Below are 57671 nucleotides of genomic sequence, written 5' to 3'. Positions count from 1 at the left end.
ATTCATCTTTCATTAATAAAAAAGCTACACGCCTGCTCAGCAAAATGGTTAAACCAACCATTGATGAAGTCAATGAAGAAAATCTGAGTTTTTATTTCACTCATTTTAATAACAATAGGCGTCTTTTAGAGGAAAAAAGAGATCTTGAGTCCCATTTATTTAATTTAGAGATAGGTAGAGGATCACTATTTAGAAACTATTTCCGTTATTATTTTTCAAAAAATAATAATTTCAATAACTTAGTTGAAAGCTCCAAAACTCTAAAAGGCCTTGGCAAAGGAGTTTTTCTAAACACGTTACTAGAGGCTATATATTATAAAAGTTATACTCACAAAGAAACGACAAAGCAAGTAATATATGAACTTATAAAGTCAGAGGTAAATAATTATGAGACAGAGTTAATACTGTCTTTAATGTTGTTAGAAAATGAATTTGTCCATGATGAATTTATATTAAAAGTTCATGATAAAACTCTATTAAACGTTCTAAGATTCAAATTCGAAAAAGTTATACCAGAATTTTTGGAAGAACGGATTTTGAATGCTCTTGAGAAAGAACGTGATATCCAAGAATTTATATTGAATACTTATGACTTAATTTTTTATAATAGTGTATCGCCAGAATTTATAATTAAGGTTTCTGAAATATTTTTCAATAAAGTTAATCAGTCTATGGGAACTACCGAGCCTAAAGATTTCGTATCAGAGTTTCTAGACAGTAGGAGGACTATAAATAAGTATTATCACTTATGTTGTCTATTAACATTGACTGAGAAAAATTTCACTAACATAAAAAGAGTTTGGGAAAATTTAATAACGTATGTAAATACCTATTTCCCTACTATAAATATAGATTACAACAAGTGGTTAAGAAGAACTTCTACCTTAAAACTAAAACTATTAACAAGAAATAACTTAAACACAATACTGACTATAAAGGTTCATGATAACTTTGTAGATGGCAATGGTAATATTGATGTCCTTAAGTTGTATGATCATTTCCACACTGGAATTGTCTTATTCCTGATGGAAGCAAAAGACGATTCAGAAAGTATCTCCGATTATCTGAATCAAGAAAGCATTAATGTATTAGAAAATATTCAAAAAAAATATAATTTAGAATTTATTAATTGGATTATTAATGAAAAAGAAGTTTCAATGTATCCAAATAAAAAAATTGGCCAACGGAATGTTATAGAAAACGATAGAATTGTTCTACAGCGCGGTAATCAGTTGCTGGTTCGAATTTCTAGGAAAGAAGTTGTAGATTTAGAGTTTGATTATTTAAAGGAAGTTCAAATAAAAGATGAAAAATGGCTAGACGGTGAGTATGTATCAATATCTTTCAGATACAATAGACATGATTACATATCCTTACATCATTTATTAAATACAGAAAAAGAATTCCACTCTTATATTGATAAGGTAATAAGTGTATTTGAAAGTATTGGTTTGTTTAAGAAAAAGTTTATAAAAAACAAAGAAAAGTTTCCAAGCATATTAGGTCATTATGATTTAATCCATAAAGAAACGTATTTTCCATTAATGCCATTCTCTAGTTATGATAACAAGTTAGTATTATCGGACAACGAGGTAGTTGAGAATAGCACAAAAAATTTTCATTTAACCTTCTTTAGTAAAATTAATAACAACATTGAATTATTCAGAGGGAAACCTTATACAATAAAAACATCTAAGATAAATGAAGATTTCTTTCCAAAAAATATTCAGGAAGATGCAGAGTTGAAAATATTTTATTTGAAAAGATTTTTAGCTATCTTAGATAAGGATCAAATAGATGATGCTTTTTATTTTGAACTTTGTAAGTTTAAAACAATTGTATCTTTAATTGATTCTATAATTAAAACAATTGGGGAAGAGAAAAGAGCATTTTATCTTTACCTAGAATACTATCATTCTCTATATAAGGGAAAATCTGATTTACTAAAGCTTTTATTTACCCCTGTTGATATTAAAACTGACTCTATTGTTCATGTTTTTGAAACAATAAAAAATAGTATCATCAGTTCAGTTAACTGTTATGATTTCAATTTAATAGAAGATATATGGGAAAAGGAGATTCGTTTCTTAGAGCATTTAATTACTCCCCATATATCAGTAGAAGAAAATCTTCAGATTATGGATGTATTTAAAAAGTGCACCTTTGAGTATGATGATAACTTAAATGAAATTAAAATTGATATAGAAAATGATACTTGGATCATTCCAGAAGAAGACTGGTCCAGCATAAAGATATATCAACTCCAACAAGGTAATTCTTTGATGCAAAAATTCAAATTAAGTGATGTAAATGTAATAGAAAATACAGAGTATTGTTTTGCTTACAAGTCTAATGATAGCTATTTAATCCTTATTATGCCTGATATTATCAGCAAAACACTTGATAGTATAAATGTAAGGCAAAAGTTATATAAAAAGTATGGAAAGGAAAAAAATTCAATAAATTTAGATTGTTTTATTAATAACATCCAAATTGAAAAAGAAATTTTATACTCTCCTTACTTTAGTCCAGCAGTCGACATAATAAAGGAACAATCATTTTATAAGGAAAGGGGATTAAAGGAAATTGAGGCTGATTTAATAGCTTGGATTAGAAGATTTGACCCAAAATATCATCAAGCTCTTCTAAATGTAATTGCAAGTCATCAATATATTAAAGAGAAGGATGTAACAGAATTCTTTATGAAGGTTGAAGAGACCATTGGAAATGCCAAAAAGATATTTTTTCATATCAAATCCGCTGAGGATTATAACGGATTTCATAGATTAGTTTTAAGTGGATTTCCAAAAATAAGACAATTGAGATTGGATCAATTTGTATCTAGGGTTTTAACAGAGCCTACCACAGATTATGATTTAGTAATATTATCTGAAATTGGAATCTCTGGCAGTCAAACTGTTAATGCCTTAAAACGTTATTATTTATCAAATAATTTGACTGATGAAACTGCTCAAAAACTTGTTGATAAGGAAAAATACTATCCTATTCAATTAAGTCGGCACACTGCTTTTAAAGAGAAGATAAAATCGTTTAAGAATATACGTTTATTTTTTATAGGCTATACAGAGAAATCACGTAAAAAGCTACAAGAAGAAATATGTGAGTTATTGGATTATCCGAAAGAAAAAATATCTTTTTTCCCTGAAGAGCATACTATTAATTTTAAAGAATCAATTTTAGTGTCTAATCCTAACATTGATTCTAGAAATCAGAAGATATTTGAAGAATTAATAAGGGATACAGAATATATTGGAGAATTGTTTAACTTTAATGAAGATAAAAAGAAACAATATATAAAGTATCTTCGAGATCTAGATAAAACCAGAACAAGTTATAATTCCGATTATAACCTGATCTTAAGAAAAGGATCTACTCCAAAGAAAAGTCATCCAATCTTTACACTCGAATCTGATGAAATTCGTCCTCTATTTGAAAGAACTAAAGAGCATTCGGAAAACTAGTTAGCATTTATAGATCAAGTTGAGTGATTTTTAAAGTAATTAAAAGAAATAAGCCTTAGAAATCTAATAATCACCTTTTCTAGAACATATATACTAAGAAACATAAGGAACTATTATTTAAATAACCTAAATAATAAAAAATCTAACATTGACTCTTTATAGGGGTAATGTTAGATTTTTTTAAAAGTTCACAATCTTGGGATGTTCTGAGGAGATTTTATTTGTTAGCATGATAGCATTGTTGTGCTTTCAAATATAGCGATAGAATATAGCATCACAAGACAAAAGGTTTATAGGATTAAACAAGCATGGTAGGGATAATTAATAAATTTTTTAATTTATAGGGGGTTACTTTAAAACTTACAAATAATATCAAATGTCCTTATAGAAATAGGAAAGTACAAAAACTATATATAAATAGGAAATGCTAATTTATATTATAGTCCAATAAGTACTATTGTTTGAATTTGGTATACATCTAAATTTTGAATTTTTTTACATTTCAAATAACTAATGTCTTTAAATATTCAGCGAAGGAAGAAGAACGAAGCTTCTAAAGATGGCGCTTGTTCTTTTATTATATAACTAAAAATAGAGAGGTGAACAAACCTCTCTATTTTTAGTTTATGAATATATTTATTTATATACCCACATTAAGTGAATTACAAACAAGACACATACCATAGTGCACACAATTCCAAAAGTAGTGGCTTTGCAAGTTGAAAGTTTTTTATGTACCCATTCAAAAAATTTTGTTCCGTATACCCCCAAAAGAAACAGTGTAAAGTTTGTAAGATAGAACATTGCTAATAGATTAATATTTTCCATTATATATTTTCCTCCATGTTTTTAATAATTCTGGGTAATAGCTAGAAATTACGTTGCAGTATTACCCATGATTATTTAAGTAGGAAAAGCAAATGGAAATATAGTTTAGCGCAGTTTCTTCTTACGCTGTGAGGACTAAATAATACAAAATAGGTGATTCATTAATTATTTTTCTATAAATCTAACATGTACGTAATCATTGTTTCTGTGTGAACAATCATCTATAGATATAGATATATGGTTTAAAAATATGTTTTTTTGCATTAATTTCACCTCCTTTCATAGATATTAAAAATTTGAAATATGTCCTCACAAATAAAATTATACAAGAAAAATTCTATAATCTCAATAAATAGATATTATAGAAGTATTTGTTTTCACTAATAATATTTTCTTAATTACCTATACTTTATAGAAGGGCATTTAATCATAAGTGCTGATTACTTGATCTTTATTTTTAAGGGAAGTGAAATGCCTGCTTTAAGAATTATCGAGGTATATATCGGTGAAGACCGTACACAAGAATATAGGTTGGTTAACTTAAACAAGCTAAAGAAGCACAGAGCAGTCGTATTGAAAGAGAAGCTAAGTAAAGGTGAAGAATACCAAGATAATGACTTGGTGATGTGTACTCCTTTTGGAACGCCAATTAATCCTGCTAGCGTTAGAAGAAGTTTAAATGCTTTGATTCAGAAAGCAGTTGTGCAAAAATTTGCTTTCATGATTTAAGTCATACACATGCTACTCTGCTATTGGCTAAGGGTGTGAATGTGATTTCTGAGAGATTGGGACATAGTAATATCAAAATCACATTAGACACTTATTCACATGTATTACCAACAATGCAAGAAGATGCGGTTAACAAAATAGAATAGATTCTGTAGGGATTGTGACCAATTCTGTGACCACTAGTGTTGTAGAGTATAAGAGTACACAAATAAAAACCGCATCAAACGTTAATTTGATACGGTCTCTTTTTTATGCCCGGAGAGGCTCGAACTCAAGACCTCCAGTCAAGGTTGGGGGTCTTTTAAATAATCTAGTCTTCTCTTTGTATTATAAACTCCCAAAACTTCTTTAATTCCTCACGCTTTTGAGGAGTCGCATTTATTATATCTTCAAACCATTGATAAAGCTCAGGATCTTGTATGTCTGTAACTTGTCTCATTTCAGTTGTACCGAGGAGGTAATCAATTGATACTTCAAAGAAAGTCGCTAATTTTATCAATGTATTATAATCAGGTTCTCGATTTCCTTGTTCATACATTGCATATGTAGTTCGAGCAATCCCTAGTTGCTTTGCCATGTCTTCTTGACGCAGTTTGCGTTCTTTTCGAAGAGTGTGTAGTCTAGTGCCAAACATATGCTACCTCCTTTTAGGTGTTTTCTATATCAATTATAACGTCACAATATGTAACATTTAACGAAGTACACGAAATGTGTAAAAAATATTGATTTTACATTTTTTTCATATATTATTATCATTAAGTACACATTATGTGACAATTCAGGAGGGGGATAATGAGAGTATGGTTATTAAAAAAACGTAAACATAGAGAGAAAACACAGGAGTATATTGCATGTAAAGCAAGAATATCTAGAAGTATGTATGCAATGATTGAAAGTGGTGAAAGGAGTCCCAGTGTACCTGTTGCAAAAAAAATAGCTAAGGTACTAAATTTTGATTGGACTCTTTTTTTTGAAGAATAATGTCGCGTTTTGTGTAATTATGGATCTGAAAAGTTCATTTCTATATTGTTCTCTAAAACAAAATAATTTATTAAGTATTTTTAAACAAATATTAAATGAAGGAAGTGTTCAATATGAATATGAAAAAATTTGAAATGCGTGAAAAAAGATTAGCAGAACTACTAGGTGCAAAAGTACTATGGGAATTTATAAGTGCTATAACAGAGGAAATTGAAAAGCAGGAATTAGAGTCTACACCTGGTTTATTAGAAGACCTATTCATACATGTGAAAGAAACTATTCAAATTCAAAATATGAATCAACGCATAAAAAAAGCCCCTATAAAAACAGAGGCTGATGGTATAAATAAAGACATATTATTTATGGAAGCATATGTAGAATTAATCAATCATAAGTTTGTTATTTCTGAATTAGCTGTAGAGCTTTCATCTGTTCTAAAAGAATTAAATTGTTTTGTTCAATCATCTTTGCCACAGCTTCAAAGTAAGCTTGATTCTCAAGAACTTCAATCTGCTTCTCTTTAGGGAGTGATTAAAGTATTTTTTATTTCTCTACACTCGAATATGTTATTCCCGGAGTCTCAGATTAATTTATTATATAGTATGAGTAGGAAATGTACTTGATAGTTTACATTGGCGGTAACATTATTACGAGTAAGGTAGACAAAGTGATATCAACAACAGCGCAAGCATATTGTTTGCTAAACAAAGCCGTAGATTTTGTGGGAGTACAGATCATGGGAAATCATTCGCTAAGAAAATTATTTAGATATAGGTGAGAGATATTTGCCACCAACTAAAAAATAATTGGAGGTAAAGGGAATTGGAACTAGATGACAAAGTATACAATCAAATTGTACAACTGTGTGAAGAGGGAGATATGCTATTTGAAGTAGAACAATTTGATCAAGCACTGGAGAAATATTTAATGGCTTTAGAAATGGTGCCAGCACCAAAGACGGATTGGGAAGCAAGTACATGGTTATATACAGTAATAGGTGACACTTATCTTATTAAAGATGACTATGAAATGGCAAAAAGTAATTTTTATAATGCTATAAACTGTCCAGACGGTATTTCGAATCCATTGATTTTATTGAGACTTGGAGAAAGCTTGTTTGAATGTGGAGAACCTGAAAAAGCTAAGGAATATTTATTAAAAGCATACATGCTAGAAGGTTACAAGATATTTTTTAAAGAAGATGATAAATATTTTGATTTGATTAAAGACCTTATTTAAGGAGGAGCAATATGGCTATATTACAATCACCTATAAAAGAGAAATTCGAAAGTCTCGTTAATCAGAGTAATGATGAATTTGATAACGGTAATCATAATGAGTCTATCACATTATTAGAAGAGGCTTGGAGTGTATTGCCTAATCCGAAAGGTATTTATAATGAAAGTTATGATTTAGTGAATGATATTATTGATACTTGTTTTAATGTAAAGGATTTTAAGACAGCAAAAAAATGGTCAGATAAAATGTTTTTAACCGGATTTATGCGTATTGATACAGGTGAAAAAGAATTTATTTCAGGAAAAGTTGCGTATGAATTGGGTAATTTAGAAATAGCAAAAGAGTTTTTTAACTTTGCTAACAAAAAATCAGAAGGAAAATGTTTTGAAGATGAGGATGTTAAGTATCTTAAATTCTTCAAAAGTTAAGAGTGTAGGCTAGGTGGTAGATAGCTAAACATTTTATGTATGACGAAGATGAAGAATAATTGAAATATAGGCGTGAACCTCGGTTCACGTCTTTTTTGCGTTTTTTTTCAGTTTCTCCGTTACAAAATCGACTTAGGGTCGGATTTAATAGTGTGAGAGACGAGTAGTAGCTGGCCATCTTTCTACCGGCGCCTCTTCCAAGATATACGAAAAGAAGTTTTGAAGCTTTTTTGAAATTAACGTTACGAAGCAATTCAGGGGTCGGATTTATACATAGGAAAAAGAATTCAATAACAATTGGAGGTAGTTACTATTGAAAAATCAATATCGTTAACTGTAAGTGACAGCGCTTCGCTGATACGCAAGAATGTGTCTATAAGAGATTCATAATAACGTAATCTTGAAAATTGCTATAGCCTCGTTTATTTTAAGCATCAAGTAAACGTCGTAATTCATCAACTGTAAGTACAGCAATCTCCTCTTGTGGTTCGTTTACGTTTTTTATTTGCTTCATAGGATTACGCTCAATCAATTCTTCATCAACTAAAAAGCGGAACATCACTCGTAATGTCTTCAGCCGTGTATTAATCGTTGAAGGGGAGAGACCAATTGTTTTACAATCATCAGGTTTGTAATTATGGTCTTCAAACTGTGTTTTCTCGTTCTTCATAAATACTATGTAATAGAAAAAACGCCTCCTATTTCGTTTTTGAAAACGAAATGGGAGGCGTATAACTAACCGTTGCAGCCGACCGCCACCCTGCGTCAAGTCAATGTTAAGTCAACGGAAAATAAAAACCGCATCAAACATTAATTTGACACGGTTTCTACAACTATGACCCCGGAGAGGCTCTCCTAGTTAAATTATGGGATAAACGTTGATTTAAATGCATTTTTACTGATTTATATAAACAAAATTCTACTGAAAGGGTAATGATTATTGTAAGTACTGTGACCATTTGTGGCCACAAAATTATGTTCTTAGCTGTCTGTATAACGGTAAGGAGAATGAGGAGTGATGTAGAGGGGGGATTTTCACAATCGGAGGAGGACTTGTCGAGAGAATAGGTATAGGTTGATTCAGACACATGGTATGGAAATGTTGAGTGTCCTAGAAAGAAATATGAGAGTGTGGAAGCTGAAAAAGAAAATTGATGATAAAGAGAATGAATTAACAAACATAAAGAGAAAGGTTAAAGAAAGCATGGATGTTGAGCGAAAGAAGTTTGACAATAGAAGGACAGGATTCTAAGAGGTTTTAAACCTTGTTGATAATAAGGATCAATTAACATCAGAAGTTGATAAGTTAGAAATAGATGTTGAGGCTAAGAAAGTCGAGATTAATATAATTTACATTCTAATGAAAAACAATTAAACTGTATAAATGAATTAATTAATTAGTAACAGACAAAAAAGGAGAGTTATCGTGAAAACAAAAAAATGGACAATTTGGGGAATTATCTTTTACATTCATTCAGCAATATTACTTTTCTTAGGATTCGATAGACTCGGAGGATATCAAAATTCTGAAACATATACCGATTCGAATAAATATGCCTACGTAGGCGGAGATGCGTATAATTATATTATCAATACAAATGTACTTACAGGTTTCTTTGTACTTAGTGCGTCATTCTTTGTAGCAGGTACGATGTTAATAGCAACTGGTTCAATTCTAAGAGCTATCAAGGAAAAGTAAGTGAAGAACAAATACTTGAACCGTCAATAACACTATATAATTAAAAATGGACTTCCTTAGGGAGGTCTTTTTTTATCTTTACTTTTGTTTCTACGAAGCAGGACATGACTTACGAGATAGTACAGATTCAACTCTCTGCTCATTATAAGGAGAATAATGGAGTATATGGAATTATTTTATAAATAAGCTAAACTAAGAGCGTTTTTAATAAAATCAATATTTCATTAGCAATTGATATGCAATTTAAATGTAACGTTTTTTGTAACCTGATTTTAATAAAATAAAATGTATCTGTTATTTGCTTGTGTATCGTTACATCCTACTTATCAGGTTTGGATTTGGAAGTATAAGTAAAATGTTATAAAAACGGCTCAAACCCTTGGTATCATTGGATTCGTAGCTTTTTAATGATATTATGATAGTATATCAATTGAGACAAGTCTCGCTCTTCTATTTAAACCTTAAAGACTTATTTGATTCTAAATATAATCAAGAACAGGAGAATGATGATGAATCTAAATAGTATGGTTAATTCAGCCTTAAAAGAAAAAGAAATAAGTAAACATTCATGGGTTTTAAAATCAAATAATATTGCTATGAAAAAAATGGATAAATCCTCTTTTATTAACAATGAAACAGGTATTCCTATTGATATAAGGTCTTTTTTTGAGATAGATGTAATGAAGGAAAATAGCAATTTTCAAATAACTCTAGAGTTTATGAAACAAGACTATCTTGCTAGGATTAGAAAGGGGTTGGGAGAAAAAGCTAGGACAAAATTATTATGGACTAGTAAACTAACCGAGTATGTTCAAATGAAGTATCCTAATATATATGAAGAATTTAGAAAGGGTAATAAAGTTGATGATAACGTACCGTATATGATTTTTAAAAAGATAGATAAGAAATACTATAAGGTTTCTTTTTCTACAAGTTTGGAAGAATATGAAGGAATAGGTTCTGTTCAAGTTACTTCAACTTCAAAGTTAGAACCAGTTAAAAGAAATCGAGAGTATAGTTCTTATGGAGAGGAAATAAGAGATTCTGTTGTATATGAGTACTTATTCAATGCGAAAAGTCACCGCTGGATTGATGAAAATATCCTTGGTTTAGATTCGAAGGAGAGCAAAGGTTATCAAGCTATGGGTATTCTACATCATATTGGGATAAAGAATGACCATAAAGGAATCTTTGAAGGAATAAATATTTCTGATGCTCTGTCTCTGTTACAAAAAGAAATGGAAGATTTTAATCCTATTAAGGATGTTCTAATACGATTGAGTGAAGAAGCTATAACAATAACTCTTGATACACATGTGGATGAAGAAGATGATTTTCCTGAAGGGAAAGAAAAGTTTAGATTACACAGATATAGAGAACGTAATAATAAATTAGTTAAACAAGCTAAGGAACGCTTTATCCAAGTACACGGGAGGCTTTATTGTGAGGCGTGCGGAATGGACTTTGAACAAGTTTATGGTGATAGAGGAAGGAATTTCATAGAGGCACATCATAGAAAACCGATATCTGAAATGAAAAATGATGAAACGACTAAAATTGAAGATTTAGCAATGCTTTGCCCTAATTGTCATAGTATGATTCATCGTAAGCCACTGGTAACTGTTGAAGAGCTGAGGGTTTTAATTCAATCGAAAAGGAAATTTGCATAAATAGATTAAAAAATTTAACAATGTAACACATAATGGTATGAATAAGTCCTTAATATGATGTTTTATCGTAAAGGAATAGGTGAAAGTTATGCTGCACGTGAAGTTTGATTTTTAAAAAGGTGTGATATTACACCTATATATAATAAAGGTACTTAAATTTGGAATTTATATCAGGAGAAGTTATTCATTTAAGATAATGAATTAATTTGAATTTTGTTTAAGAAAACCGTGAATTGGATGGAGCAACGTATTTTGATGAGTTATATAATGTTATATTTAGACCCGAAGATACATAATCGAGAAGGGGAACCGCTATTCTCAGAGTACATTTATGGAGATGGTGAGAAAAATGGGAAGATTTTGAAAGCTAAAGTTTCCAAGGGAGTCTTCCTTTTTTATAAAAGTATAGAAAATATCCTCTGTATTACCGTATTTTACGGAATAGAAAAAAACAGATGTTCATAAAGCGGCGCCGTTCCTAAGGTACGCTTTCATGATTTACGTCATACCCATGCAACGCTACTACAAGATAAGGATGTGAATATTAAGATTATTTCTGAGAGATTAGGACATAATAACCTTAAAATCACATTAAATACATACTCGCGTGTGCTGCGAACAATGCCAGAGGTTGCATTCAACAAAATTGAGTAGATCTTGTAAGTAATGTGACCAATTCGGTGAAGATTGGTGTTATAAAGTATGAAAGTAATCAAATAAACCTCCACCCTATCAAGGTGGAGGCCTTTTAGCTAATTTAGTCTTCCTTATGTATTAAAAACTCCCAAAACTTCTTTAATTCCTCCTGCTTTTGAGGAGAGGCACTTTTAATAGCTTTAAACCACTGTTCTAATTCTGTATCAGTTACCTCAATATTATCTCTTGTAATGAATCCTATTTCTTCTAATAAGGATTTTGTGCTTATATTCATGGCATTTGATATCTTCTCTATTACTAAAAGTGTGGGTTCTACAGGTTTTCCAGTTCTTGAATCTACACCTTTTTCAAGTTTGTCTATATAAGTATGACTAACATCACATTTTAGAGCAAACTCGCGTAAGGATAGTTTATTTGTTAAACGATAATTTTTTATAATTTCACCAAGAGTTTTCTTCATATATAATCCTCCTAGTACAATTGTAAACAATAATTTACAAAAAGAAACTAAAATAGAGAAAAAACATGTAAAACATTGTTGACGATTAAGTAAACTATGGTTTACAATTGTTTTGTAATCATATGAATACATAAGTGGAGAGGAGTAGAGCAATGAATAAGATAGCTGAATTAAGGAAAGAAAAACTAATATCACAAGAAAAGTTAGCGGCACAAGTTGGTTTATCGCGCACTTATATTTCTGAGATAGAGAATAATAAAAAACAACCTAACGTTAAGTTAGCTATAAAAATAGCAAAAGTTTTAGGAACAAGCGTGGAATCTATTTTTAGCTCCTCTTGTAAACTATAGTTTACGATAATAGAGGTAGAGAATTTGATTGCCAATATAGCTGTTCCATCATAATTTAGATAGTCCAATTAATAGTAAAAAATACAGAAGAGGAAGTGTTCAATATGAATATGAAAACATTTGAAATGCGTGAAAAACGATTAGCAGAACTATTAGGTGCAAAAGTACTATGGGAATTTATAAGTGCTGTTACAGAGGAAATTGAAAAACAAGAATTAGAGTCTACACCAGGTTTATTAGAAGATCTATTCGTACATGTGAAAGAAACCATTCAAATTCAAAATATGAATCAACGTATAACAAAAGCCCCTGTAAAAACAGAGGCTGATGGTATAAATAAAGATACATTATTTATGGAAGCATATGTAGAATTAATTAATCATAAGTTTATTATTTCTGAATTAGCTGTAGAGCTTTCATCTGTTCTAAAAGAATTAAATTGTTTTGCTCAATCATCTTTGCCACAGCTTCAAAATAAGCTTGACTTTCAAGAACCTCAACCTGCTTCTATTTAAGGAATTTTATTTCTTTATGCTCAAATATGTTATTTCCGGATTGTCGGATTAATTTATTATCTATGCACAACGTATTGTAGAATATGTTTTATTTTAAATTATATATGTGTGATATAATATATAAATCATTTTTGGGGAGGAATTATTTATGAAGTGCAATAAATATAATTGGGTACATTTAAAGAGGGAAAGCGTATCAATGACCCTATAAACTACGTCTACCCTTATTATTGGAGGGTAAAGTGTGAATTCATCTCATTCACATTCAATATTACGCCATAATCAAATTTTATTATGGCTCTGTGTTCTTTCTTTTTTCAGTGTTTTAAACGAAATGGTTTTGAATGTTTCATTACCTGATATCGCTAGTGATTTTAATAAGGAGCCAGCAAGTATAAACTGGATAAATGCAGCGTTCATATTAACTTTTTCTATAGGAACAGCTGTATATGGAAAGTTATCGGATCATTTAGGTATTAAAAAGCTACTCCTATTTGGAATTATAGTAAATTGCTTCGGATCAGTTATCGGGTTTGTTGGACATTCGTTCTTTTCTGTACTTATTTTGGCTCGGTTTATTCAGGGAGCTGGGGCAGCTGCATTTCCAGCACTTGTGATGGTGGTTATTGCGCGCTATATTCCAAAAGAAAATAGCGGTAAAGCATTTGGGCTTATTGGGTCCATTGTAGCAATGGGAGAAGGTGTGGGACCATCTGTTGGTGGAGTAATTGCCGAATATGCTCATTGGTCTTATATACTGCTTTTGCCTGCTGTAACGATTATCACTGTTCCATTTCTTGCAAAATTATTGAAACAGGAAGATGTAATAAAAGGAAGTATTGATGTTAAAGGAATAATATTTATGTCCGTCGGTATTGTATTTTTTATAATGTTTACGACATCTTATAGAATTTCCTTTCTAGTCGTTAGCATTATATGTTTCTTGATATTTGTTAAACATATTAGGAAAGTGTCTAATCCTTTTGTTAATCCTTCGCTAGGAAAAAATATATCATTTATGATTGGAATCATTTGTGGAGGACTTATATTGGGAACCGTAGCAGGATTTATTTCTATGGTTCCTTATATGATGAGAGATGTCTACCAATTAAGTAGTGCCACAATTGGAAGTAGGATTATTTTTCCTGGAGCAATGAGTGTTATTGTTTTCGGTTATATTGGTGGAGTGCTTGTTGATAGGAAAGGTTCTCTATTTGTATTAACAACTGGAGTTGCATTTCTTTCTATAAGCTTTTTAGTAGCTGCTCTTTTTATTGAAACAACGCCTTGGGTCATAACAATTATAGTAATCTTTGTTTTTGGCGGGCTTTCTTTTACAAAAACAGTTATCTCTACCATTGTTTCAAGTAGTTTGGAACAAAAGGAAGCTGGTGCTGGGATGAGTTTGCTTAATTTCACAAGCTTTCTATCGGAAGGAATGGGTATTGCAATTGTAGGTGGATTATTATCGATACATTTGCTAAATCGAAAATTATTACCTATAAATGCTGATCTGTCTACTCATTTGTATAGTAATTTGCTATTAATTTTTGCAGGAATCACAATTACTAGCTGGTTAGTTACAATGAAAATGTATAAACGCTCAAGAAGAAATATATATAATAGCCAAAGAAGTCTTTTTTAAACGAATTTATTGTTATATTTTTTGGTAGTGAATATCTTACATCAAAAATTATACTATTTTAAGTATAACCTCGTCCTAATTATAGAACGGGGTTATACTTTTTTTAACTTTTAAACATAAATAACTTCATTGTCGCTTTATTATGATACATTGCCTACCTGATGCCCAAAGCTCTTTTTGGCTCTAGGAATATCTGTTAGCACCATCCGCAGTAATAGCAACAATCTAAAGGACTACTTCCACCTTTTGCACATTCTTTCATACAAGGATCATTTGAAGGGGTACTATGAGAATCTACGTACATCGTTCCAGGATAGGAATAGGGAGAAAAAGATGGCTGTGGATTATAAGGTATAGTTTGGTTCATGCCATAAGGTGTATATGCCGTAGGTCTTGTACATTGTAGATACCAAGGTCTTGTTTTATACGGCCAACATATAGGCCGACATTCATATTCGAAACCTGGAGATCCAGGTGTGCAATCCGCCATACATTGGGCATAGGTATAAGGGACTTTATAACAATCCTGAGGATACAAAGACAATCACTCCTTATCTTAATCTTGTTTTCCACAATATTATATTTAGCTGTATACTTTTTGGGAAATTGTCCATGCATAATTAATTGTCTAACATGCATAGTAGAGCTTAAATTTAAAATAGGAACAAAACTATTTTAACGGATCCGGAATCGCCCGTTAATTGAAAGGCGTTGAGAAATTGGGTTTAAGAGATAGGTTTTCAAATTTTTTATTTAAACAAGCTGAAAAGCGCGGTTTATTCGAAGATATTTTTAATAATACTGTTCGTTATGGTGGTAGATATGCAGGCGATGATAATATCTTGGAATCTAGTGATGTATATGAATTACTACAAGATATAAGTAATCAAATGATGATGCAAGGTCCGTTAAAATGATTCCACTAGGAAAAGGGTACTTAATAGAAACGCTTAAAAGCCCACTAGATGATGAAAAGACTCTGGCCTATCTAAAAATGTATATAAAAAGGATTTAGGTAAGTTTTTAGGGGTAAATGTGGACACATACACGGCCTTGATTAAGGAAGACCAAGCAATGATGTATTTGCATAACAAGGCAGTTAGACCGATAATGAAAAATTTTGAAGACCATTTGAGTCTTCTTTTTTTCGGAAAAAATTCCGACAAACGTATTAAATTCAAGATAAATATCCTTGATTTTGTTACTTATAGCATGAAAACAAACATTGCTTACAACATTGTTCGGACAGGAATTACATCGCCATATAATGTTGCGGATATGCTTGAATTCCCTATGCAAAATACACCTGAATCACAAGCGATTTATATTTCAAATGACTTATCAAAAATTGGTGAGAAACAAACTACAGATGATTCACTGAAGGGAGGTGATGGAAATGGTAAAGACCAAAATACGGACATTTGACATCACCAAATTAAGTACCAGGGATGCTACAGAAGAACAACCTTCCAAGATAACGGGTTATGCAGCTGTGTTTAATTCAAAAACAACTATTGGTGGATGGTTTGATGAAGTGATTTATTTGTAATTACAACAAATTAGTTAAGAAAGACTTAAATACAAGTGGTTACTAAGATAGTGTCTTTTTTAAATTGTTCTCATCTAATGTACCTCATGTATCAGTCTTCTTATTTCATTTTTTCTAAGAGTCATCCCAGCTTCAGAAACTGTGTAACAGAAACCAAAGAAACATGAAGCCAATTAATATAGTAAAAGAACAATTTAAAAATATGTTGAGATTATAAAATGGTGCCAAGAAAGGATTGCTCATTTTATGCTTCTACAGTTCATACAATAAATTGATGAATTTCTAAAAGCGGAACCATATTCGGAAATTTAGGCTGATGGTGAGTGAAGTAAAGATGCTTGGTGTTGTGAAAAATTAGGTAGTTTAAAAGGGGATTTTTTATGAAGAATGAACGAGTAGTAACTTGTAATAAAAAAGGAAGTATTGCAGTCGTTACAATTCAAAATCCACCAGTCAACACTTTAAGTTTAGAAGTAGTTCAACAATTAGTAGATGTATTAGAGGAAATAGAAATTGATAATGATATTTCAGTCGTAATTATAACTGGAAGTGGAGAAAAGGCCTTTGTAGCAGGAGGGAATATAAAAGAATTTCCAGATTGGATGGGCAAAGGTGAAAAATATGCCGAGATGAAATCATTAGAATTGCACCAACCTCTTAAGCAACTAGAGAATCTGTCTAAACCGACTATAGCCGCTGTTAATGGGTTAGCACTAGGTGGTGGATGTGAATTAGCACTTGCTTGTGACTTAAGGATAATAGAAGAACAATCTTTAATTGGATTACCGGAAATTACGTTAGGTTTATTTCCTGGTGCTGGAGGAACCCAACGCTTACCTAGATTAATTGGAGAAGGAAAAGCAAAAGAGATGATGTTCACAGGGAAATCGATTACAGCTAAAGAAGCAAAAGAAATAGGCTTGGTTAACTACATTACCCCTCGAGGAGAGGCGTTAAATAAAGCAAAAGAGATTGCAAGGGATATAAGTAAATTTTCTCTTCCGGCTCTCGCCTATATGAAGTTGGCAATTCGCGAAGGGGCAGCAGTACCTTTACAAGAAGGGCTTGAGATTGAAGCGCGTTACTTTGGAAAAGTATTTCAAACAGAGGATGTGAAGGAGGGGGTAAAGGCATTTATTGAAAAAAGAATGCCGCATTTTACAAATAAATAGAATGGGACGAAAAAAGTTATCCAGGTTTATTCTACACTATGTCAACATAGATGCTGTTTTTAAAGCTATTTATTTGTTTTTCGCAATACCTTTCAGATCTAGTTCGTCTAATAAATAGATTTGTAGTAGCATGTCTATTTCAAAAGTGAAAATAAATAAAAAGGCGGAGGAATAGAATGGAAAATGGTACAAATGAAAAGGAAATAAATCAAACGCCTTTAGTAAGTGTATTAATTCCTACGTATAATCGTCCACACTACTTTGAAAAAGCTTTATGTAGTGTATTAGAACAAACGTATCCTAATATAGAAATTATAATAGGGGATGATAGTACAAACGACGAAACAGAGAAAGTGTTACAAAAGTACTTGTATGATCATTCAAATATTATTTATATAAAAAATAAGTCAACTCTTGGACAATTTGAGAACTCACGTATGTTATTTCATAAAGCGAAAGGTCAGTATATAAACTTCTTAATGGATGATGATTTATTTCATGTAAATAAAATTGAAAAAATGATGAAATACTTTTTAAATGACCTAGATAATGAAATTAAGCTTGTAACATCCCATCGCCAAGTAATGGACGCAGAAGGAAACCTATTGCCAGATGTTTATTCAACGATGCGTTTATTTTATACAGATACGATTATAGATGGGTCACAATTAGGAAAAATGGTGATTATGAATCAAAAAAATTATATAGGAGAACCGACAACGGTTTTATTTCGTAAAAGTGATTTAACAGAACCGTATGGTGTATTTGATAAAAGGCGGTATCTTTGCAACGTAGATGTAGCTTCATGGTTATCCTTACTGAGTAAAGGGAAAGCAGTATATATAGCGGAGACACTCAGTTACTTTCGATTACATTCCAATCAGCAGTTAAATGAATCTAATAAAATGATGGATGGGTTAGAGGATTTTTCTCATAGTATTATTATAGCTGGAGAAAAATATGGTTTCTTATCCTCCGAAGAGGAGTTAGACAGAGCTATTACAAATTTTCTAGACTATGCAAGAAGAATTGTTCCATCATCCATATTATATTCATTGGACTACTATCAACAAATCAAGCTAAAGAAAATAAATATTGAAAAGAAAAAACAGCGTATGAATATCAACTCGCACCTCCCAAAAGTCAGTATACTAATTCCTGCCTACAATAGACCTCATTACTTAGAATTAGCCCTCAAAAGTGCTTTGAATCAAACCTATGAAAATATTGAAATTATAATTTCTGACGATAGTACAAATGATGAAGTAAAAACAATGATCCAGCCATACTTAAAAGAACATGAATGTATAACATATGTTAAAAATGAAAATCCATTGGTGGCTGAAAATTTTAATCAATGTATAGAGCTTGCTACTGGTGAATATATAAATTTTTTATTAGATGATGATTTATTTCATCATGAAAAGATTGAGAGAATGATGAAATACTTTTTTGAATTAGAAAACATTGCATTTGTGACGTCGTACCGTGAACTGATTGATGAAAATGGAGAGATATTACCACCCTCAACATTGAATGTGAAAATTGCCACAGAAACTACAATTTTTGAAGGGGAAACACTAGGGAATTATATGTTGAAAAACTTGAAAAACGTAGTTGGAGAACCGACAACGGTTTTGTTCAATCGCAATTTTTTTGGAGGGGAATTTGGTTATTTTAAGGGAAAAGCGTATTCTTCCATTAATGACATTGCAACTTGGTTAGATATGATGAGGAAAGGGAAAGTAGTTTATATACAGGAACCTCTTAGCTACTTTAGACAACATAGTGGACAAAATCAAAAACAAATGCACTTTATATTAATGACAATTGAAGAATGGATTGAATTAATTACAGATGCACATAATAGTGGTTTTTTAAATGCTGAACAAGATTATAAAGAGAGCTTATCTTATTGTTTGGAGAATGCAGGATTTATACTGAAGGATGCAGTAAGAAGTGGAGAACTAAATCAAATTTATAATGAAAAGATAAAAAGCGGGTTAAATAAACTAGTTACTCGTATATTCGAGAAAGATATTTGTTATTGCCAATATTGCAATCAACAATTTGAAAAATTTTCCCCTTGGCCAGCACATTATGATTTTCTAAAATATCAATTTGAGATGTGGAATAAAGATACAGGTATCTGTCCAGTTTGCTATTCGATGGATCGTGATAGGTTGTATCGTGCGTACATTGAAACAGAAACGGATTTGTTAAGTAGGAATTATACTATGCTGCATATTGCACCTGAAGTGAAGGTAAGAGGATGGCTTAACCAGTTTAAAAACATTACTTATATATGTGGGGATTTAGAACCAAAGGATTCTTTAATGGAGGAAATTGATATTACGAGAATTGCATACGAAAATAATACCTTTGATGTTATTTTATGTAGTCATGTATTAGAACACGTGCCTGACGATGAAAAAGCAATGCGAGAATTATATAGGGTACTAAAGCCAAATGGATGGGGAATTATTCAGGTGCCAATCGTAATGAATGTAGATTTTATTATAGAGGATAAATCTATTGTAACGCCATTATTGAGAAAAATAGCCTTTGGTCAAGAAGATCATGTAAGGATTTATAATCGATCGGGATTTATTCAACGATTAACAGATGCGGGATTTAAGGTGGAATTGTATAACATAGCTGAGAAACAAGGAATAGAAATTGCTAGGAAATTCGGATTATCTGAAACGGATATGCTCTATATTGTCCGAAAATGATAGAAAGGAATAGATGAATATGGAGAATATTCCTTTTTTACGTGTATCACTTGTACCTGTAAACGAGTACTTAGATGAATTAGAGCGAATTGATATATCCCACATATATACAAATTATGGACCTATAAATCAACATTTTGAAGAAACGATTATGTCGGAATTTTTTCAGAACAGGGGAGCTGTTACAACAGTAGCAAACGCAACGATAGGGTTAATGGCGGCAATTCAATTTAAAAAAAGAAAAAAAGGAAAGTATGCGCTCATGCCTAGTTTTACATTCCCTGCAACTCCATTGGCGGCTATTTGGTGTGGATTGGAACCTTATTTTATTGATATTTCAATAGATGATTGGTGTATGGATAAAACGGTACTTTTGGATAAGATTGAGGAATTAAAAGAAGAGGTTGCAGTCGTTGTTCCATATGCAACATTCGGATCATGGATGGATTTAAAAGAATATGAAGAATTAGAGAGAAAAGGTATTCCAGTTGTTGTAGATGCGGCACCAGGGTTTGGATTAATGCATGGGGAGATACATTACGGTCAGGATTTTAGTGGGATGATTGTATATAGTTTTCATGCAACAAAGCCTTTCGGAATTGGTGAGGGTGGTATGATATATAGCCATAATGAAGAAGATATAAATCAAATTAAAAGAATGAGCAATTTTGGATTTGATCATAATCGTGAATGTACGATGATGGGGTTTAACTGTAAAATGACTGAATATGCAGCAGCTATTGGGATTGCAACGATAAATACATGGAATCAAAAAATGAAAGAACGAAATCGTATCTCTGAATGGTATAAACAGTTATTACAAAGTACGGGATTAATGAAAAAGGGTTGGCAAGTTCAAAAGACAGAAGCAGTTATTCATCAATTTATGCCTATTCTCTGTCCAGAAAAAATTAACAATATGCAAGTAATAGAAGTGTTGAAAAAGCAAAAGATAGAAGCTAGATCATATTTTTCACCATCTTGTCACCAACAAGATTTCTTTAAAAACTACAAGTCTACAGATTTAACAAATACAAATAAAATAGCAAAACGAATAATTAGTCTACCTTTATGGGAAGGAATGACGAAAGAAATCGTGGAGCAAATTATAATGTGTTTAATGCAGAAGGTGGTGTCCACAGATGAATAGTTTTTATAGTCAAGAAGAGTTGAGTGAAATTGGCTTTCTATCTGTCGGGGAAAATGTATTAATAAGTAAAAAAACCAGTATATATAATCCAGGTGCTATATCCGTTGGAAATAATGTAAGAATCGATGACTTTTGCATTTTAAGTGGCAAAATTACAATTGGAAGTTATTCGCATATAGCGGCATATACAGCGTTATATGGAGGAGAAATGGGGATTGAAATGCATGATTTTGCAAATATTTCATCTAAAACAATTGTATATGCAGCAATTGATGATTTTAGCGGAAATACATTAATGGGACCGACTGTTCCACATCAATATAAAAATGTGAAAGCTGGAAAAGTTATCTTAAAAAAGCATGCCATTGTTGGTGCGCATTCTATTATCTTTCCAAATGTAGTAATAGGAGAAGGAGCGGCAGTTGGCGCGATGAGTATGGTAAAAGAAAGTTTAGATGATTGGTATGTGTATGTCGGGGTGCCCGTAAGAAAAATAAAAGCTCGTAAAAGAAAGATAGTAGAATTAGAAAATGAATTTTTAAAAAGCATTAATTCCTGAGTCCTTAAAAGATTTCGCTGCAAATTATCTCAAAAAAATAAACAAAGACATGTGTGTAAGGGGATATTATAAGATTACTAGTAGGTTGCAAAAAGTTAAAGAATTGTGCGGATAAAATTGTGATTTAAACCATAAATTTGCCGTTTCGGTAAGGTTATGGTTCTTTTTGTTTGTGGAAGAAAACTTATTATTGAGAGCACTACATGTCCATCGCCACTAAGATAGCCTTAAAGTAGACATAATTTCTTAAAAATGATACTACATAATAGTTAAAAAATACCTTTGTATCGCTCCTGCTTTATATAAAAATAGCAACATGCAATTGTTTATAATCTCCATTGCAAAGGAATAAGATAAGCTATAGAATTTAAAAGTATTTAAATGCCGGATATTGTTTAAATCATTTTAACTAATACTTAAGAGGAGAATACAATGAATAAAATAAAAAAGTTACTTAAACGTAAAACGACTTGGATAATTTTTATTCTTTTCGTACTTGTTTATGTAAATAACAGTTCTTTTTTTGCGAAGAGGGACGAGGGAAATCCTCTTCTTCTTGCTCATCGAGGACTTTCGCAAACATTTAGCATGGAGGGAATTGAGGGGGATACGTGTACAGCAGAACGTATAAATAAACCTGAACATTCTTATTTAGAAAATACAATTCCATCTATGGAAGCGGCATTTAAAGCTGGAGCTGACCTAGTAGAGTTTGATGTTCAACCAACTAAAGATAATAATTTTGTCATTTTTCATGATTGGACTCTTGATTGCCGTACTAATGGTAAAGGTGTTACAAGAGATTTTACAACTAAAGAATTACAAGCACTTGATATTGGTTACGGGTATACAGCTGACGGGGGAAAAACATTCCCGTTTCGTGGAAAAGGGATTAATCTTATGCCAACACTTGATGAAGTACTTAACCATTTTCCAGATCGTTCTTTTCTTATTCATATTAAAAGTGATGATGAAAATGAAGGAATCCAATTGGCTACTTACCTCAAGAAACTACCAGCGAAACGTCTTGCTCAACTAACAGTATATGGTGGTGATAAGCCGATTGCTTCGATAAGAGAGCACATCCCTAGTTTACGAACGATGTCAAAAGCAACCATGAAAAAGGATCTTCTTACTTATATGGCGTTAGGGTGGACTGGTTACATACCTTCAAGCATGAAGCATGGAGAGTTACATATACCAGATAAAGTAGCTCCTTTGCTTTGGGGATGGCCTAATCGTTTTCTTAATCGAATGGATAAAGCAGATACTCGAATTATCGTTGTAGGAGGAAATGGGCTTGGATTTTCAAGTGGATTTGACTCATCTGAAGATATAAAACGCCTTCCAGATGATTATACAGGTGGAATTTGGACAAATCGCATTGATAAAATAGCACCTCTATATAGAAAATAAGGGATGACATTAAAAGCGGAGTTTTTTCATGTATTTGGCCATTTATATTTTAAAACAAGACCTATTGAAAATATTGAAGTTTGATCTACTGAAAAACCCCTCTGATTTCATATATATTATGGAAATCAGAGGGGTTTTTTTATGAATTTGACTTATTTAATGTACATTCATGCAAAAGTCCGACATGGATTAAAAAATAAACTGCTAGATGTACAAAATGAGCTTTATCTACATAAGTAACTAAATGTCGATAAAGTTTGGAGGTACTTTCAAAACATTCAGTTGATAGGCAGTGGAGGTTACATACCTTTGTTTAAAAAGTCAACGGCTCTATAATTAAAGCGCCTCTTGTTCAACAAACAGGTGCTTTAGTTGAATAAGATTAAACAACTATGTTATTGATTTTTGAGTTTAGATGTATTTAAATGAATAGAAATTAAAAAACTTTAAAGAGCCTTGCTACAATAAAATGTAGCAAGGCTCTTATATTTTTTATATTAAAATTAAATAACTTTATTATCAATTTGCATTTTAATCTATTATTACTTTTTTCCTCTTTTGTTTATTTATAGGGAATAGAGAAATAAATGAGATGGGAAAGCAAACTTTACAATGCTCCTTCGTATTTATAACTAAAAAGAGTCGAATACCTGCAAATAAAAGTAGTTTTTACCGATTATACTTTGAAAAAATCAAATATTATGGAGAAGATAGTTATGCGAAGTGGTGTAAGGCGTTCTTTTCCAGTAGATATTACGCATTAAATGCTCATGTGTATTGATAATCACTAGTTAACACTTCCATGTCTAAAGGCAGACTAAACTCCAGTATCATGAAATCTATGGTGTACGTTGAATGTATGAAATAGGAGGCTTCCATTTCATAAAGTTTGGCGGCGTAACGCAAATATTTCGGCTAATTTAATGAATAAATTATCGGACAAAAATAAGCGCTCTAACTTTGGGTAGAACGCCATTTTACCGTAATATATGGCCCGGAAAGGGCTCGAACTCAAGACCTCCACACTGTAAAGGTGGGGGGGGGTATTTTATTACTTTTCTTCCTGCATTATAAATTTCCAAAAACGTTTTAATTCTTCACGTTTTTGGGATGGAGCAAGTTTTATATCATTTAACCATTGATCTAGTTCTGAATCATTTCTTTTCCCTTCAGCATCAAAATCTCTCCCTAGAAGAAAATCAGTAGATACTTTAAAGTAATCTGCTATACGTATCAAGGTATTGTAATCAGGTTGACGTTCATTACGTTCATACATACCAATTGTACTTTCACTTAGTTGAAGGGATTGAGCTAGTTCTTTTTGCGTAATTCCTTTTTGTTTTCTTAAATCACGAATTATATTTCCAAACGTTTTCATTCTATCACCTGATAATATATTAACACAATATGTGTTAATATATTAAAACTTTTAAAAATTGATAATTGAAATCTATTGACAACACACTTTGTGCGGTTTATATTTTAATTAACAACACGAAGTGTGGTTTTAGGGGTGAGAATGTATGAATTATGAAAGAGTAGCTGAAAATCTAATTAATTTAAGAAATGGGAGATCTAGAGAAGAGGTGGCAAAAGCAGTCGGGATCAGTATTAGTACATTGCAGATGTATGAAAATGGACAGAGAATCCCACGAGATAATATAAAAATAAAATTAGCGAATTTTTATGGTGTTACAGTTCAAACAATTTTTTTTGATTCAGAACAACACGAAGTGTGTTGAATAATGTTGGATTTTTAAGATGATGTAGTGATTTTTTAGAAATGTAAGTTTAGAAAGTGTTTTAGTTGATTTTACATAAAAAGGTAATGTTTTATCGTTATATATAAATTAAAGGGGTGTATTTGCATGAACATGAAAACATTTGAAGTGCGTGAAAAACGATTAGCAGAACTATTAGGTGCAAAGGTACTATGGGAATTTATAAGTGCTGTCACAGAGGAAATTGAAAAGCAAGAACTAGAATCTACACCAGGATTATTAGAAGATCTATTCATACATGTAAAAGAAACTATTCAAATTCAAAATATGAATCAACGCATAACAAAAGCCCCTGTAAAAACAGAGGCTGATGGTATAAATAAAGATACAATATTTATGGAAGCATATGTAGAATTAATTAATCATAAGTTTGTTATTTCTGAGCTAGCTGTAGAGCTTTCATCTGTTCTAAAAGAATTAAATTGTTTTGTTCAATCATCTTTGCCACAGCTTCAAAGTGAGCTTGATTCTCAAGAACCTCAATCTGCTTCTCTTTAGGGAGTGATTGAAGTATTTCTTTTATTTCTTTACACTCGTATATGTTATTCTCCGAGTCTTCAATTAATTTATTGCGACGATTGGTGTATTCAAGTGCACCTAGAGTCGCTAATGCGCGAGGATCTAATCCTATAATTTCCATGTATTCCTCTCCTTTCCTCTACAATAATTCGATAGGAGAAAGGAGATTCCTTTAATGATTTGCTAGAGTTTTTATATAGTTATATAACATGTTATTTATTAGTGGGAATGTTATTTAGCTGGAATACAATAGAATTAGACTTAAAAGAGCTTCAAAAAAGGATGAGAAGAAAGGGGAATCCAATAGGTCTGACTCCTTTCCCTTAAATAATCTACTTATGGAACGGTTGTTTACTTGTAAAATGAATTTTAAATTGGATTTCTTGAGGGAGATTTGATCGACGGAGGGAATGGATAGATAAACAAAATTAAAGAGAATTGTAATGGAAAGAACTATAGGAAATATTTAAGGAGTTATTAGATAATATGTTTTTTAGTATTTAAGAAGAGTCCCGTGTATAAATTATTACATATCAAAATAAGCGATTAGTCATTAAATAGAGAGAAGGACACTAGTTATTTGTATAAATGGAATACCGGAGAGTAGGAAATTAATATAAGTAGAGAGTGCAATCCTCAGTATTTCTTGAATGTTAATAAGCATTAAACTTTATATTGCAACACTTACAGGTGATGCTCCAACTGTTACTATTGTATTTACGGTATAGTCAACGGAGTTAAGAATAGTAACTGTGTTTTGTTCTGGCTGTGCAATATAGATGAATTTTCCATCAGGGGTAAACGCAGCGCTTTTTGGGCCATTTATGGAAATAGTGCCTGTGGATTGATGTTGTGCTGTATCAATAATATTGATTTCATCTGTAGTTTCTTCTCCTAGCAATGCTACAGGTTGATTAGGTGAAAGAGCAAGGAACGAGTAGTAATATGCTCCAGTAAGAATATCCCCAATCTCTTGGAAAGTGGACAAGTCAATAACTGTAAGGGTAGTCCCAGACGCCACCAACTCTTCTGTAACATAAGCGAATCCGTCAAGCAAGCTGATTTCTATGAGATTTGGATAATCGTTTGAAGTAGGGCGTTCTGCTACAATTTCTCCTGTGTTTAGATCAACCTTTACAATACTCCAAGTCGTATAATTTACGATGTAGGCGTATTGTCCATTCGGATCAATTGCTATACTTGAAAATCCATATCCTCCAAGCGAGATAGTATTAGAGATGGTTTGAGTTAAGAGGTTAAAAACAGTAATGCCCATTGAACCAGTTAAAAAATTTAGTATATACGCAAACTGGTTATCCGGAGAAAATCCAATATCAATTGGGTCGTTTATCGAGAAAGTAGAGATAATGGTAAGTGTTTCATTATTAATTGTAGAAACACTATTATCATTTGAGTGCAAAACTAAAGTGTATGTTTTGTTTGGACTAACAGCAACTTTAATTGGCTGATATGGAAGATTGATTACATGCTGGACAGTCTTTGTTGCTGTATTAATTACTGAAAGAGTATTATCATCTCTATTTGCTGTAAAAGCATAAATAGGAGGATTTGGTGGTACTGGTAAAACAGAGAGGGTGCCATTTAAGATAAATGTATTTTTATCTTGTGGCGTAACTGTTAAACTCTTAAGTTTAAAGCTACTAAAATCAAAGCAGCAATTCGAATCAATTGTATAATAAACAATCTGATTGATAGAGAATTTATGCCATTTAGAAAAAGCTGCATCTCCTTGTCCATATTGATTTTGAACAGGGGAAATACTAACAAGCATTGTAAGTACTCCATATATGCGAACACTGTGTACTGGATAGGAACCATCTGGTAGATCAGTTTGAAGAAGGCAAGGGTTCGGTGCTTGCAGCGTACATGGTTCAAATGCACATTTTAATCGGTTTGTATTCCAGGTGACAGCACCGGTATAATTCGTATCATTAATTATATATCCTTCAGGAGCTGTAATTAAAACCTCAAAATCTACATATTGATTGCACGTACCTTGGCAAGGTAACATGTACTTCACTTCCTTTATCAAAAATTATGTGTTATTTCATGTGGTATATAAAGTTGATTACATACCGTATTAAGAAAAATAATTTTAGAACTTATGCCTTTTTATGAAATAATCATGTTTGAAAGGCATTTACTTGTTGATATGACATGCCAATAGGTGGCAATGCTCTATATTATGCTTCCTATTTTCTAATGCTTGTACATATCGTGGTTATTTTAATCGGGATAATATTTGATCCAATAATAGTAAAACACGTTGAGGTAAATATAAAATTGATCTCGATAGGTTAATGCTGATAAAGCGCTATTGAATTCAAAGAAGTCAAAGCATGAAAGGTGACACAGCGCTATGGCAGAAACGGAAATTGCATATGTACCACTAATAAGGATTGTGACGCTTAAGAGTGAGGGGGAGTAAGTCTAGAAAGCGATTAGAGTTTCCTGGTTTATTTTTCACATTAGAAGATTTTCTAGTTAGCAAGTCATATTGTGATTGAAGTTACTTATGGAATAGATTTTTACGGAAAATAATAAAAATTCATGGACAAACAAGATATCGCCTTTATCTTTTAGTGTATACAAAAAGAAAATCATAATTACCGGAACAGTTCGTTCTTTTTGTTTATATAATAATATAACTGAACTTTATTTAGTGATAAGGAGTGGGATAATAGCTGCCTAAAATTATAGTTATTATGACTAGTTATTACAAGCCATTGTTTGTAGAGAAATCGATACGGAGCGTATTAAATTAGAATTGTCAATGTTCCGCAGTTTTAATTAACGAAGCATCTCAGCCAATTAAAGCTGTAAAAAGACCTGCACAAAAGATTACAAACAATGATCCATATATAATGGATCATTGTTCGACATGTATTGGGCTTCTATTTTGCCAATCGTTCAAAAAATAGGGTTCTTACTGGGATAAGAAACCGAATTTTATTGCATGAGGTATGATATTTTTTTGAGATTGAATCATTTTTGGGTTTTTATCCGATAGATAAGATTTTAGATAAAAAATATATTAATTTAAATTCAATATATTTTTAGTTATTCGCGGAAGAAAAAAATGAATTTATACAATTATTAAACCATAAAGAACATGTAAGGAATTAAGAGAAGACTTAAGAAGAAAAAGAGGGTGAGACCTTGAGTGAAGTCTATTTGAAAAATTATTGGTTATTAAATTTAGAGTATATAAAGGTGTTTTCTGAATTAGTACATCATAACATTTCTTTACCTTTATTAAGTAATTTTTATCAATATTTAGAAGAAGATGTTAAAAGTAAGATGAAAAGTAAGGATTTTTATAAATATTTGTCTGTTGCACCAATAGAAGAAAAACAATTGCAGTCAGAATTTGAAAAATGGTTGCCTCTGCTTGAGCAAACAACAAAGAAAAGAGGATCAGATGGAGTCGTATTGCTTAATACTGATTATCTTCGTTTTTCAGCAGGTAATTTTTCGCATTTTAACCCTAAGTATACAAAAATATTAACAAGAGCAAAAAAAAGCGAGCTTTATGGTCTCCCTACGATTTGCACACTGGATTATACAAATAAAGTTCCTGATAGTTCTCATATTTTCATTGAAAAAGCTCAAAAAATTTTTTCAACATGTAAAGAACATCCGTTATTTTCTAATAAATTTTTTCAAACAAAACTACTCAATGATCTTCCTATCATGATTGAAAAAATTAATATGGCATATTTTATTTTTGAAGAACATGATATCTCGAGTGTGATTGTTGGTACAACAGAAGATATAACGAACCGAGTACTTACTCTTATCTCTAAAAGTAAGGGGATTCCAAGTTATTGTCTTCAGCATGGGGCCATAATGGGAGAAGAAGCGTTTTTTCCAATTTTCGCTACGAAACAGATTGTATATGGAGAGTATGAACGAGAGTGGTATTTTCGAAGAGGTGGAGCGGATTCTCAAATCGAGATATTGGGACACCCAAGATATGATGATATCTTTGAAAGGAAGCATTTAGAAAAAAAAGTACTTTGTAAGAAACTAAATATAGATACCTCTAAGAAAATAATCTTTATAGCAACGCAACCATTTAAAACCCAAGTTTATGTTGAACTAACAAAACAATTGATGAAAGACAAAAATATTACAGTTATTATAAAGCCTCACCCTTGGGAAAAAGGTCGTAATTTAGTGAGCGAATATATTCATTTAAGTAAGGTATACCCTAATGTCAAGTATATTACAACAGAAGTAAGTATTTATGATGTCACTTCTAATTCAGATCTTGTAGTTATCTCTAATTCAACAGTAGGATTAGAGGCTATGTTATTGGATAAACCAGTAGTCGTTTATAAATCTAAGTCAGAGGAGAGAGATTATAAATATTACGATGAATTAAGCTGGCTTGTAACTCATTCTATTGAAAATATGATACAGACAATTGAAAAGGTTTTATATGATTCTTCCTATTCTACAACTGCTAAGCAATTAAGGGATTACTTCATACAGAAAAATTACCCTCAAACAACAGTTACTCAAAAATTACAGGATTTATCTCGAAGCATGTAAGAGTGAAAAATCTTTATAAAACACCATGGATTATACAGCTAGACATCTAAAAATCGTATCGAACAAGGCCATAGACACGTAAAACGTCGTTGTGCTAGATCCTCAAGATTTTAAAACTCTCTTCAAGCCTCAAGTACAATAAAAGGAATTGAAGCCATTCATTCCTTATATAAAAAAACGGAGTCTTCAACCAAACTCCGTTTTTTAGATATACAATGAATTATAGAAATTATTGCTGCCTGTATAAAATTTATTTTCTTCAACCACAGATCTTTTACATTTTAGTTAATTTTGCAACAGAACTAATATTTCCAATCTAGAACTTCGTCTGGATTGAAATTTCACTACAATATGAAATTTCTTGTGGGCCAAGATGTGTGGGAGAAGTTTGTTATTATGAAATCAGTGCGTTTCCTAATTTTTTTCTGATGGGAATGGCAATACAGTTCGCTCTTCTTTTGGTCTTGAAGTTAAAAGTACATTAATATTTGTTAAGTAAGTAGTTTTTTGGCTTTGATACAATTAGATAATTATATCAAAATGGTTAAATGATTAAGTATTCTTATGAAAAAACAGCAATTTTTTATCGTTATTTTTCTTTTTAGATGAGTTTAACACCTGATCGAATGGTTCCAGTTGAATTTTATAAAAAACTTGCTTTACCAATAGAAGAGATCACAATATAAAAAAACCTCGATCTCAGCATTTAGTACTTTGGGATAATAGTAAAATATCTACTTATCTAGAATATCCCATGAGAAATTCCACCATCAATTGGAATAAAAGTACCTGTAATAGCACTTGCAGCATCACTAGCTAAAAAAGCTACAACATTACCAAATTCTATTGGGTCATTATATCTCTTCATTGGTAAATTTTTTGTGATTTCTAATTCGATATCTTCAACATTTCGCTTTTGTGTTTTAGACATTTCATTTAATAATTCTAATGCGCGAGCAGTTTTGAAAGAACCAGGTCCAACAGTATTAACTGTAACTCCATAACTAGCGTATTGATGAGAAAGAGTTTTAGAAAGAGAAGCTAGTCCAGCCCTATATATGTTTGATAAGGTAAGCATTTTTGAAGGCTCTTTTGCAGTAAGAGAAGAATTTATAATAATTCTTCCCCACTTACGAGAAGACATATCAGGAATTAATTGTTTAGTTAAATAAATGACGGGCAATAACAGATCATTGTGTGCTTTACAGAAATCTTCAATAGTTAAATCCTCTATCGTTCCAGCTTTAGGACCAGCCACATTTGTAAATAAAATATCAATATTCCCCAGTTGCTTTTTTCCTTGCATAATAAGTTTATTTAAATCCTCGATGCTAGTTACGTCGGATGGGATTGCTAGAACTTCTCCTTTACTACCAATATCACAAATTTCTTTTTTAGCTTTTTCTAATTTTTCACTTCTACTTGTAATAATTACATTATGTCCATCAAAGTATAATCTTTTAGCAACTGCTAAGCCAAGTCCATCAGAACTAGCTAACACTAATGCGGTACGTCTTTCAATTTTATTCATTAAATCTCCTCCAACATATCTTCATATAATTGATCATCTTTACTTACATCATATTTTAAAGTTCTACCTATAAAATTCTTAGCTTCTGAAGGTTGGGTACCTGTTCCAGGGCGCTTATATGTTAAATCACTCCATTGGATTTTTGTACCTTTAGTCATATCACTACAAGCTACCAAGGACCTACGAGTTAATATAAAATTTGCATCATCCGTATGCCGGCGCTTTATCGGCACACCCATTGCTTTTTTAATATTACGTATATCAGTTACAAATTGATTTAGTTCATGAGGATTAATAGAAACTTCATAGTCAGGTCTTTTTATTGTAGCGTCTAAACTGAAGTGCTTTTCTATAACGTGAGCACCTAACGTCACTGCTGCTAAGGAGATAGCTGTTCCTGCAGTGTGATCACAGAAGCCTACTGGATAATTAAATTTTTTTAGTGTCTCCATTACTCTAAGATCAACTTCATTAGGTGGAGTCGGATATTTAGTATTAGTTTGATATACAACGACATTTTTTCCACCTGATTTTTCAATCACTTCTAAAGCAGCTTCTATTTCAGATAACAATGCACTTCCAGTAGAAAGAAATATAGGTAAACCAGTTTTTGCACATTCAGCCAAAAAGGGATGGCATGTAATATCCCCGCTAACTATTTTAAGAAAGTCAGCACCTGACTTGACAATAAACTCAAGAGACTTAAAATCTACTACACAAGCCGTCGTAGATAATCCCAATCTATGTGCAGTATCAAACAATTCGATAATCTGTTCGTCTGATAATCTCCATTTATCCCAATCTAATTTGGTCTTAGAAGATTTTCTACAATCAATGTCATTATAGGCTATATGCTGAAAAGTAACTGCATCAGCCATACTTGAGTTGGCAACATCGACCATTTTTTTCGCCTCAATAAATGAACCTGCATGATTAATTCCGGCCTCGGCAATTACAAAAACTGATGAATCATCACCAATTAGCTTCCTATTAATATTAAATTTCTGCATCAGCAATCTGTCCTTTCTCAAGGTAACTACAAAATTGCAGCAGTTGTATAGAATGTAATTTCTTAAGTGTATTTGTAAGGAATTGTTAGCAAGATTTTTTATTTAGAAATGTTTAAACAGAAGTGAAGTGTAAATAATCACATGCTATAGCAGCTGCAGTGTTTATTTAGGAGAAGATATACCTACCTCTCTTAAACATCATCTGGATCATTTGGATCATATTTTAAATCTTTCGCTTTTTTATTTTTCAACAACTTTAATAACGTATGAATCAAGAAACGAATTTAGAACGTGAAATAATTATTTTTTAAAATTATTATTGGGAAAATGGGAAATATTTGTTTTGATTTCCATCAGAGAAATATCAAGTAGTAGTTTTCCATTAATGTATTAGAGTGTGCAATCGCATCACCGTAGCATTCTTTAAGTGAGCTTTTAATTATTCGAGATCCAAAATCATTTGTACCAAATAGCAGTCACTTTCATATACTGGGCAGGATACTATTTACCTGCTTTATCCCGCTATTTGCGGTCAGTAAGGTCTGCCTTGTTGTACGAAGGAGCCTATAGGAACGAATTTGATTTTCGATTTCATAAGGATATAAAAGATAAATCCATTTTTTCTTTGTCGTATCGTACGTATAGAAAATGCCACAGATTCTATATACATTCGGCCCAAAAATTTTAGGCTTTATTCTCTTTACATCAACATTTTTATACGCAATCTTGATAACTAAAAATAAATAAGAAATCTTTATCATGTGAAGGAGAAGAGCTCCTCCTTTAAATGGAGTGAAGGTAGGGGCAGTTCAATGTAAATATATATTGTCATTCTGTTTAAAATATCTAACTAGCCTAAGTGGTTATTATGGAGGTGCTCTATGAAATTAGCATTAGGTACTGTTCAGCTGGGTCTTCATTATGGAATAGGAAATATAATGGGTAAACCTGATAGGGAAGAGGCTTTAAATATCATCAAATATGCTATAAATAATGGTATAGATGTGTTAGATACAGCGTCTTCTTATGGAAATAGTGAAGTTATTATAGGTGAATATGTCTCAAGCAAAACAACAGAAAAAAATTTTCAGGTTGTAACTAAAATACCTATGATTGATTCTGAAAATATTGGTATTGAGCATTTAGATAGCTTAATTGATAAATATATTAAACAATCTATGATGAATTTGAAAACAAATATTATAGACTGTTGCCTGTTACATGATTCTAAAAATATGGTTTCACATAATGGATATATCATTCAAAAATTAAATACATTGAAATTAGGGGGAGTAATCAAAAAGATTGGTGTATCCGTTTATACACCTGATGAAGTTAAGCGGTTTTTGGAATTTGATTGTTTTGATATGATTCAAGTTCCTTTAAATATATTTGATCAACGTCTAATTTGTTCAGGCCTACTACAAAAGCTGAAAACAAAAGGAATAGAAATACATGCTAGAAGCCCATATCTTCAAGGGTTGCTATTAATGGATACGGAAAAAATTCCCGATTATTTACAAATCGCTAAAAAACCAATAAAAGAATTTGAGTTTTTAGCTCAGGAATTCAATTTAAGTAGAGCGCAATTGGCTTTATTATTTGTTCGAGAATTGAAAGAAGTTGATAAGATTATTATTGGATGTGAAACAGTAGATCAATTAAAAGAAAATATTCAAATCTGTAATTCACCTTTATTAGAAGAGAAAGTTCTTAATACTGCAAAGAAATTATTTAAGGATATACCTGAGATAATTATTAATCCGAACTTATGGAGGGTGAATAATGAATCAACATGAATTATTTAGTTTAAAAGGCCAGAATGCAATTGTTACTGGTGGATCTGGTTATCTTGGTTCTGCAATTTCTGAAGGGCTGGCTAAGTATGGTGCAAACGTTATGATAGTTAGTAGAAGCAAAGAAAAATGTATGAATTTAGCTGATCAGTTAAATCAAAAATATAATGTGAAATGTCAGGGATATGCTCTAGATGTTTCAGATAGTAAATCAATAAACCATACATTTGAGGAGATTTATAATTCAGATAATAAGATAGACATTCTTATTAATAATGCTTACTTTGGAGCAGGAAAGACTATTGAAGAAATGACAGAATCGGAGTGGGAAACAGGAATTGATGGTTCTATAAATAATGTGTTTCGGGTTACTAAAAAGGCATTACAATATATGCTACCGAAGAATAAAGGAAATATTATTAATATCTCTTCAATGTATGGTGTTGTTTCCCCAGACCCTTCTATTTATGGCGATTCAGGCTTTAATAATCCTCCGAATTATGGAGCAGGAAAAGCTGCTATCATACAGTTTACTCGGTATCTTGCGTGTCACTATGGTTTAAAAGGAATTAGAGCAAATTCTATCTCTCCAGGTCCATTTCCTAATACAGAAGTTCAGAAAAATAAAGAATTTATTCGAAATTTAAAGAAAAAAACAGCGCTAGGTCGTATTGGAAATCCCCAGGAATTACAAGGGTTGATTGTTTTTCTTGCATCTAATGCTTCAAGCTATGTAACGGGGCAAAATATTTGCATTGATGGTGGCTGGACATCGTGGTAAAACATCGCTAGAAAGTCAAGGATGTAACAAGAAACCTTTCCACTGAAAAAATCTTCTCATTTTATATAAGATGAGAAGATTTTTTAGTTATAGTGAGAATTTGACAATCTAGAAGTGAAAAGAGCCTTCGTTAATAATGTTATATTATATTGATAAATTTATCGTTACAAATACTTTGTTATTCTGTAAAATTCCCTAATTTTAAGGAAGTATTTGATATAGATAGAAGTCATTTCTCTTTATTGAGACTGACTTTTATTTTTGAGTTAGTGCAACTCATTGAAAACCTTTGTTAATATGATTTAGGTATTTTAAGAAGGTTATTTCCAAAATTGTACCAAAATATTAATGGAAAATGAAAAAATACAATTTGTATCATGTTTATTTTTTGAAGCAATATCTCTTATTGGTACTATCCTCTTATATCATTCTTCTTGGTATTCTTTAGCTAAGTGAGAGGGGTATGATGAAATAGGAGGACCAATCTTAAAGAAGGATAAACTAGTTTTTGAAATTGGTATACAGTTCTTTAATAAATATAGTTTTTGCAATATGTCTTTATCTATTGGATGAAGCATGTAATCTGTCATTATGAAATAATTGTGATGATAGATAAATACTTTTCCTTCGGGTAGAATCGTGTAATGAGATAAATTCGGATAAATAGGTGGTCCATCTGAAAATTTATCTAAACTACTTTTTGAAACTTTAATAATTTCTTGATTTGAAAATTTTAATTTGCGAAATGCTATGGTGTTAATGAATGGACGTTTTTGATTATTTTCTATATAAAATAATTCTTCTTTTTCGTTTTGCACAACCCGTAAATTTGGGATTGATTCAGTAAGGGTTATGGGAGGACCTTCAGTATATTTGTAGATAAAGGGATCAGGGATTGAGACAATTTCATTTTGATTATATTTGAAGTAGGAAAGCATTTCTTTCGATATAAGCCTACGTTTATAATTATCAATTAAAAATACTTCACCTTGTGAATTGCTAAACAAAATACCATTTAAATCTTTGGAAGGGAGGTTAGCATATAAATTTTGGAAGGAAAATGGTGTTTTAAAAGTAATATCGAGCACTTTGTTAATGGGATAAAAAGGCTGGAATGTATTTAGGCGTTTCCAAAACATCGCATCTCCAACAAACCAATATAAAGGATTTGTATCCCAATATTCACAGTATTTTTCATAAACCTTTAATAATATTCTTCTAGTATGCATAACTGAACAGTGATCCACAACATTTGCAGCTGTATATAAAATTTTTGAAGCTTCTCTTACATATTCATGAATAGGTTGTAGATTATAATCAACATATTTTACGTATTGAGAAGAGTACACTATATCTATTTCAGGTTGTTTTTCTAAGAAAGATAACATTTCAGCTAATCTGTTTGGAACGTACATAGTATCGTCCGTTAAATAGCAAATATACTCCCCACGTGTTAATGGAAGTGCCTTATTGATGAGAGTTGCATATCTTGTGGTTTTATATCTCTCATTATCTTGTATAAAACTATTTTCATAATAAATTCGAGGGTCATCTAAATAATTTTTTATAATATTTATAGTTTCTGGACAAGAGTTATCATCCATAATAAAAAGTTCCCATTCTTTATAAGTTTGCATTAGGACACTTTCAATAACTTGATTAATTAATGATGGCTTATTATAGCTAGTAAGGATAATTGAAATTAGGGGTTGCAAAATCGTCACCTCTTCTGAGAATATTGAATGTTTTTTCTAGCGAAGTCTAATAGATAATAATAAACCTTTATTGATACATTCTTTTTTGTACTTGGATAGTTTATTACCTTTTCATAGAAATGGTATGGACTATAGTGGAGTAAAAAGAGATATATAGATAAATATAAACGCTGCTATAGACTTTAATATATATAAATTTTTTTTAAAATTATCGGAACGGATTGTCCTTTCTGTTTATATAATAACGTAACTGTTTTTATATTTGGTTATAAGGAGGAGAGGAATATTTGCCTAAAATTTCAGTTATAATGACAAGTTACAATAAGCCTACGTTTGTTGAAAAATCGATATTAAGTGTATTAAACCAAACTTTTCAAGATTTTGAGCTTTTTATCATGGATGATAATTCTAATGAAATGACCCAGAAGGTAATTCAACCATTTATAAATAAGGAAAATATACATTTTTATAAAAGTAATGTGGTCCATATTTCTGAACGGACAAAAAAAGTCAGATATGCGGCTCTAATTAATGAGGCTCTTAAGCATGCGAAGGGGGAGTATATTACTTATATTACTGATGATAATCAATATGAAAAAGAACGACTCAAAAAGATGTCTAGTTATCTTGATGAGAATAAAGATGTTCAAATTATTTATTCTGCATCAAAAACGATTCATCTAGATGAATCAGATTTGCCTATTAAAACTGTTGAAAGAGCTGCCAAAAAAATTACTAATAATGCTCCATGTACAATTGATCATTGTTCTATTATGCATAGAGCCTCTGTTTTACCGATTCTTGAAAAAAGGTGGAATTCATACTGGGATGAAGATCCTCAATTTTATCGTATAGGAGATGCACGTTTTTTTTGGAGATTAAATCATTATTGGGATTTTCATCCTTTAGATGAAATTTTAGATATCAATTATATTACTTCACATTCAATACATTCGCAGTTATTTGCAGAAGAAAAAAATGAATTTGTACAATTATTACCGCCACAAAGAACATGTAAAGAATTAAGAGAAGACTTAAGAAGAAAAAGAGGGTGAAATGTTGAGTGATATCTATTTGGGAATTACTAGGCGCAAAATCTAGAATATATAAATGTTTTTTCTGAGCTAAACCATTATAATATCCGTTTGCCATTACTGAGTAATTTTTATCAATATTTAGACGATGATGTAAAAAATAATATGAAGTAAATAATTTTTATAAACAACTGTCCATTGAGCCAATAGAAGAAACGCAGTTGTAGTTAGAGTTTGAAAAAAATGTCTTCATTTCAACCAAAGATAACTCCTTAAACAACCTCATATTTTCAGTTTTCAATGAGCAACCTGTACAAAAAATATAAAACAGCATCGTATGTTTTGCTATTCAAAAAGCTAATTTATCTCCCACCTATTTGTTGGTGCAATAGCACTACATACAAATTGAGAAAAGAGTTTTCTTGACTAAAAATTATTTCAATAAGAGGAGGTATGCATTTATATGTTTTTTAAAGATAAAAACATTTTAATTATTGGTGGAACAGGAACAATTGGAAAGAGCATTCTTTCTAATATTCTAGAAGAAAAGCCCAAAGTTGTAAGGATTTTTAGTAGAAGTGAATATAATCAATTTTTATTACAAGAAGAACTCAGGGGGAGAAATCAAAATATTCGCTATTTAATTGGGGATATTCGAAATTACGATCGATTATATAGTGCAATGGAAAATATTGATTATGTGTTCCATGTGGCAGCGATGAAGCATGTTTCGTTTTGTGAATATAATCCGTTTGAAGCAGTTTTGACCAATATTTTTGGAACACAAAATGTAATAAAAGCGGCAATTGCTCAGAAAGTAAAAAAGGTAGTTTTTACAAGTTCTGATAAAGCGATTTCACCAACAAATAATTACGGTGCAACAAAATTGACTGCTGAAAGATTGATTACGTCAGCGGAATATTCAAAAGGTTCAAGTGAAACGATATTTGCAAGTGTTCGCTTCGGAAATGTTATGGGGTCAAGAGGCTCTGTCATTCCTTTATTTGAAAATCAAATTAAAGAAAACCAAAAAATAACTGTAACGGATCTTAGTATGAGTAGATTTATGATGACACTGACCCAAGCAACTATGTTAACAATTGAAGCAATGAAAATAGCAAAGGGTGGTGAAACTTTTATATTAAAAATGCCAGTTATTTCATTAAACGATTTAAGTGAAGTGATGATAGAAGAAGTTACAAAGTTATATGGATTGCCCAAGGAGAATATTAAAATTGAAGAAATTGGGTTAAAACCTGGTGAAAAAATGTATGAAGAACTTATGACACATGATGAATCTTTACAGGCTTTTGAATTACCAGATATGTTTATCATTCCTAGCCCATTAAAAAAGGGTGCTCAATATGAAAATGCAAAAAGGGCGAAGGCAGGGTTTTACCGTTCTGATAATCAAAATGCTATTTCAAAAGAAGAGCTTAGAAATTTAATATTAAACCAGCAGCTATTAACAGGAGGGGAGAAACTATGAAAATATTAGTAACTGGTGGTGCAGGTTTTATTGGTAGGTGGGTTGTAAAGAGATTATTGCAGGATAAGCATGAAGTATGGATATTAGACAACTTAGCAAATTCAACTACTGCAAATATTACCGAGTTTGCACACGATCTAAATTTAAAACAATGCATTCAGGGAGATATTAAAGATAAAAAATTAGTTGCTCAATTATTTGAAAATAATTCATTTGACCTTTGTTATCATTTAGCAGCGAGTATTAATGTTCAAGATAGTATAGACGATGCTAGAACAACTTTTGAAAATGATACAGTAGGTACTTTTAATTTGTTAGAACAATGTCATAAGCATAATGTCAAAATGGTCTTTATGAGTACGTGTATGGTATACGATAAAGCTACTAATATACAAGGAATATCAGAATTAGACCCGATTAAACCAGCTTCTCCATATGCTGGGTCAAAAATTGCTGCTGAAAACATGGTTTTATCTTACTATTATGCTTACAAGCTGCCAGTTGTGGTTATTCGTCCATTTAATACGTATGGCCCATTCCAGAAAACTGGTGGTGAAGGTGGGGTTGTTGCTATTTTTATAAATAATAAATTAGATAATGTACCACTAAATATTTATGGAGATGGGAAACAAACGAGAGATCTTTTATATGTTGAAGATTGTGCGGATTTTGTTGTGGCAGCAGGATACTCTTCAAAAGCAAATGGTCATATTATTAACGCAGGAACAGGACAAGATATATCCATTAATAAATTAGCAGAATTGATTTCAGGAAATAAAGTAAGTATTCAACATGTAACTCATATCCATCCCCAAAGTGAAATTCAAAAATTATTATGTAACTATGAAAAAGCAAAAACAATATTGAGTTGGGAACCAAAAGTTTCTTTAGAAGATGGAGTTATTAAAACAGAAGAGTGGATTAAATCTTTAAAAAGTAACCCTAAGGAGAAAGAATAATGGTAAGGGAAATCCTCGGTATACATGGAGGAAAGCCTGTTAGAGAAACTTATTTACCATATGGTCAACAACAAATTGATGAACATGACATTCAGGCGGTTGTAGATGTATTAAAAGGGGATTTTTTAACAACAGGGCCAACGATTCAACAGTTTGAAGAGGCTATAGCGAAATATGTGGGAGCAAAATACGCTGTTTCTTTTTCAAATGGTACAGCTGCTCTGCATGCTGCTTGCTATGCAGCTGGCATAACTGAGGGAGATGAGGTAATTACAACTCCAATGACATTTGTAGCAAGTGCAAATTGTATTTTATACCAGGGAGGAAAGCCAGTATTCGCAGATATTGACAATGAAACATATAACATTAGTCCTAAATCTATTGAGGAAAAGATTACAAACAAAACAAAAGCCATCATTCCCGTACATTTTACTGGGCAGCCTGTAGAGTTAGAGGCAATAAAGAAAATCGCAAAAGAAAATAATTTGATTATCATCGAAGATGCAGCCCACGCATTAGGAGCCACATATAAAAATAAAAAGATTGGTTCTATTGGTGATATGACAATGTTTAGTTTCCATCCGGTGAAACATATTACTACCGGAGAGGGCGGAGTAATTACTACAAATAATCCACTGTTTTATGAAAAACTTGTTCAATTCCGTACGCATGGAATTGAAAGGAATCCTCAAAAACTTCTTGAAAATCATGGGCCTTGGTATTATGAAATGCAATTCTTAGGTTACAACTACAGATTAACGGATATACAAGCTGCTCTTGGCTTATCACAGTTAAATAAATTAGACTCTTTTATTAAGATTAGAAAGAAATATGTAGACATTTATAATAAAGAATTTAGTTGTCTAGCTGAAATCATCATACCAAAGCAATTGCCCCAAACCGACTCAAGTTGGCATCTTTACATTATTCGTTTAAATACTAAATTATTAAAGGGCAATCGAAAAGAAATTTACGAGGCATTACAAAGAGAAAATATCGGTGTGAATGTGCACTATATACCCGTACATTTACAACCGTTTTATCAAAAATTAGGTTATGAAAAAGGTATTTGTCCACAAGCAGAAAATGTATATGAGGAAATTATTACACTGCCTCTATTTCCGAAAATGACAGAAGCTGATGTATGGGATGTAATAAAAGCGGTGAGAAAAGTTCTTTCGTTTTATAGAGTTGCTAAACATTAAATGAAAGGGGTGTTATTAAGATTGCAAAATCAAAAATTGTTAAGAGCTGTTACAAAAATCGATATTAAAAAAGGAGAGATTATTACAGCTAATAAAATAGCTATGGAACTAGATGTTGTTGAAAATGCACTGAACCAGCTTGAAGCAGAGGAATTGTTACCTCAGATAGCTTTATATAATTTGTCTGCAGGTACCCCATTATCAAAAGAGGTTATGGAACCTCCAAAAGTAGTAATAATTGTACTTTGCCGGTTAAAATCTACTAGGTTACCTTTAAAGGCGTTATTACCGATATATGGAATTCCTTCCATTGAAAGATGTCTTATAAATACATTAGCTATTCCAGGAAAACATCAGGTCATACTTGCTACTTCAGATATAGCACAAGATGATCCTTTGGAAAAATTTGATTTAGACGGGAAGATTAAAATTTTCAGAGGTGATCCAGAAAATACTGCTGATCGCATATTCCAAGCTGCCAAACAAGAAAATGCAAATATTGTAATGCGGATTACAGGAGATTGCCCAGTTGTGTCACCAGAAATCAATACTTTTTTACTAGATGAACATTTGAAAAGCGGTGCAGATTATACACAGGCAGAGTTAAGTACGTTACCTGTTGGAACAGCAGGCGATATTTTTACATTAGAGGCAATCGAACGATTGCTACAAACCCAAAAAGCTTTAACCTATGCAGAATACCTTCCGTTGTATTTTATAAATAATCCCCATTTATTCCAAGTCAATATAGTAAAACTCCCTCCTCCATTTCGTTACCCTACTTGGAGGCTAACATTAGATGAACAACCAGATTTAGATATGTTCAATGAACTTTATAAAAGTCTGAATGTAAAATCTAAACCTTTATTTTTTCATCAAATAAAAGATTACATCCTAGGAAATCCTGAACTTATTCAAATCAATAGTCATGTGAAACTGAAATATATAAATCAACAATCATTAGTAGATGAGCTAAATAGAGAAACGAAATTATAAATTAATAAATTGTAGCGCTTTTAGTGAGGAGGGAGTAGCTTGCTTGAGAAAAAAATTGCCTTTCGCGCCGACGCATCTATTGAAATAGGTACCGGTCATATTATGCGTTGTTTAACACTGGCCCAGGTGTTACGGGATAAAGGCGCTCAAATTTATTTCATTTGTCGTAAACTGCAAGGTGATTTGCATCAATATATTTTAAATAAAGGATTTCATGTGTTTTTATTAGATGCAGATGGTGAAAATACGAATTTCTTAAGTACAGTACACGGGAGTTATTTAAATTGGCTAAAATATCATTGGTTTGTTGATGCACAACAGACCGATGATATTTTGTCGCAACTTCCCAACTTTGATTGGTTAATCGTGGATCATTATGGATTAGATAAAAAGTGGGAGTCTGCTTTAAGAAAAACTGTAAGAAAGATTATGGTGATCGATGACCTTGCAAATCGAATGCATGACTGTGATTTATTACTAGATCAAAATTTATATGATAACCTTAATACTCGCTATAAAGATTTATTACCAGAGCAATCATTATTGAAATTAGGACCTAAATATGCCATATTACGACCAGAGTTTCATGCTGCTAAAAAATTTTTAAGAAAAAGAACAGGCGAGATTGAACGCATCTTTGTATTTTTTGGGGGGCATGATGCAACGAATGAAACATTAAAAACATTAAGAGCTATACAAAATATAAGTAGCGATACTTTAAAAGTAGATGTAGTAGTAGGAAGTCAAAATCCCCATAAAGAAGAGATTGAATCTTATTGCAGGAATATTTCTAATGCCTCATTCTATTGTCAAATAGAGAATATGGAAGAGTTTATCGTACGAGCGGATTTAGGGATAGGAGCTGGTGGCACAACCACTTGGGAACGCTGCTTTCTTGGATTACCTTCTATAACAATTACAACTGCTCCAAATCAAATTGAAGTAACCAAGGCTGTGTCGAAAGCTGGAGCTACATGGAATATTGGTACAGCTGAAAGTGTTTCGGATGAAACGATTACGAAATGTCTAAGCAAGCTTTTATCAAATTCTAATATAGTGAAAGAAATGTCTAATAAAGCTCTTTCTATACAGTGTGCCAGTAATTCAGATGAAATAGCAAAAATTATTTTAGGAGGATAGCATGTTAGATATAGGGGATTTTCAATTGAAAAGTCTAGAAAAGAAAGATTTAGAACTTATTTTACAGTGGAGGAATACAAAAGAAATACGTACGGTTATGTATGAAGATCATGAAATTACAATAGACGAACATTTAAAATGGTATAAAAAACTAGAAATAGATGATACAAAGATTGCAAGATTATTAATATATAAAGAAAAACCAATTGGATTTGTTAATTTTACAAAAATAGACGAAATGAATCAGACTTGTTATTGGGGATTTTATATAGGTGACAAACAAAGCGTAAGACGTGCTGGAACTGTATTAGGTTTATTAGCATTAGATTTTATTTTTGCAACAAAAGGCATACAAAAAGTGTGTGCAGAAATATTAGAATTAAATCGGATTAGTTTAAACTTTCATCAGAAACTTGGGTTTGTAGAAAATGGAAGATATGTGAACCATATTTGCAAGGGTAATGAATATATCGATGTCATTAAAATGACACTGTTTTATGAGCAATGGATGGAAAGGAAAAAAGCTATAAAAAAAGAACTTGAAGGTGAAAAACATGAGTAATGTATATATCGGCGGTAGAGAGATTGGCAATAACTCGCCACCATTTATTATTGCAGAAATGTCAGGGAATCATAATCAATCATTAGGTAGAGCATTGCAAATTGTAGAAGCGGCTGCAGAGGCTGGAGCACAGGGATTTAAAATTCAAACATATACACCTGATACAATGACTTTAAATATAGAAAATGGTGATTTTTTAATTCAGGATACGAACAGCTTATGGAAAGGTAAATCACTTTATCATTTATATAAAGAAGCATATACACCATGGGAGTGGCATAAACCAATTTTTGATCGCTGTACAGAATTAGGAATGATACCATTTAGTACGCCATTTGATGAAACTGCTGTAGATTTTCTAGAGTCATTAAATGTTTCTTGTTATAAAATCGCATCTTTTGAAAATACTGATATTCCCCTCATACGTAAAGTAGCCGCAACAGGAAAACCAATAATCATTTCGACAGGTATGGCTTCAGTTGCTGAATTAGATGAAACAGTAAGGGCTGCGAGAGAAGAGGGATGTAAAGAATTAATTCTATTAAAATGTACAAGTACGTATCCTGCATCACCAAAATCTACAAACATAGCTACCATACCTCATATGAAGGAGTTATTTAAATGTGAAATAGGTTTATCTGATCATACACTTGGAGTAGGGGTATCTGTAGCAAGTGTTGCTTTGGGGGCCACAGTAATTGAGAAACATTTAACACTCTCGAGGTCTGACGGAGGTGTAGACGCTGAATTTTCAATGGAACCTGCTGAATTTAAATTATTAGTAAGTGAAACTGAAAAAGCATGGGAATCTTTAGGTAATGTATATTATGGACCAACTAATTTAGAAAAAGACTCTTTAAAGTTTAGAAGGTCATTATATGTTGTAGAAGACATAAAAGCGGGAGAAGTATTCACGAATGAAAATATTAAAGCTATCAGACCAGGTAATGGTTTATTGCCAAAACACTTATCCAAAATTCTCGGAAAGAAAGCGAGTAAGGATATCAAAAAAGGAACACCTATTTCATGGGATTTAATTTGATAGAGTATACTGAAATACTAATAAAATTTCATTTCAAGTATATAGTAGCAAACAAGTTAGCTTACGCTAACCGACATGTATCTCCTACCTATTTGTTAGTGCTAGCACACCTTCAGGAAAAGTAAGGAGGGAGTCTTCTGACGGGAAAAGATAAATTAAAATGCCTTTTCATAAAATTGAAAAGGCATTTTAATTTATTCAGAATGATTATAAAAGAAAAGAAATTTTTAATTTAATAAATCAATTAAGTTGTGATTGTAATATAGTCGTTATAAAATTGATTCTCTCATGAAAAGTATGTTGTGTAATAACTTTTGTGTGAATTTTTTCGATCATTAATCCTTTTGAAATCGTATCATTCAAATGAAGAGATATCTTATTTAAACAATCATTAAAGCTGTTATAGGATATAATTTCATCTTTATTGAAGAAAGATGAAAGATCAGATTTTTCTTCTATAATTTGAAAGCCTTGGCAAGCGGCGATATCAAATGTACGATTATTAATGGTATTACTTTTTACTCTATTTTTATTTTTATTCTGTGGAAACATATAACTACGATGAGGATTTAATATGAGACTAGCGTTATTATAATAGAACGCAACTTCTTGAGGTGGAATCCATTCTTCTATAATCTTAATTCTTCGGTGATTTTTCCATTTTTTAATTAACTTATTTCTCCAGTTTTGACCAATAATAGTATAGTGATAAGGAGTTTTTTCCAAAAGAAACTGTATCAATTTTACTCGGGTTGGATAAGGGTATCCAATGAACAATACTTCACTTTTATATTTTGAATTTTTTAGACCAGGTTTAAATACATCTATATTAGTTGCTAATGGTAAGTGATATACATTGGTATATCCTAAACTTGTGTAATATTTAAGTGCTTCACTATCGATAGTAAATATAAAATCAAAGTTATTTAATAGAAGAAGAGAAGTGTCTATATAAAATGGGTCCTCAGTTAACCAGACAGCTAATTTAATGTTCCTTTTTTTAAAATATTGAATGGCTATTTGCGGTAGATGATTACCTAATAAGGTGAAAACAATATCAGGATGAAACGTTGTTGTAATGAAATCTAATTGCTCTATTAATTCACTCGGCTGTACTGCTAACCATTCGAAATTTTGATTGATAAGTGTTCTCTGTATGCTTTGATCTAGATATTGATAGATTTTTGAGTAACCAGAAGTAATGTATAAGAGTTTCATATTTCAATCCCTGCTTTAGGTATAAAATATATTATGAGCTAAACGTAACACTTTCTATTTCTTTACAACTGATCTTAGTAATACTTATAGTAGGAGGAGTAAGTGAATTTTCCTCTTCTAATGTGACGATACAAGTATTAGGGTTAAAATTTGTAAAAATAGCAGGTCCAATAATATTTCCAGATTTACCAGTCACAGTAACGACTTCGCCTGGTTGTAAATTTTTAAAAATACTACATACTCCACCTGAACAACGAAATAAATTACATAAGAACAAATTTGTCCCTCCTTTAAACAATATACTGTATCATATGAAAGTATGTAGAAGGATGTGTAGACAAGTAACCCTTAGAAGGGGAAAAAATTAAATTAAAGAAAATTATTGAAGTGATAGATAAAATAGAATAATACATTTGTGATTATTCTGATTAGATTTTTTCATAAAAAAGACATTCATTAGAATGTCTTTTTTATAGATTGAACTGGAACCATTTAAATCATCTTAAGGTGTGGTTAAAGTAACGCTTTCTATATCTTCACAACTTATGAATATGGTATTGGTTGAAGAGGGGGTCAGCACATCTTCTTCTACCAATACCACCGCACAAAGATTTGGAAAGAACAGTGAAAAAGTAGCAGGTCCAATAATTTGACCTGATCTAGTAGTAACTGTAACAACTGTACCTGTTGGCCACGAAGAGAATAAAAAACAAGCTAAACCTGTACAATTTGCCATATTAAATCCTCCTAACTCTAATTTCAAATAATGTAGTAAATTACAAACATCTTATAGTGTATGTGGTAGCAGTATAAAGTGCTTGGATATTCGTTCATGATCAACAGGATCACTGTGAAATACTACTATACACACGTTTAAAAGATAAAAATGGTAAGGAGGTTTATGAAGGAGATATTGTATGATTTAGTAATCAGTTATTCAAAGTTCCAAATGATATGGATCGGAATTATGGGGTGGAAGATAACGAGTATATCGAGCTATGCTATATGGTATTTGATTAGGATGAGATAGAAGGCTTAAGTTTTTGGTAGCATTTATGGGAATCCAGAGTAACTAGAAAACTAAATAAAATTCTTATTTGCACGACACGTTTCCTTATAAGTGTGCAAATACGAAATAGGAGGGTTATTAATTTTATGACAACAACTGTTTGACTGAAGGTAGGAATGGAAACCGCCAGGTTGAGCTTAAACTACTTATCTAATACTCCTACATGCAAGGCATGATAATAGTCACAAATTGTATGAAGCTAGGTGAAGTTAGCTGAACAAAACCTAAGTGAGAAATCATATGGTAATGGATAGGTCGGGATGCTACAAAATATCTATGGTGAGAATGTACGGCTCTAAAGGATTAATACATTAGAAATGTGTATGTCGTTAATGACGATGTTATCTACCGAAAAGTAAGAGTAAATGATATGAAATTCGGAACATCTAACGATGAGGATGGAAAGATAACAGGCTTACAGCAAGCACCTAAGGATATATGTATAGCTAAGTCAATCGGAACGTGGTAAGCAAGAAAATGTCACCAAAGCCTACTAGAAGACAGGTGCATATACGGTTCTAACGAACCGAAATTGATTTGTTCTTGTGAAGGTGGGGACACGTATCAACGAAGCATGTAACAAATGTGGAGGGATAGTCCCTAGTCTTATTCGTTGAAAACTAAATCAACTATATGTAACTCACAGGATCGAGTAAGATGATGGGACCTTTCGTAAGAAAAGGGAATGAATACATCGGTGAGTACAATATTGTTCGTAATCTAGTTGCTTTAGTATAAAAGGATAAGATGGGACGCTGTATGCAATGAAAGTCGCGCGTACAGTGTTAAGCCGGGGAAAAGATGGAGATAACTTCAAAGTTATATATCGCAACGATATCTAAATTGTATATGTAGAAAGGAGCACCTAATTAAAGTGCTCCTTAGGAGATTGATTATAAATGTCTGTTCATTAACTATTATTATGTTTATTTTATCAAATGGTGAAAAACTTGGACAAAAACTTCATTTTGCACACCAAAGCAGCTAGTTAATAAAACTAACTGCTCGTTGTACAAAAGAAACGCTATGCTTACAGGAATAGTTTGTAACTTTAAGTTGCAGAAATAGTATCAACAGGGTTAAAAATATTATTCGGAAATGAAAGGTAGCTAAACAAAAACTTTATTTTAAAGCTGCACTTCGGTGATGACTTTTGTATTATTTATCATTTTAGCCAAGAAGACTCCTTCCTCAAGGAGCGTGAAGGGTCACAGTCTAGTGAGTAGGTGGGAGATGAATTGGCTTCGAACAAGGGATGGCAGGAAGCCATCTTAATTGTTCGACATATAGAAAGTATTACTCCACTATCTATCGAATGTACGTTTGGTGTATAATAGTCATATACCGAAATGGAGGTGAATCAAATAATGATGAATAAAGCCTATAAGTTTCGTATCTATCCAAATCAAGCACAAGCAATTCTAATTAACAAAACGATTGGGTGTTCTCGTTTTGTATTCAATTATTTCTTATCCTTATGGGATCATGCATACAAAGAGACAGGAAAAGGCTTGACCTATGGTACATGCTCTGCAAAACTACCTGCCATGAAGAAAGAGCTTGTTTGGCTAAAAGAAGTGGATAGTATTGCGATTCAGTCGTCCGTTCGCAACCTTGCGGATGCTTATATGCGCTTTTTTAAAAAACAAAACAGCGCACCGCGCTTTAAATCTAAGAAGAACAACGTACAATCTTATACCACAAAACAAACAAATGAAAACATTGCCGTTATAGGGAACAAAATAAAGTTGCCGAAACTAGGCCTTGTTCGATTTGCCAAAAGTCGTGAAGTAGAGGGACGTATTGTAAATGCTACAGTTAGACGGAACCCTTCTGGTAGATATTTTGTGTCATTGTTAGTGGAAACAGAAGTACAAGAACTTCCGAAAACACATTCTTACATTGGAATAGATGTAGGACTAAAAGATTTCGCTATTTTGTCAAATGGAACACACTATAAAAATCCGAAGTTTTTCCCGATCATTAGAAGATAAGTTAGCGAAAGCACAGCGTGTTCTTTCTAGAAGAATGAGAGGATCTTCTCGCTGGAATAAACAACGAGTAAAGGTAGCTAGAATTCATGAATACATATCAAATGCTAGAAAAGATTACTTGGACAAAATTTCAACCGAAATCATCAAAAACCACGATGTTATCGGTATAGAGGATTTGCAAGTATCGAATATGTTAAAGAATCATAAGTTAGCAAAAGCAATTAGTGAAGTATCATGGTCGCAATTTCGATCCATGTTAGAATACAAAGCAAAATGGTATGGCAAACAAGTCATTGTCGTATCGAAAACATTTGCTTCCAGCCAATTATGTTCTTGTTGTGGGTATCAAAATAAAGACGTTAAAGATCTAAACCTACGTGAATGGGACTGTCCTTCTTGTCGTACACACCATGATAGGGATATTAACGCAAGTATCAATCTTAAGAATGAAGCGATAAGGCTTCTAACCGCAAGGACTGCGGAGATAGCCTAATCAATTAGAGTTCGATAGAACTCTTTACTTAGGAATCCCCCCACTTCTAAACGAAGTGAAAGTGGGGGTAGTTCAAATAGCTATACAAATTGTTAATGATTAGTAGACATGTTACCTAGCAGGAATGTAATAGAATTAGACTTTAAAGAGCTTCTAAAAAGGATGAAAAGAAAGGGGAATCCAGTAATTCTCACTCTTTTTTCTTAAATGCTAAATATGAAACGGTTGTTTCCTTTTATCATGAATTTTACATTGGATTCGTTGGGGAAGATTAGGTAGATAAAGGATATGGGGGATGAATGGATAGATAAACAAAATGAAAGAGAATTGTAAGAATTACAGGGATTGTTAAGGGATTATTAGGTAATAAATTTTAAAGTACTTAAGAGTGGGAAGATGTGTATCAATCGTTACTTAAAAAGTAAAAGATTAGTTATTAAATAGGGAGAAGTGTCTAAGTTACTTGTATAGATGAAATAATGGAGCATATGAAATTAAAGCATAATGAAACATGTTGAAATAAATAGAAGGGGATCTTTAGGTAGGCTAAGCAAAGAAATAAGGCATACTGAGAAAGTGGCTATTGAATGCCAAGAAGTTAAAGTGTGAAAGGTAGCACTTATGTAAGAATATCTATTACTAATTTACTCTATAAAAAAAAGCAGCTGCACAAAAGTACAGCTAGTTTTCTTTACAAATTTATATGGCTTTAATGACGAATTGAGATTGAGGTATATATAGTAATTGAGCTGTTAAGGAAGTTGTTGTATTAGCAAAGGGGTATGCTTCCTTATAAAGAAAATTACTATACACTATTTCATTCATTTCATAGGTCGTACACAGTTTTTTTAGGATTTTTTGAGAAATTTTATTTGTACAAGCAGCAATAAAATCAAAATCTCTTTTACTTATTTCTTGAATGGCATGTGAAAGCAGGGTAGTGACTATACCACTTCCCATCCAATCTGGATGACAAGCGCCCATATCTAGATAGACCAATTTTTCTTTATCTAAATGAGAAAACTCAATAGATTCTGTCTCTAATGTATCTAAAAGTTGAAAAATAGGTTCCATTTGCGGGCATAGTTCAATCGCTTTCTCTGTATCTATTAGTGGCTGGGTTACTTTTTTGGTTAAAAGAACTCCAACAATTTGAAAATTTTCTATTGCTACAAATGACATGGCTTGAGATACAGCTTGTTTCATCATTTCTTCGCACATTTTGTGAAAAGAAGCAAAAGGAATTTGTAAACTGCTTACAAGAGGTTCATTATTCACAAAAGAATGTGCAAGTAAATGTGCTGCATCATTCACGTGGTGTGTATCTAGTAGCTCTATATTCATATGTTTTTCCTCTTTTCTGATATAGTGAATAGTAATTAAAAGGATTAATAATTTTATTTAATTTAGTTAAGTTTAAATATTAAAGCGCTAACAAAAATGTTTATTAAACATATGAATAAATCTGTTTAGTAGCAATCGAGATATGTTTATAAAGAAATTCTACGATATCATCTATACATTCAACAGTTGTATATGGAGAGATTGAAAAGAATTTCAATGTGAAAATCGGATTTCTATCACAACTGTTTATTACATCTACTACACAAGAACGAGTTGTATCACCAAAAAATACTTGATCGCGATTTTTTCCTAGGTAATTAAATAGTTCTATATTTAATCGGTTTGTATCCTCAATCTCTTCTTTTGTTGCAAGGCCTATTCGTTCTTTTTCCCAATTTTCTTGGCCATCTCCATTCATATAGAAACGGAAAGTTGTAATTGGTCCATATGTAAAATCATTTGTGATTGCGACTTGAGGCAGGGCCTTGCGCAACTTTTCTCTAAATAATAGATTTACACGGATATAATTTGCTAGTAGTTTTTGATATCCTTCAATTCCAAAGGCTAATAGATTGATATACATCGGAATAGCACTACCAGCTCGTGAACATTCTAAAGTATATCCTGTATGATAACTCCCATATGATCTATTACCAAGATAAGGTGTATCATCTTGTTCAATGTCCATCAGTTGTAAATCAGTATGATTTTTTACGATTAAAATACTTGAAGCGTAAGGTGTTTGTCCTAATTTATGAAAATCAAAACATACACTATCTGCAAGGGACATATATTGCATTTTATCTTGTACGTATTGTAAGGCATTTTTCACATTAGGTTCAAATGAGAGTGAATTTTCTTCAAAACTATAATTATTAAAGAAACTATAGAATCCGCCCATTGCAGAATCCGCATGGATATAAATAGGTTTTAATTTATATTTTTTTTGTATTGCTTCAGCGCTCTCTTTAATTTTTTTTATATCATCAATGGTAAAAGTATCTGTTGACCCCATAGTAGCTAGAATATAAAGGGGGATACCACCATTATTAATAACTTGTATCATCTTTGCCTCTAAATCATCTATATCCATAGAATTTGAATAAGGATCAGTTTTCACTTTAATTAAGTGATTTGATCCAATGCCAGTTGCTTCAGCTGACTTTAATAAACTATAATGTGCATTCTCAGAAGCAAAGCAATATACATTTTGTGGAGCACCATATTCTTTTGCTGATGGGAATTGTTTAGAAATTGCTAAGCGCAAGCTCGAAAATACACAACCTTGTCCACCCCATGTTGTATAACCGCCGCTATTATGCGGATTATAACCAATCAGTTTTGAAAGCATGGATACAACTTTTACTTCTGCTTCTGCTGCCCCTGGGCCATAGACATCCCAAACACCATTACCATTTAAAAGAGCCATGGTTAGTTGACCCAATAATGACGGAATACTTGGTAGTGGTACGGCGTTCGATAAGTAGTATTTATTTGGATAAGGATGGCCATTCATAAATTGGTTTAGCTCTTCTATAACCTCAGACATAGTGATTCCAGCTAGTGGAATATGACTTTGGTGAATTAAGCCATTGTAGTATCCTTCTGATTTTTCCTCACATTTACCTAAAGTAGCTCGCTCTTCATTTTTTAATTGGTCAAGATTTTTAATTATTTTCTGCATAGATTCTAATAAAAGTTGTTGTTTTTCTTCATTTCCGTCAACGCTCGGAAATAGTTTTAAAATATCTTGCATGCAGTCACTTCTCCTTGTGAAAAACTGGATTTTTATTTTACTTGGTTAAACATAAGGGTATAATAATTTGTAATTGCCCTTTTGAATACTTAGAAATGAGGAGCTATTTAGAAAAAAATGTAATTCCATAGAAGATTATATGAATTATGGAATTTAAAGTAAAGAAAAATTTTTTGATTTATTTTAAAAAAAGTAATTGTGAGATAATGAAGTTTCTAAAAATATTTCTGAATTAATTGTTTATTCGGTTTGCATGTTGCCTTAGCATGTATTCAACTAGTGTAGTAGATATTTTAATATAATGTAGAACGTACTATAAGGTAGTTGAATAAAAGGGTTCAACTACCTTATAAACTGTAGATATTGTTGGGAAAAGATAAAAAATAGGGTGGAAGTGCTAAAGATATGTTCTAGTGGAGAAGAAGTAGTAGTATGGATTTGGTAGAAAAATCAGCATAATTTTTTATGGAAGAATAATTATTTGATCAAAGTTGTTTAATGAATTCAATTTCATTATCTAATAATAATGGACGAGTTAAGTGTGAAGAGTTTTCTTCAACCTGAGTAGAATTTTTTGCCCCAGGAATAGCAACTGAAACGGCTAGATGACTTAAAACATAACGTAAGGCGACTTGCGCTAAACTTCTATTTGATCGTACAAGTGAACGTAATTTTTCTACTTTGTTTAAGCTATCTTTAAACCACTTTTCTTTTGGCCAATCTTTTCTTAAATCATCGTCTGGAAATTGAGTTTCATGATTAAATTTCCCAGTTAAAATTCCCATCTTAAGTGGACCTCTTATCACAGCACCTAAATTATGTTTTTCAATATAAGGAAGGATGTCTTTTTCAGGTTCTTTATTCAAAATACTATAATCGAATTGTACGACATCTAAATCATTATCTTGATTAAAATGTTTTATATAATCTAAATCATTAGTAGAAACACCAACGGCTCTCACTTTGCCAGATTTTTTTAAGGTTTGGAAAGCTTGTAGAAAGGCTTCTGTCTCTTCATGTTTATCCCACCAAATATGACAAAAGTACACATCTATATAATCCGTTTTAAGCCGTAGTAAACTAGCCTCAAACGCATCAATGATCTTTTGAGGATCTCCATAAACGGCTGGTTGATTTGGGTCATAATGATGACCAATTAATCCACCTTTTGTAGAAAGAATTATATCCTGCCGGCGATTATTTATGGCTTTTGCAACTAACGTTTCACTATGACCTAATCCATAAACATCAGCAGTGTCAATAAAATTGACCCCTAGGTCAATTGCTTTCTCAATTGCATCAAGTGATTCATTATCTTTTACTGCACCCCATTCATCTCCACCAATTGCCCAAGAACCGAATCCTATCTCTGAAACTATTAATCCTGTGTTACCTAATAATCTATATTCCATTATGTACGGACGCCTCCTTTACAGTTTATGTTATAAGAAGTATATATAGTGACCAGTTGGAATATTCTTGAATTTATTTTCGGAGAATAAATTAGGCAATTTACTTTAATAAATATATGCAAGAATACTGTATAAAAAGAAATTAGAATTATTAGTGAAATGGTTTTTTATGCTTAAATTGAATAAAAGTATGAACTGTTACAGTATAAATATGAGTTTTATTCATAATTTTAATAACTATGCAATAAGTGAAATAAATGTTGAATTTAGTCGGAAAATATAGATTTACAAATTGCAGAATATGTACATATAGTTGTAACTGTAAATATTATCCGTTTTTAAATATTTATAAAAGGAGAAATTCATATGAAAGAAATACAAGAGAAATATGAAATTGTAGAAGAATTGGATGCAACGGTAGGCCAAGAAGCATTATGGATAGCTCATCAAATGGAAATAGAAAAAGGAATGAACAATGAACCGATTATAATAAAGTTAAAAGGAAAACTTCAGATAGAGGTTTTGGAGAAAGCGCTTACCATAATAGTGCAATCACATCCGGCGCTACGTACAATATTTAAGAAGAGGGATGAAAAAATAAAGCAATTAATTCAAAAGAATGTAGAATTTGATATACCAATTAAGGATTTAACTGCTTTTAAAAACACACAACAAAAATCTATTTTTAAAAATTTCTTAGAATCTATAGTGAATGAGAAATTTAGTTTAGAAGAGGGGCCTTTGTTTAAATTCCACATTATTAAATTCAGTGAAGATACATTTGTTTTACATTTAATGTTTCATCACATTATTTACGATGGATGGAGTTTAGGAGTTTTCATACGACAATTATCCAATACGTATGGTGAATTACTTCAAGGGAAGACGAATGTAGAATTTGAATCTCCTTATCAGAACCTCGTAAAGTATGAGGAGAGTTTTATTGATAGTGCAATATATAAAGAGGGATCATCGTATTGGAAAGATTATTTACAAGGTGAATTGACTCCTACAGAGTTTCCTATTGATTTTAATAAAATAAATGAAAAGAGATATACGGATAAAAATATAAGCAAGAATATTAATTCGGATCTATTTTATCAAATACAATGTTTTGCTAAAAAAAATAATATAAGTATTTATCGAGTAATGTTAAGTACTTATTGTACGTTACTTCATCAGATGACAAATGCTGAAGAGATAATTGTTGGTATTCCAATTAATACTAGACCACATACAGAAAAACGAAATACTTTTGGTTACTTTGTTAATACAGTACCTATACGTATAACAATAGAAAAGGGAGAGACATTTAAGGGAATACTTAATAAAGTGAATAAATCTATTCATCTAGCTATTACGTATAAACATAATCCTTATTCACATATAGTAAAGGATTTAAATCTAAATAAAAATAAAAATACAAATACAAATCATAATATGGTATATTCCACAGCATTTAATACGATGAAGATACCGGAATTAAAAATTCCTGATATGGAGTCAACAGTTTTAACAAATTGTAAAAGAGTAAATCCTTTTAATATGACCTGGAGAATAATGAGATACGAAGGGGAAACAGAGAATAAAATTGAGGTTGACTATAACTCAGCATTATATAAACCAGAGAGTATTAGTGATTTAATTGAAAGATATGTATATTTGTTACAAAAATTAATGAAGAATGTGAACGAACCTATCCATTCATTGGATTTGCTTTTAGAAAAAGATCATCGTCTATACAAAGAGATGAACTCAAATGCTCTTACATATCCTAATTCAAAAACATTAGATCAATTAATCGATCTACAAGCATTAGAATCGCCAAATCAAATAGCCATTTCAATGGGGGACAAATCCATTACCTATTATGAATTACAGCAAAGGTCAAATCAAATAGCGAATTATTTACGTGAAAATGATTTAAAAAAGGGACAACGTGTAAGTATTACAATGGAGAGAGAGATTGATACCATTGTATGGATTCTAGGCATCTTAAAATCAGGTGGAGTTTATGTACCGATTGATCCAAAGTTTCCTGAAAAAAGAATAGAATACATCTTAAAAGATAGCGAAAGTCAAATGATTATTACGAAGAAAGAATACAGGAGATTGGTTGAACGGTTTGCGATTCATACAATTTATCTAGAAGATTTTCATTACGCTAATTCTATAGAAAATATTGCGTCTACACATACCATAGAAGATGCAGCTTATATTATCTACACGTCAGGTTCAACAGGTTTGCCAAAAGGAGTCGTTGTACCACATAAAGGTGTAGTTAATTTATCATATTCAGTAATCAATACATTTCATTTAGGAAAAGAAGATGTGTTTTTACAATTTGCAACGATCATTTTTGACGCCTCCATTATGGAAATATTTCCGATTTTGCTATGTGGAGGAAGAATGCATTTAATTTCTGAAATCGAAAAACGTTCAGCAGAGGAATTTATAAATGTAAGTCAAAAGAATGGTATTACAAATGTAGTTTTACCAACTGCGTTTTTTAAATTAATAGCTGATATGCCAAAAGAAATGTTACTTAAATTAAGTTCTGTAAAACGTTTATTTGTGGGAGGGGAAACCTTACCTGCTGAATCAGTTCGTAAATGGCAAAGTAAATTAGAGTTAAGGATTCCAGTTCTTAATGCATATGGTCCTACTGAAACTACTGTATGTGCAACCATGTATGAAGTAAATGGTGAGATACAAAAAGAAATTTCTAGTATCCCAATAGGTAAACCAATTGCTAATAGTGAAGTTTTCGTGGTTAGTCCGTTCAATACATTATGTCCGTCAGGTGTAGTAGGTGAATTATTTATTGGCGGTGATGGAGTTGCCAACAGATATTTAAATCAAAAGGAAAAAACAACAGAGGCGTTTATTTCTTTCGATAAATCCTATAATCTTAATAAAAAGATGTATCGCACTGGAGATTTAGTACGTCTTTTACCGAATGGAAATTTAGAATTTATCGGAA

Annotated in this window: 46 protein-coding genes and 6 pseudogenes (2 of these 52 only partly in view); 38 read left to right on the top strand and 14 right to left on the bottom strand. The window is 31.7% G+C overall.

What is annotated here, in order from left to right:
• Together EBQ15_RS19570 and EBQ15_RS19565 are read left to right on the top strand one after the other, a co-directional pair.
• Nucleotides 1-3482, top strand: the 3' portion of a protein-coding gene (locus tag EBQ15_RS19570) for a TOTE conflict system archaeo-eukaryotic primase domain-containing protein (RefSeq protein WP_000881083.1). 2158 nt of this gene lie to the left of the window's left edge; the window shows 3482 of its 5640 coding nt (coding positions 2159-5640); its start codon lies off the left edge, out of view; the stop codon is at nucleotides 3480-3482.
• 1377 nt (nucleotides 3483-4859) lie between these two features.
• Nucleotides 4860-5185: pseudogene (locus tag EBQ15_RS19565) on the top strand (tyrosine-type recombinase/integrase); the annotation flags it as partial.
• A 164-nt stretch (nucleotides 5186-5349) separates the two neighbouring features.
• Here EBQ15_RS19565 and EBQ15_RS19560 read toward each other — a convergent pair.
• Nucleotides 5350-5673, bottom strand: coding sequence for a helix-turn-helix domain-containing protein (locus tag EBQ15_RS19560; RefSeq protein WP_000468119.1), 324 nt, complete (start codon nucleotides 5671-5673; stop codon nucleotides 5350-5352).
• A 158-nt stretch (nucleotides 5674-5831) separates the two neighbouring features.
• Between EBQ15_RS19560 and EBQ15_RS19555 the strand changes: the two genes are divergently transcribed.
• From EBQ15_RS19555 to EBQ15_RS19540, 4 genes are all read left to right on the top strand, one after another.
• Nucleotides 5832-6020 carry a helix-turn-helix transcriptional regulator gene (locus EBQ15_RS19555; RefSeq protein ID WP_001267014.1) on the top strand — a complete coding sequence of 63 codons (189 nt, stop codon included), beginning with the start codon at nucleotides 5832-5834 and terminating at the stop codon, nucleotides 6018-6020.
• Between the two features lie 113 nt (nucleotides 6021-6133).
• Entirely contained in the window at nucleotides 6134-6544 is a 411-nt protein-coding gene (locus EBQ15_RS19550) for a hypothetical protein (RefSeq protein WP_001056150.1), read from the top strand.
• Between the two features lie 298 nt (nucleotides 6545-6842).
• Entirely contained in the window at nucleotides 6843-7259 is a 417-nt protein-coding gene (locus EBQ15_RS19545) for a tetratricopeptide repeat protein (RefSeq protein ID WP_000417869.1), read from the top strand.
• 11 nt (nucleotides 7260-7270) lie between these two features.
• Nucleotides 7271-7687: a hypothetical protein gene (locus EBQ15_RS19540; RefSeq protein ID WP_000996348.1), complete on the top strand. Its 417-nt coding sequence runs from the start codon at nucleotides 7271-7273 to the stop codon at nucleotides 7685-7687.
• Between the two features lie 427 nt (nucleotides 7688-8114).
• Here the strand turns inward: EBQ15_RS19540 and EBQ15_RS19535 are convergent, their stop codons facing one another.
• On the bottom strand, nucleotides 8115-8357 hold the full coding sequence (locus EBQ15_RS19535) for a hypothetical protein (RefSeq protein WP_232292419.1): 243 nt from the start codon (nucleotides 8355-8357) through the stop codon (nucleotides 8115-8117).
• A 756-nt stretch (nucleotides 8358-9113) separates the two neighbouring features.
• Here EBQ15_RS19535 and EBQ15_RS19530 point away from each other — a divergent pair.
• The 3 genes and pseudogenes from EBQ15_RS19530 to EBQ15_RS31680 form a co-directional block, all read left to right on the top strand.
• On the top strand, nucleotides 9114-9386 hold the full coding sequence (locus tag EBQ15_RS19530; protein ID WP_000850452.1) for a hypothetical protein: 273 nt from the start codon (nucleotides 9114-9116) through the stop codon (nucleotides 9384-9386).
• A gap of 509 nt (nucleotides 9387-9895) precedes the next feature.
• Complete coding sequence (locus EBQ15_RS19525) at nucleotides 9896-11056, top strand: HNH endonuclease (RefSeq protein ID WP_001052788.1); 1161 nt, start codon at nucleotides 9896-9898, stop codon at nucleotides 11054-11056.
• 471 nt (nucleotides 11057-11527) lie between these two features.
• A pseudogene (locus EBQ15_RS31680) lies at nucleotides 11528-11710 on the top strand (tyrosine-type recombinase/integrase); the annotation flags it as partial.
• A 103-nt stretch (nucleotides 11711-11813) separates the two neighbouring features.
• Here the strand turns inward: EBQ15_RS31680 and EBQ15_RS19515 are convergent.
• Entirely contained in the window at nucleotides 11814-12173 is a 360-nt protein-coding gene (locus EBQ15_RS19515) for a helix-turn-helix domain-containing protein (RefSeq protein WP_000751724.1), read from the bottom strand.
• Between the two features lie 152 nt (nucleotides 12174-12325).
• Between EBQ15_RS19515 and EBQ15_RS19510 the strand changes: the two genes are divergently transcribed.
• The 11 genes and pseudogenes from EBQ15_RS19510 (at nucleotide 12326) to EBQ15_RS19460 (ending at nucleotide 23264) form a co-directional block, all read left to right on the top strand.
• Nucleotides 12326-12523, top strand: a complete 198-nt coding sequence (locus EBQ15_RS19510) for a helix-turn-helix transcriptional regulator (RefSeq protein ID WP_001033049.1) — start codon at nucleotides 12326-12328, stop codon at nucleotides 12521-12523.
• A gap of 104 nt (nucleotides 12524-12627) precedes the next feature.
• Entirely contained in the window at nucleotides 12628-13038 is a 411-nt protein-coding gene (locus tag EBQ15_RS19505; protein WP_033693018.1) for a hypothetical protein, read from the top strand.
• Nucleotides 13039-13186: 148 nt separating this feature from the next.
• Nucleotides 13187-13249 carry a tetracycline resistance efflux system leader peptide gene (locus tag EBQ15_RS32090; RefSeq protein ID WP_106081929.1) on the top strand — a complete coding sequence of 21 codons (63 nt, stop codon included), beginning with the start codon at nucleotides 13187-13189 and terminating at the stop codon, nucleotides 13247-13249.
• Between the two features lie 33 nt (nucleotides 13250-13282).
• On the top strand, nucleotides 13283-14683 hold the full coding sequence (tet, locus tag EBQ15_RS19495; protein WP_001088847.1) for a Tet(L)/Tet(K)/Tet(45) family tetracycline efflux MFS transporter: 1401 nt from the start codon (nucleotides 13283-13285) through the stop codon (nucleotides 14681-14683).
• 719 nt (nucleotides 14684-15402) lie between these two features.
• Nucleotides 15403-16108, top strand: a pseudogene (locus EBQ15_RS19490) (hypothetical protein).
• Nucleotides 16080-16232: an HK97 family phage prohead protease gene (locus EBQ15_RS19485; protein WP_232292421.1), complete on the top strand. Its 153-nt coding sequence runs from the start codon at nucleotides 16080-16082 to the stop codon at nucleotides 16230-16232. Before EBQ15_RS19490 ends, EBQ15_RS19485 begins: the two are co-directional and overlap by 29 nt.
• 380 nt (nucleotides 16233-16612) lie before the next feature.
• Entirely contained in the window at nucleotides 16613-17404 is a 792-nt protein-coding gene (locus EBQ15_RS19480; RefSeq protein WP_000787392.1) for an enoyl-CoA hydratase, read from the top strand.
• 176 nt (nucleotides 17405-17580) lie between these two features.
• Nucleotides 17581-20139: a glycosyltransferase gene (locus tag EBQ15_RS19475; RefSeq protein WP_000427375.1), complete on the top strand. Its 2559-nt coding sequence runs from the start codon at nucleotides 17581-17583 to the stop codon at nucleotides 20137-20139.
• Nucleotides 20140-20158: 19 nt separating this feature from the next.
• Nucleotides 20159-21289, top strand: coding sequence for an aminotransferase class I/II-fold pyridoxal phosphate-dependent enzyme (locus EBQ15_RS19470; protein ID WP_000427970.1), 1131 nt, complete (start codon nucleotides 20159-20161; stop codon nucleotides 21287-21289).
• Complete coding sequence (locus EBQ15_RS19465; RefSeq protein ID WP_001084203.1) at nucleotides 21282-21848, top strand: acyltransferase; 567 nt, start codon at nucleotides 21282-21284, stop codon at nucleotides 21846-21848. Before EBQ15_RS19470 ends, EBQ15_RS19465 begins: the two co-directional genes overlap by 8 nt.
• Nucleotides 21849-22280: 432 nt before the next feature.
• Nucleotides 22281-23264, top strand: coding sequence for a glycerophosphodiester phosphodiesterase family protein (locus tag EBQ15_RS19460; protein ID WP_001033578.1), 984 nt, complete (start codon nucleotides 22281-22283; stop codon nucleotides 23262-23264).
• Between the two features lie 1051 nt (nucleotides 23265-24315).
• Here EBQ15_RS19460 and EBQ15_RS19455 read toward each other — a convergent pair.
• A complete protein-coding gene (locus tag EBQ15_RS19455; protein WP_000846661.1) occupies nucleotides 24316-24642 on the bottom strand; it encodes a helix-turn-helix domain-containing protein in 327 nt (108 codons plus the stop codon).
• A 145-nt stretch (nucleotides 24643-24787) separates the two neighbouring features.
• Between EBQ15_RS19455 and EBQ15_RS19450 the strand changes: the two genes are divergently transcribed.
• The gene (locus EBQ15_RS19450) at nucleotides 24788-25006 is read left to right on the top strand and encodes a helix-turn-helix transcriptional regulator (protein ID WP_001105580.1); all 219 of its coding nucleotides are present in this window, start codon (nucleotides 24788-24790) and stop codon (nucleotides 25004-25006) included.
• 126 nt (nucleotides 25007-25132) lie between these two features.
• Entirely contained in the window at nucleotides 25133-25543 is a 411-nt protein-coding gene (locus EBQ15_RS19445) for a hypothetical protein (protein WP_033693017.1), read from the top strand.
• Nucleotides 25544-26234: 691 nt separating this feature from the next.
• Here the strand turns inward: EBQ15_RS19445 and EBQ15_RS19435 are convergent.
• A complete protein-coding gene (locus tag EBQ15_RS19435; protein ID WP_000936212.1) occupies nucleotides 26235-27596 on the bottom strand; it encodes a YncE family protein in 1362 nt (453 codons plus the stop codon).
• Between the two features lie 778 nt (nucleotides 27597-28374).
• On the opposite strand from EBQ15_RS19435, the pseudogene EBQ15_RS32085 reads away from it, so the two are divergent.
• A pseudogene (locus EBQ15_RS32085) lies at nucleotides 28375-28740 on the top strand (glycosyltransferase family 2 protein); the annotation flags it as partial.
• Between the two features lie 4 nt (nucleotides 28741-28744).
• A complete protein-coding gene (locus EBQ15_RS19425; RefSeq protein WP_000005861.1) occupies nucleotides 28745-30142 on the top strand; it encodes a CDP-glycerol glycerophosphotransferase family protein in 1398 nt (465 codons plus the stop codon).
• A gap of 742 nt (nucleotides 30143-30884) precedes the next feature.
• Here EBQ15_RS19425 and EBQ15_RS19415 read toward each other — a convergent pair.
• Both EBQ15_RS19415 and EBQ15_RS19410 read right to left on the bottom strand, forming a co-directional pair.
• Nucleotides 30885-31673 (bottom strand): SDR family oxidoreductase, encoded by a 789-nt coding sequence (locus EBQ15_RS19415; protein ID WP_001033154.1) that lies wholly within the window; start codon nucleotides 31671-31673, stop codon nucleotides 30885-30887.
• Nucleotides 31673-32683 carry an N-acetylneuraminate synthase family protein gene (locus tag EBQ15_RS19410; protein ID WP_001168998.1) on the bottom strand — a complete coding sequence of 337 codons (1011 nt, stop codon included), beginning with the start codon at nucleotides 32681-32683 and terminating at the stop codon, nucleotides 31673-31675. The genes EBQ15_RS19415 and EBQ15_RS19410 overlap by 1 nt, the downstream gene beginning before the upstream one ends.
• Nucleotides 32684-33564: 881 nt before the next feature.
• Between EBQ15_RS19410 and EBQ15_RS19405 the strand changes: the two genes are divergently transcribed.
• Together EBQ15_RS19405 and EBQ15_RS19400 are read left to right on the top strand one after the other, a co-directional pair.
• On the top strand, nucleotides 33565-34482 hold the full coding sequence (locus tag EBQ15_RS19405; protein ID WP_000761598.1) for an aldo/keto reductase: 918 nt from the start codon (nucleotides 33565-33567) through the stop codon (nucleotides 34480-34482).
• Nucleotides 34469-35260: an SDR family oxidoreductase gene (locus EBQ15_RS19400; protein WP_001071530.1), complete on the top strand. Its 792-nt coding sequence runs from the start codon at nucleotides 34469-34471 to the stop codon at nucleotides 35258-35260. The genes EBQ15_RS19405 and EBQ15_RS19400 overlap by 14 nt, the downstream gene beginning before the upstream one ends.
• A gap of 425 nt (nucleotides 35261-35685) precedes the next feature.
• Here EBQ15_RS19400 and EBQ15_RS19395 read toward each other — a convergent pair whose 3' ends face one another.
• Nucleotides 35686-36975 (bottom strand): glycosyltransferase family 2 protein, encoded by a 1290-nt coding sequence (locus tag EBQ15_RS19395; RefSeq protein ID WP_001182746.1) that lies wholly within the window; start codon nucleotides 36973-36975, stop codon nucleotides 35686-35688.
• Between the two features lie 287 nt (nucleotides 36976-37262).
• Here EBQ15_RS19395 and EBQ15_RS19390 point away from each other — a divergent pair, with 287 nt between their 5' ends.
• From EBQ15_RS19390 to pseI, 9 genes and pseudogenes are all read left to right on the top strand, one after another.
• Nucleotides 37263-38030: a glycosyltransferase family 2 protein gene (locus EBQ15_RS19390; protein WP_001124414.1), complete on the top strand. Its 768-nt coding sequence runs from the start codon at nucleotides 37263-37265 to the stop codon at nucleotides 38028-38030.
• Between the two features lies 1 nt (nucleotide 38031).
• Nucleotides 38032-38233 (top strand): annotated as a pseudogene (locus EBQ15_RS19385) (CDP-glycerol glycerophosphotransferase family protein); the annotation flags it as partial.
• A 239-nt stretch (nucleotides 38234-38472) separates the two neighbouring features.
• Complete coding sequence (locus tag EBQ15_RS19380) at nucleotides 38473-39498, top strand: SDR family NAD(P)-dependent oxidoreductase (protein WP_000465151.1); 1026 nt, start codon at nucleotides 38473-38475, stop codon at nucleotides 39496-39498.
• The gene (locus EBQ15_RS19375) at nucleotides 39495-40457 is read left to right on the top strand and encodes a dTDP-glucose 4,6-dehydratase (RefSeq protein ID WP_000699379.1); all 963 of its coding nucleotides are present in this window, start codon (nucleotides 39495-39497) and stop codon (nucleotides 40455-40457) included. Before EBQ15_RS19380 ends, EBQ15_RS19375 begins: the two co-directional genes overlap by 4 nt.
• Nucleotides 40457-41662 carry a UDP-4-amino-4,6-dideoxy-N-acetyl-beta-L-altrosamine transaminase gene (pseC, locus tag EBQ15_RS19370; RefSeq protein ID WP_000251219.1) on the top strand — a complete coding sequence of 402 codons (1206 nt, stop codon included), beginning with the start codon at nucleotides 40457-40459 and terminating at the stop codon, nucleotides 41660-41662. The genes EBQ15_RS19375 and pseC overlap by 1 nt, the downstream gene beginning before the upstream one ends.
• Nucleotides 41663-42658 carry a cytidylyltransferase domain-containing protein gene (locus EBQ15_RS19365; RefSeq protein ID WP_002001848.1) on the top strand — a complete coding sequence of 332 codons (996 nt, stop codon included), beginning with the start codon at nucleotides 41663-41665 and terminating at the stop codon, nucleotides 42656-42658.
• Nucleotides 42659-42697: 39 nt separating this feature from the next.
• A complete protein-coding gene (gene pseG / locus EBQ15_RS19360) occupies nucleotides 42698-43798 on the top strand; it encodes a UDP-2,4-diacetamido-2,4,6-trideoxy-beta-L-altropyranose hydrolase (protein ID WP_000890387.1) in 1101 nt (366 codons plus the stop codon).
• Between the two features lies 1 nt (nucleotide 43799).
• A complete protein-coding gene (pseH, locus tag EBQ15_RS19355; RefSeq protein ID WP_000884117.1) occupies nucleotides 43800-44360 on the top strand; it encodes a UDP-4-amino-4,6-dideoxy-N-acetyl-beta-L-altrosamine N-acetyltransferase in 561 nt (186 codons plus the stop codon).
• Nucleotides 44353-45402: a pseudaminic acid synthase gene (gene pseI, locus EBQ15_RS19350; protein ID WP_000073378.1), complete on the top strand. Its 1050-nt coding sequence runs from the start codon at nucleotides 44353-44355 to the stop codon at nucleotides 45400-45402. Before pseH ends, pseI begins: the two co-directional genes overlap by 8 nt.
• Before the next feature lie 240 nt (nucleotides 45403-45642).
• On the opposite strand, the gene EBQ15_RS19345 is transcribed toward pseI, so the two are convergent.
• From EBQ15_RS19345 to EBQ15_RS19335, 3 genes are all read right to left on the bottom strand, one after another.
• Nucleotides 45643-46620, bottom strand: a complete 978-nt coding sequence (locus tag EBQ15_RS19345) for a CgeB family protein (RefSeq protein ID WP_000772276.1) — start codon at nucleotides 46618-46620, stop codon at nucleotides 45643-45645.
• Nucleotides 46621-46651: 31 nt separating this feature from the next.
• Nucleotides 46652-46897, bottom strand: coding sequence for a hypothetical protein (locus tag EBQ15_RS19340; protein WP_000477974.1), 246 nt, complete (start codon nucleotides 46895-46897; stop codon nucleotides 46652-46654).
• A gap of 225 nt (nucleotides 46898-47122) precedes the next feature.
• Complete coding sequence (locus EBQ15_RS19335) at nucleotides 47123-47356, bottom strand: hypothetical protein (protein WP_001262468.1); 234 nt, start codon at nucleotides 47354-47356, stop codon at nucleotides 47123-47125.
• An 86-nt stretch (nucleotides 47357-47442) separates the two neighbouring features.
• Here EBQ15_RS19335 and EBQ15_RS32080 point away from each other — a divergent pair, with 86 nt between their 5' ends.
• Nucleotides 47443-47541 (top strand): YopX family protein, encoded by a 99-nt coding sequence (locus EBQ15_RS32080; RefSeq protein WP_082182441.1) that lies wholly within the window; start codon nucleotides 47443-47445, stop codon nucleotides 47539-47541.
• Nucleotides 47542-49056: 1515 nt separating this feature from the next.
• Nucleotides 49057-50176, top strand: a pseudogene (tnpB, locus tag EBQ15_RS19325) (IS200/IS605 family element RNA-guided endonuclease TnpB).
• A gap of 699 nt (nucleotides 50177-50875) precedes the next feature.
• Here tnpB and EBQ15_RS19320 read toward each other — a convergent pair.
• From EBQ15_RS19320 to EBQ15_RS19310, 3 genes are all read right to left on the bottom strand, one after another.
• Complete coding sequence (locus EBQ15_RS19320; protein WP_001019444.1) at nucleotides 50876-51520, bottom strand: GNAT family N-acetyltransferase; 645 nt, start codon at nucleotides 51518-51520, stop codon at nucleotides 50876-50878.
• A 103-nt stretch (nucleotides 51521-51623) separates the two neighbouring features.
• Nucleotides 51624-53276: a pyridoxal phosphate-dependent decarboxylase family protein gene (locus EBQ15_RS19315; RefSeq protein WP_001152300.1), complete on the bottom strand. Its 1653-nt coding sequence runs from the start codon at nucleotides 53274-53276 to the stop codon at nucleotides 51624-51626.
• Between the two features lie 485 nt (nucleotides 53277-53761).
• Nucleotides 53762-54688, bottom strand: a complete 927-nt coding sequence (locus tag EBQ15_RS19310) for an aldo/keto reductase (protein WP_000456658.1) — start codon at nucleotides 54686-54688, stop codon at nucleotides 53762-53764.
• 366 nt (nucleotides 54689-55054) lie between these two features.
• Here EBQ15_RS19310 and EBQ15_RS19305 point away from each other — a divergent pair, with 366 nt between their 5' ends.
• A protein-coding gene (locus EBQ15_RS19305; RefSeq protein WP_000659064.1) for a non-ribosomal peptide synthetase crosses the window boundary here: on the top strand, nucleotides 55055-57671 show its 5' portion. 4994 nt of this gene lie beyond the right edge of the window; only the first 2617 of its 7611 coding nucleotides appear in the window; it begins with the start codon at nucleotides 55055-55057; the stop codon falls past the right edge of the window.

The organism is Bacillus sp. 2D03, assembly GCF_003946765.1.
GTDB classification, from domain to species: domain Bacteria; phylum Bacillota; class Bacilli; order Bacillales; family Bacillaceae_G; genus Bacillus_A; species Bacillus_A cereus.
This window is presented reverse-complemented; position numbering and strand designations above follow the sequence as displayed.

Bases quoted from the DNA above. Each gene is read 5' to 3' on its own strand.
- EBQ15_RS19560 (WP_000468119.1), bottom strand. From the start codon at position 5,673: ATGTTTGGCACTAGACTACACACTCTTCGAAAAGAACGCAAACTGCGT.
- EBQ15_RS19555 (WP_001267014.1), top strand. From the start codon at position 5,832: ATGAGAGTATGGTTATTAAAAAAACGTAAACATAGAGAGAAAACACAG.
- EBQ15_RS19550 (WP_001056150.1), top strand. From the start codon at position 6,134: ATGAATATGAAAAAATTTGAAATGCGTGAAAAAAGATTAGCAGAACTA.
- EBQ15_RS19540 (WP_000996348.1), top strand. From the start codon at position 7,271: ATGGCTATATTACAATCACCTATAAAAGAGAAATTCGAAAGTCTCGTT.
- EBQ15_RS19535 (WP_232292419.1), bottom strand. From the start codon at position 8,357: ATGAAGAACGAGAAAACACAGTTTGAAGACCATAATTACAAACCTGAT.
- EBQ15_RS19525 (WP_001052788.1), top strand. From the start codon at position 9,896: ATGAATCTAAATAGTATGGTTAATTCAGCCTTAAAAGAAAAAGAAATA.
- EBQ15_RS19515 (WP_000751724.1), bottom strand. From the start codon at position 12,173: ATGAAGAAAACTCTTGGTGAAATTATAAAAAATTATCGTTTAACAAAT.
- EBQ15_RS19510 (WP_001033049.1), top strand. From the start codon at position 12,326: ATGAATAAGATAGCTGAATTAAGGAAAGAAAAACTAATATCACAAGAA.
- EBQ15_RS19505 (WP_033693018.1), top strand. From the start codon at position 12,628: ATGAATATGAAAACATTTGAAATGCGTGAAAAACGATTAGCAGAACTA.
- EBQ15_RS19485 (WP_232292421.1), top strand. From the start codon at position 16,080: ATGGTAAAGACCAAAATACGGACATTTGACATCACCAAATTAAGTACC.
- EBQ15_RS19480 (WP_000787392.1), top strand. From the start codon at position 16,613: ATGAAGAATGAACGAGTAGTAACTTGTAATAAAAAAGGAAGTATTGCA.
- EBQ15_RS19475 (WP_000427375.1), top strand. From the start codon at position 17,581: ATGGAAAATGGTACAAATGAAAAGGAAATAAATCAAACGCCTTTAGTA.
- EBQ15_RS19470 (WP_000427970.1), top strand. From the start codon at position 20,159: ATGGAGAATATTCCTTTTTTACGTGTATCACTTGTACCTGTAAACGAG.
- EBQ15_RS19465 (WP_001084203.1), top strand. From the start codon at position 21,282: ATGAATAGTTTTTATAGTCAAGAAGAGTTGAGTGAAATTGGCTTTCTA.
- EBQ15_RS19460 (WP_001033578.1), top strand. From the start codon at position 22,281: ATGAATAAAATAAAAAAGTTACTTAAACGTAAAACGACTTGGATAATT.
- EBQ15_RS19455 (WP_000846661.1), bottom strand. From the start codon at position 24,642: ATGAAAACGTTTGGAAATATAATTCGTGATTTAAGAAAACAAAAAGGA.
- EBQ15_RS19450 (WP_001105580.1), top strand. From the start codon at position 24,788: ATGAATTATGAAAGAGTAGCTGAAAATCTAATTAATTTAAGAAATGGG.
- EBQ15_RS19445 (WP_033693017.1), top strand. From the start codon at position 25,133: ATGAACATGAAAACATTTGAAGTGCGTGAAAAACGATTAGCAGAACTA.
- EBQ15_RS19435 (WP_000936212.1), bottom strand. From the start codon at position 27,596: ATGTTACCTTGCCAAGGTACGTGCAATCAATATGTAGATTTTGAGGTT.
- EBQ15_RS19415 (WP_001033154.1), bottom strand. From the start codon at position 31,673: ATGAATAAAATTGAAAGACGTACCGCATTAGTGTTAGCTAGTTCTGAT.
- EBQ15_RS19410 (WP_001168998.1), bottom strand. From the start codon at position 32,683: ATGCAGAAATTTAATATTAATAGGAAGCTAATTGGTGATGATTCATCA.
- EBQ15_RS19405 (WP_000761598.1), top strand. From the start codon at position 33,565: ATGAAATTAGCATTAGGTACTGTTCAGCTGGGTCTTCATTATGGAATA.
- EBQ15_RS19400 (WP_001071530.1), top strand. From the start codon at position 34,469: ATGAATCAACATGAATTATTTAGTTTAAAAGGCCAGAATGCAATTGTT.
- EBQ15_RS19380 (WP_000465151.1), top strand. From the start codon at position 38,473: ATGTTTTTTAAAGATAAAAACATTTTAATTATTGGTGGAACAGGAACA.
- EBQ15_RS19375 (WP_000699379.1), top strand. From the start codon at position 39,495: ATGAAAATATTAGTAACTGGTGGTGCAGGTTTTATTGGTAGGTGGGTT.
- pseC (WP_000251219.1), top strand. From the start codon at position 40,457: ATGGTAAGGGAAATCCTCGGTATACATGGAGGAAAGCCTGTTAGAGAA.
- EBQ15_RS19365 (WP_002001848.1), top strand. From the start codon at position 41,663: ATGAAAGGGGTGTTATTAAGATTGCAAAATCAAAAATTGTTAAGAGCT.
- pseH (WP_000884117.1), top strand. From the start codon at position 43,800: ATGTTAGATATAGGGGATTTTCAATTGAAAAGTCTAGAAAAGAAAGAT.
- pseI (WP_000073378.1), top strand. From the start codon at position 44,353: ATGAGTAATGTATATATCGGCGGTAGAGAGATTGGCAATAACTCGCCA.
- EBQ15_RS19345 (WP_000772276.1), bottom strand. From the start codon at position 46,620: ATGAAACTCTTATACATTACTTCTGGTTACTCAAAAATCTATCAATAT.
- EBQ15_RS19335 (WP_001262468.1), bottom strand. From the start codon at position 47,356: ATGGCAAATTGTACAGGTTTAGCTTGTTTTTTATTCTCTTCGTGGCCA.
- EBQ15_RS19320 (WP_001019444.1), bottom strand. From the start codon at position 51,520: ATGAATATAGAGCTACTAGATACACACCACGTGAATGATGCAGCACAT.
- EBQ15_RS19315 (WP_001152300.1), bottom strand. From the start codon at position 53,276: ATGCAAGATATTTTAAAACTATTTCCGAGCGTTGACGGAAATGAAGAA.
- EBQ15_RS19310 (WP_000456658.1), bottom strand. From the start codon at position 54,688: ATGGAATATAGATTATTAGGTAACACAGGATTAATAGTTTCAGAGATA.